The sequence below is a fragment of the Bacillus sp. EB01 genome (assembly GCF_000613125.1).
Lineage (GTDB): Bacteria > Bacillota > Bacilli > Bacillales > Cytobacillaceae > Bacillus_D.
The window spans coordinates 2,327,671-2,385,341 of sequence record NZ_HG964497.1 but is presented as its reverse complement, the minus strand read 5'-3'; the positions used below and the strand labels follow the sequence as shown (position 1 = coordinate 2,385,341).

The 57,671-nt window shown below is 36.8% G+C and carries 55 protein-coding genes and 1 riboswitch; of the genes, 13 read left to right on the top strand and 42 right to left on the bottom strand.

Annotated elements, in window-relative coordinates; all coding sequences use genetic code 11:
- Positions 1-265 precede the first annotated feature (265 nt).
- The 14 genes from TY16_RS10835 to TY16_RS10780 all read right to left on the bottom strand — a co-directional run bounded on the left by TY16_RS10835 (position 266) and on the right by TY16_RS10780 (position 10,614).
- Entirely contained in the window at positions 266-457 is a 192-nt protein-coding gene (locus TY16_RS10835) for a hypothetical protein (protein WP_043931929.1), read from the bottom strand.
- A 214-nt stretch (positions 458-671) separates the two neighbouring features.
- Positions 672-1,568, bottom strand: coding sequence for an aldo/keto reductase (locus TY16_RS10830; protein WP_081773132.1), 897 nt, complete (start codon positions 1,566-1,568; stop codon positions 672-674).
- 151 nt (positions 1,569-1,719) lie between these two features.
- Entirely contained in the window at positions 1,720-2,436 is a 717-nt protein-coding gene (locus tag TY16_RS10825; RefSeq protein ID WP_043931928.1) for an SDR family oxidoreductase, read from the bottom strand.
- A gap of 100 nt (positions 2,437-2,536) precedes the next feature.
- The gene (locus tag TY16_RS10820; protein ID WP_043931926.1) at positions 2,537-3,049 is read right to left on the bottom strand and encodes a type 1 glutamine amidotransferase domain-containing protein; all 513 of its coding nucleotides are present in this window, start codon (positions 3,047-3,049) and stop codon (positions 2,537-2,539) included.
- A gap of 100 nt (positions 3,050-3,149) precedes the next feature.
- On the bottom strand, positions 3,150-3,668 hold the full coding sequence (locus TY16_RS10815) for a DJ-1/PfpI family protein (protein WP_043931925.1): 519 nt from the start codon (positions 3,666-3,668) through the stop codon (positions 3,150-3,152).
- A 251-nt stretch (positions 3,669-3,919) separates the two neighbouring features.
- On the bottom strand, positions 3,920-4,234 hold the full coding sequence (gene trxA, locus TY16_RS10810) for a thioredoxin (RefSeq protein WP_043931923.1): 315 nt from the start codon (positions 4,232-4,234) through the stop codon (positions 3,920-3,922).
- 726 nt (positions 4,235-4,960) lie between these two features.
- A complete protein-coding gene (locus tag TY16_RS10805) occupies positions 4,961-5,140 on the bottom strand; it encodes a hypothetical protein (protein ID WP_043931922.1) in 180 nt (59 codons plus the stop codon).
- A 256-nt stretch (positions 5,141-5,396) separates the two neighbouring features.
- Positions 5,397-5,672 (bottom strand): hypothetical protein, encoded by a 276-nt coding sequence (locus TY16_RS10800; protein WP_043931921.1) that lies wholly within the window; start codon positions 5,670-5,672, stop codon positions 5,397-5,399.
- Positions 5,673-5,691: 19 nt separating this feature from the next.
- Entirely contained in the window at positions 5,692-6,882 is a 1,191-nt protein-coding gene (locus tag TY16_RS10795; RefSeq protein WP_043931920.1) for a class I SAM-dependent methyltransferase, read from the bottom strand.
- A gap of 215 nt (positions 6,883-7,097) precedes the next feature.
- The gene (locus TY16_RS26890) at positions 7,098-7,451 is read right to left on the bottom strand and encodes a hypothetical protein (protein WP_231505600.1); all 354 of its coding nucleotides are present in this window, start codon (positions 7,449-7,451) and stop codon (positions 7,098-7,100) included.
- A complete protein-coding gene (locus tag TY16_RS10790) occupies positions 7,448-8,473 on the bottom strand; it encodes a M28 family peptidase (protein WP_231505599.1) in 1,026 nt (341 codons plus the stop codon). The genes TY16_RS26890 and TY16_RS10790 overlap by 4 nt, the downstream gene beginning before the upstream one ends.
- A gap of 59 nt (positions 8,474-8,532) precedes the next feature.
- Positions 8,533-8,670, bottom strand: a complete 138-nt coding sequence (locus TY16_RS26165; protein WP_155922212.1) for a hypothetical protein — start codon at positions 8,668-8,670, stop codon at positions 8,533-8,535.
- A 266-nt stretch (positions 8,671-8,936) separates the two neighbouring features.
- Complete coding sequence (locus TY16_RS10785) at positions 8,937-9,197, bottom strand: hypothetical protein (RefSeq protein WP_043931919.1); 261 nt, start codon at positions 9,195-9,197, stop codon at positions 8,937-8,939.
- Positions 9,198-9,249: 52 nt separating this feature from the next.
- The gene (locus TY16_RS10780; RefSeq protein WP_043931917.1) at positions 9,250-10,614 is read right to left on the bottom strand and encodes an RNA-guided endonuclease TnpB family protein; all 1,365 of its coding nucleotides are present in this window, start codon (positions 10,612-10,614) and stop codon (positions 9,250-9,252) included.
- 242 nt (positions 10,615-10,856) lie between these two features.
- On the opposite strand from TY16_RS10780, the gene TY16_RS27285 reads away from it, so the two are divergent.
- Positions 10,857-10,958, top strand: a complete 102-nt coding sequence (locus TY16_RS27285; RefSeq protein ID WP_081772952.1) for a transposase — start codon at positions 10,857-10,859, stop codon at positions 10,956-10,958.
- 79 nt (positions 10,959-11,037) lie between these two features.
- A complete protein-coding gene (locus TY16_RS27095; RefSeq protein WP_442853212.1) occupies positions 11,038-11,196 on the top strand; it encodes a hypothetical protein in 159 nt (52 codons plus the stop codon).
- A 192-nt stretch (positions 11,197-11,388) separates the two neighbouring features.
- Here the strand turns inward: TY16_RS27095 and TY16_RS10775 are convergent, their stop codons facing one another.
- The 14 genes from TY16_RS10775 to TY16_RS10700 form a co-directional block, all read right to left on the bottom strand.
- Positions 11,389-12,180, bottom strand: a complete 792-nt coding sequence (locus TY16_RS10775; protein ID WP_043931916.1) for an alpha/beta fold hydrolase — start codon at positions 12,178-12,180, stop codon at positions 11,389-11,391.
- Between the two features lie 155 nt (positions 12,181-12,335).
- A complete protein-coding gene (locus tag TY16_RS10770) occupies positions 12,336-13,445 on the bottom strand; it encodes a tubulin-like doman-containing protein (RefSeq protein ID WP_043931914.1) in 1,110 nt (369 codons plus the stop codon).
- A gap of 445 nt (positions 13,446-13,890) precedes the next feature.
- Positions 13,891-14,502 carry a GTP cyclohydrolase I FolE gene (folE, locus tag TY16_RS10765; protein ID WP_081772951.1) on the bottom strand — a complete coding sequence of 204 codons (612 nt, stop codon included), beginning with the start codon at positions 14,500-14,502 and terminating at the stop codon, positions 13,891-13,893.
- A gap of 3 nt (positions 14,503-14,505) precedes the next feature.
- The gene (gene queE, locus TY16_RS10760) at positions 14,506-15,231 is read right to left on the bottom strand and encodes a 7-carboxy-7-deazaguanine synthase QueE (RefSeq protein ID WP_043931913.1); all 726 of its coding nucleotides are present in this window, start codon (positions 15,229-15,231) and stop codon (positions 14,506-14,508) included.
- Complete coding sequence (gene queD, locus TY16_RS10755; protein WP_043931912.1) at positions 15,224-15,700, bottom strand: 6-carboxytetrahydropterin synthase QueD; 477 nt, start codon at positions 15,698-15,700, stop codon at positions 15,224-15,226. Before queD ends, queE begins: the two co-directional genes overlap by 8 nt.
- Positions 15,701-15,702: 2 nt before the next feature.
- On the bottom strand, positions 15,703-16,383 hold the full coding sequence (gene queC / locus TY16_RS10750; RefSeq protein WP_269320290.1) for a 7-cyano-7-deazaguanine synthase QueC: 681 nt from the start codon (positions 16,381-16,383) through the stop codon (positions 15,703-15,705).
- 34 nt (positions 16,384-16,417) lie between these two features.
- Positions 16,418-16,460: riboswitch (PreQ1 riboswitch) on the bottom strand.
- A 232-nt stretch (positions 16,461-16,692) separates the two neighbouring features.
- Entirely contained in the window at positions 16,693-18,132 is a 1,440-nt protein-coding gene (locus TY16_RS10745) for an SLC13 family permease (protein ID WP_155922211.1), read from the bottom strand.
- 8 nt (positions 18,133-18,140) lie between these two features.
- Entirely contained in the window at positions 18,141-19,328 is a 1,188-nt protein-coding gene (locus TY16_RS10740) for a glycerate kinase family protein (RefSeq protein ID WP_043931909.1), read from the bottom strand.
- 579 nt (positions 19,329-19,907) lie between these two features.
- Positions 19,908-20,714: a hypothetical protein gene (locus tag TY16_RS10730; protein ID WP_043931907.1), complete on the bottom strand. Its 807-nt coding sequence runs from the start codon at positions 20,712-20,714 to the stop codon at positions 19,908-19,910.
- Positions 20,715-20,729: 15 nt separating this feature from the next.
- Complete coding sequence (locus tag TY16_RS10725; RefSeq protein WP_043931906.1) at positions 20,730-21,077, bottom strand: hypothetical protein; 348 nt, start codon at positions 21,075-21,077, stop codon at positions 20,730-20,732.
- A gap of 407 nt (positions 21,078-21,484) precedes the next feature.
- Positions 21,485-21,832 (bottom strand): hypothetical protein, encoded by a 348-nt coding sequence (locus TY16_RS10715; protein WP_043931904.1) that lies wholly within the window; start codon positions 21,830-21,832, stop codon positions 21,485-21,487.
- Positions 21,833-21,862: 30 nt separating this feature from the next.
- The gene (locus TY16_RS10710; protein ID WP_052342678.1) at positions 21,863-23,104 is read right to left on the bottom strand and encodes a hypothetical protein; all 1,242 of its coding nucleotides are present in this window, start codon (positions 23,102-23,104) and stop codon (positions 21,863-21,865) included.
- Between the two features lie 354 nt (positions 23,105-23,458).
- Positions 23,459-24,874 carry an excalibur calcium-binding domain-containing protein gene (locus tag TY16_RS10705; protein ID WP_231505598.1) on the bottom strand — a complete coding sequence of 472 codons (1,416 nt, stop codon included), beginning with the start codon at positions 24,872-24,874 and terminating at the stop codon, positions 23,459-23,461.
- Between the two features lie 155 nt (positions 24,875-25,029).
- Positions 25,030-26,946, bottom strand: coding sequence for a 3'-5' exonuclease (locus TY16_RS10700; protein WP_043931902.1), 1,917 nt, complete (start codon positions 26,944-26,946; stop codon positions 25,030-25,032).
- A 191-nt stretch (positions 26,947-27,137) separates the two neighbouring features.
- On the opposite strand from TY16_RS10700, the gene TY16_RS10695 reads away from it, so the two are divergent.
- Positions 27,138-27,500: a hypothetical protein gene (locus tag TY16_RS10695; protein ID WP_043931901.1), complete on the top strand. Its 363-nt coding sequence runs from the start codon at positions 27,138-27,140 to the stop codon at positions 27,498-27,500.
- A 44-nt stretch (positions 27,501-27,544) separates the two neighbouring features.
- Here TY16_RS10695 and TY16_RS25670 read toward each other — a convergent pair whose 3' ends face one another.
- Together TY16_RS25670 and TY16_RS10690 are read right to left on the bottom strand one after the other, a co-directional pair.
- Complete coding sequence (locus tag TY16_RS25670) at positions 27,545-27,823, bottom strand: nucleoside triphosphate pyrophosphohydrolase (protein ID WP_442853252.1); 279 nt, start codon at positions 27,821-27,823, stop codon at positions 27,545-27,547.
- Positions 27,824-27,872: 49 nt separating this feature from the next.
- Complete coding sequence (locus tag TY16_RS10690) at positions 27,873-28,859, bottom strand: HNH endonuclease (RefSeq protein ID WP_043931900.1); 987 nt, start codon at positions 28,857-28,859, stop codon at positions 27,873-27,875.
- A 121-nt stretch (positions 28,860-28,980) separates the two neighbouring features.
- On the opposite strand from TY16_RS10690, the gene TY16_RS10685 reads away from it, so the two are divergent.
- From TY16_RS10685 to TY16_RS10675, 3 genes are read left to right on the top strand one after another with little or no spacing between them, the layout of a single operon-like run.
- Positions 28,981-29,175 (top strand): DNA modification system-associated small protein, encoded by a 195-nt coding sequence (locus TY16_RS10685; protein WP_043931899.1) that lies wholly within the window; start codon positions 28,981-28,983, stop codon positions 29,173-29,175.
- A 4-nt stretch (positions 29,176-29,179) separates the two neighbouring features.
- Positions 29,180-31,195 (top strand): DNA sulfur modification protein DndD, encoded by a 2,016-nt coding sequence (dndD, locus tag TY16_RS10680; protein WP_043931898.1) that lies wholly within the window; start codon positions 29,180-29,182, stop codon positions 31,193-31,195.
- Positions 31,196-31,199: 4 nt separating this feature from the next.
- Positions 31,200-31,565 carry a hypothetical protein gene (locus tag TY16_RS10675; protein WP_043931896.1) on the top strand — a complete coding sequence of 122 codons (366 nt, stop codon included), beginning with the start codon at positions 31,200-31,202 and terminating at the stop codon, positions 31,563-31,565.
- A 43-nt stretch (positions 31,566-31,608) separates the two neighbouring features.
- Here the strand turns inward: TY16_RS10675 and dptH are convergent, their stop codons facing one another.
- The 3 genes from dptH to dptF are packed head-to-tail and all read right to left on the bottom strand — an operon-like array spanning position 31,609 to position 40,546.
- Positions 31,609-36,825 (bottom strand): DNA phosphorothioation-dependent restriction protein DptH, encoded by a 5,217-nt coding sequence (dptH, locus tag TY16_RS10670; protein WP_043931895.1) that lies wholly within the window; start codon positions 36,823-36,825, stop codon positions 31,609-31,611.
- Positions 36,806-38,230: a DNA phosphorothioation-dependent restriction protein DptG gene (gene dptG / locus TY16_RS10665; RefSeq protein ID WP_043931894.1), complete on the bottom strand. Its 1,425-nt coding sequence runs from the start codon at positions 38,228-38,230 to the stop codon at positions 36,806-36,808. The genes dptH and dptG overlap by 20 nt, the downstream gene beginning before the upstream one ends.
- Positions 38,231-38,236: 6 nt before the next feature.
- On the bottom strand, positions 38,237-40,546 hold the full coding sequence (gene dptF, locus TY16_RS10660; protein ID WP_231505597.1) for a DNA phosphorothioation-dependent restriction protein DptF: 2,310 nt from the start codon (positions 40,544-40,546) through the stop codon (positions 38,237-38,239).
- A gap of 184 nt (positions 40,547-40,730) precedes the next feature.
- On the opposite strand from dptF, the gene dndB reads away from it, so the two are divergent.
- The 6 genes from dndB (at position 40,731) to TY16_RS10630 (ending at position 48,278) form a co-directional block, all read left to right on the top strand.
- Positions 40,731-41,828, top strand: coding sequence for a DNA sulfur modification protein DndB (gene dndB / locus TY16_RS10655; RefSeq protein WP_043931892.1), 1,098 nt, complete (start codon positions 40,731-40,733; stop codon positions 41,826-41,828).
- A gap of 1 nt (position 41,829) precedes the next feature.
- On the top strand, positions 41,830-43,422 hold the full coding sequence (gene dndC, locus TY16_RS10650; protein WP_043931891.1) for a DNA phosphorothioation system sulfurtransferase DndC: 1,593 nt from the start codon (positions 41,830-41,832) through the stop codon (positions 43,420-43,422).
- A gap of 18 nt (positions 43,423-43,440) precedes the next feature.
- Positions 43,441-45,429 carry a DNA sulfur modification protein DndD gene (gene dndD, locus TY16_RS10645; RefSeq protein WP_043931890.1) on the top strand — a complete coding sequence of 663 codons (1,989 nt, stop codon included), beginning with the start codon at positions 43,441-43,443 and terminating at the stop codon, positions 45,427-45,429.
- Entirely contained in the window at positions 45,426-45,797 is a 372-nt protein-coding gene (gene dndE, locus TY16_RS10640) for a DNA sulfur modification protein DndE (RefSeq protein WP_043931889.1), read from the top strand. The genes dndD (TY16_RS10645) and dndE overlap by 4 nt, the downstream gene beginning before the upstream one ends.
- Positions 45,798-45,806: 9 nt before the next feature.
- A complete protein-coding gene (locus TY16_RS10635) occupies positions 45,807-46,925 on the top strand; it encodes a cysteine desulfurase family protein (protein ID WP_043934650.1) in 1,119 nt (372 codons plus the stop codon).
- A gap of 105 nt (positions 46,926-47,030) precedes the next feature.
- Positions 47,031-48,278 carry a CopG family transcriptional regulator gene (locus tag TY16_RS10630; protein ID WP_043931887.1) on the top strand — a complete coding sequence of 416 codons (1,248 nt, stop codon included), beginning with the start codon at positions 47,031-47,033 and terminating at the stop codon, positions 48,276-48,278.
- Between the two features lie 32 nt (positions 48,279-48,310).
- Here the strand turns inward: TY16_RS10630 and TY16_RS10625 are convergent, their stop codons facing one another.
- The 7 genes from TY16_RS10625 to TY16_RS26555 form a co-directional block, all read right to left on the bottom strand.
- On the bottom strand, positions 48,311-48,766 hold the full coding sequence (locus TY16_RS10625; protein ID WP_043931886.1) for a DNA phosphorothioation-associated protein 4: 456 nt from the start codon (positions 48,764-48,766) through the stop codon (positions 48,311-48,313).
- Positions 48,767-50,758 (bottom strand): AAA family ATPase, encoded by a 1,992-nt coding sequence (locus tag TY16_RS10620; RefSeq protein ID WP_043931885.1) that lies wholly within the window; start codon positions 50,756-50,758, stop codon positions 48,767-48,769.
- A 1-nt stretch (position 50,759) separates the two neighbouring features.
- Positions 50,760-50,933, bottom strand: coding sequence for a hypothetical protein (locus tag TY16_RS26155; RefSeq protein ID WP_155922210.1), 174 nt, complete (start codon positions 50,931-50,933; stop codon positions 50,760-50,762).
- Between the two features lie 12 nt (positions 50,934-50,945).
- Positions 50,946-52,307, bottom strand: a complete 1,362-nt coding sequence (locus TY16_RS10615) for a DEAD/DEAH box helicase family protein (RefSeq protein ID WP_043931884.1) — start codon at positions 52,305-52,307, stop codon at positions 50,946-50,948.
- Between the two features lie 143 nt (positions 52,308-52,450).
- The gene (locus TY16_RS10610) at positions 52,451-52,648 is read right to left on the bottom strand and encodes a hypothetical protein (RefSeq protein WP_043931883.1); all 198 of its coding nucleotides are present in this window, start codon (positions 52,646-52,648) and stop codon (positions 52,451-52,453) included.
- A 357-nt stretch (positions 52,649-53,005) separates the two neighbouring features.
- On the bottom strand, positions 53,006-54,430 hold the full coding sequence (locus TY16_RS10605; protein ID WP_043931881.1) for a dipeptidase: 1,425 nt from the start codon (positions 54,428-54,430) through the stop codon (positions 53,006-53,008).
- A 294-nt stretch (positions 54,431-54,724) separates the two neighbouring features.
- Positions 54,725-54,889 (bottom strand): hypothetical protein, encoded by a 165-nt coding sequence (locus TY16_RS26555; protein ID WP_197028382.1) that lies wholly within the window; start codon positions 54,887-54,889, stop codon positions 54,725-54,727.
- A gap of 221 nt (positions 54,890-55,110) precedes the next feature.
- On the opposite strand from TY16_RS26555, the gene TY16_RS10600 reads away from it, so the two are divergent.
- Complete coding sequence (locus tag TY16_RS10600; protein WP_043931879.1) at positions 55,111-55,533, top strand: hypothetical protein; 423 nt, start codon at positions 55,111-55,113, stop codon at positions 55,531-55,533.
- A gap of 65 nt (positions 55,534-55,598) precedes the next feature.
- Here the strand turns inward: TY16_RS10600 and TY16_RS10595 are convergent, their stop codons facing one another.
- The gene (locus tag TY16_RS10595; protein WP_043931878.1) at positions 55,599-55,790 is read right to left on the bottom strand and encodes a hypothetical protein; all 192 of its coding nucleotides are present in this window, start codon (positions 55,788-55,790) and stop codon (positions 55,599-55,601) included.
- 318 nt (positions 55,791-56,108) lie between these two features.
- Positions 56,109-57,506, bottom strand: a complete 1,398-nt coding sequence (locus TY16_RS10590) for a M28 family peptidase (protein WP_043931877.1) — start codon at positions 57,504-57,506, stop codon at positions 56,109-56,111.
- Between the last annotated feature and the right edge of the window lie 165 nt (positions 57,507-57,671).

Here is a 57,671-nt window from a genome sequence, read left to right as displayed (position 1 = left end):
TTTAACTTAAGATCGATACTTTAAACAGTTCCCACTAATAAATGATATAGGAATCCTCTGCAGGAATACGCGCGTATCCCAAGCACCTTTACCCTGGATGGTCGGCCCGAATATCCCAATAACAAGAATCCTACACAATCCCCCTACATACCCTTCTTGCTTCGGTATAACTTTTATCATAACTCGTACAGCAGGCAGGTTATCGGCCATGACGGCAAATAGATAAACGGGGAAAGCTTCTTTCCAAGGCGAGTAATCTTACTGGTCAGTTTTTTGCCAGCAGTCCCTTTCCCCTGCAGCCTGGCCTGGTCACGATATTCCCTGCTTCCACTTGATGAGTATCATAGAAATGAAAGCCGCTGACAGCAAGGAATTCCTCCCCTTTTTTAATCCTCAGGAAAGGGCACTTTTCCATTTCCGCTTTGTAAAAAACCTCATTCCCCGGAGAATTGATCATGATTGTGAAGACTTCTTCTGTTTTATATATTTAAAAAAGGTCAAATCAGTTTATATTAAAACACTTCGTGCAATTGGATATAATTGGAGGAGCCAAAAGGGGAAAGCATGTGAAAAAATGTACTATAGAACTCTGTTGACAAATCAGAGCTTGAGAAGGGACATTGACAGGTTCTCCTAGGCAAAGAGTACAAATCCTTTGTCACAATTCATTTTTATATAATATCCAAAGGTATTTTTCTTGTTGGTTTTGGAAATACCTCGTCAAGTCTGTTCAAATCTTCTATGGTCAATTGAATAGTAGCAGCTTGAGCATTGGCTAAAACATGTTCTTCCTTAACAGCTTTTGGGATAGCAATTACGTTGTTTGAACGAATGGTCCACGCAAGAGCAATTTGTAATGGCTGCACATTGTATTTTTCTGCAATTTCAATGATGGTTGGATCGCTAAGTAATTGTCTTCTTAAGGTCCCTCCCTGGGCCAGGGGACTATAGGCCATAATTGGCATGTTATGTACATGATGCCATGGTATGAGATTATAATCAATTCCTCTAGAACCTAGATGATATAAGACCTGATTTGTCATACATTTTTTTCCGTTAGCGGTATCCCACAACTCTTTCATTTCATCCGTATCAAAATTAGAAACTCCCCATCTTACAATTTTACCATCTCTGCGCAGTCTCTCCATTCCTTCAATCGTTTCTGCCAAAGGAACACGACCTCTCCAGTGTAAAAGATACAAATCAAGGTGATCTGTTCCTAGTCGTTTTAGACTATTTTCACATGCGCTTTCAATCAAATCTAACCCGGAATGATGAGGATATACTTTCGATACTAAAAAAACTTTATCTCTACGCCCCTTGATTACCTCACCAACTAAACGTTCGGAATCGCCATTTCCGTACATTTCAGCCGTATCGATTAGCTTCATTCCCAGTTCTATTCCAAGTTGCAAAGCTTTGATTTCTTTGTTTTTCGATTGAGGATTTTCTCCCATGTACCATGTTCCTTGACCAATGCTTGGAAGAAAGGTTCCATCGGGTAAAGTTACTACACGTTTTTCAAGTGAATGCTTAATCAATATTTTTTCATGGTCACGTAAACTCATTTTCATCATTCCTTTCATATCTCACCTTGTTTTACTTGAACTGCAAATCTTCAATCACTATCATATATTAAAAAATTGGATTATTGTTTTAAAAAAAATGTGGCTATACATTGTTGTAGTATAGCCACAAAAATAACATTATAATGCTCACTTACACCAAGTGAGCCCCGCCATCAATAAGAAGAGAAGTACCAGTTGTAAAACCATTTTTCACTAAGTACACGTAGGCCTCAGCAATGTCTTCGGGTTGTGCCACGCGATTAACAGGTAGTTGCTGCGCAATATTGCTGTATAAATTTTGTCTTTGCTCGTCAGGCATCCCTCCGTAGAGCGGGGTGTCTACGATACCAGGTGAAACAACATTTACCCGTATAGGGGCTAGGTCTACTGAAAGCCCCCTGACCAATCCATCAATCGCTGAATTGATCGAAGCAAGTGTACTTGCCCCTTGTGGTGGACGGATTCCATAAACACCAGAGGTCAATGTGATAGAACTGGTATTATTTAAGTACGGAATAGCAGCACGAACGGTTAAGTATTGCCCCCAAAACTTACTATCAAACGCTTCTCTAACATCCGCAACAGGTAAGTCACTAAAATGACCCATTGCACCTTCACCCGCCGTAACAACAAGGTGATCAAAATTCCCTACCATTTTAAAAAAGTCAGCTAGTTTCTCTTCACTGCGAAAATCAATATTGTATGCTTCCACATTACCACCAAGTACATTCTTTGCCTCCGATAGTTTTGCATCAGAACGACTGGCAATAATGACTTGAGCAGATTCATCTAGAAATGCCTTTGCTGCGGATAATCCGATACCAGAAGTACCTCCAATTACGACCACACGTTTTCCTTTTAATGACATTGTATAAATCCTCCTTAAAAAATTCTTTTTTAGGTTGTATCTGAAAACAATATTACATACTACTTTTAGTCAAAATAATATAAAACAACGCTTCATTATATTATTTTGCTAAGAGTTTTAGCGCTTCACGATTGAATGCCGGGATATCATCTGGAAAACGGCTGGTCACAATATTTTTGCTTACCACAACTTCTTCATCTTTATAGTTAGCCCCTGCATTTTTTAAATCATTACGAATAGATTTGAAACCAGTTATGTCGACACCTTTTAATAGGTCTGTATCGATCAATACTTGTGGTCCATGGCAAATTGCGAAAACAGGTTTACCTTCTTGGATAAATTCTTTTGCGAATTGACCAAAGCGGTCATCTTCACGTAGTAAATCAGGGGAGAAACCACCTGGAATAAGCAAAGCATCAAAGTCTGCAGGATTAACCTCATCTATGGCTTTATCAATTATTACGGTTGCGCCTTTTTTACCAGTTACTTCATTTCCTGCATGTTTATCAATTGTAACTACTTGATGACCAGCTTCTTTGAATGCTTCTGCAGGATCTGTAAATTCAACGTCCTCAAATAAATTGGTGATAAGTGCAGCAATTTTTTTGCCCAAACTAAAAACCCTCCTTCAATCACAATAACTTATTATTCTCACAAAAGCGGCGGGTTCGAAATTACTTCCGAACCACACTCTATCCAACTAAAATGTAGAACTAGCGCAATGCTTTAACAAGGGCTTTTCCAAATTCTTTCGCACCTTGTGGACCATCGCCAGTAATAATATCACCATAGGCAACAACGTGTTGTTCAACATATTTAACGTTAACAGCTATCAATTCGTTCTTTTGAACATCTAGTGGATAGCAAGTTGCTTCTCTTCCAGAAAGCAAACCAGTTTTAGCAACTGTAACAGCCCCTGCACAAATTCCTGTTACAAGAACTTTCTCATTGTAAGCTTGCTTCAAAAAGTCTTGTAATTCTTGATTTCCCCATAGATGATCATTTGTACCAGATCCTCCAATTACCGAAACAACATCAAATTCTGTGGGCGATACGTCTGAAAAGATAACAGAAGAAGTTGCTTTCCCATCATAGTCACCAGTAATTTCACCTGTCACGGTGCTAGCAATGGTTACTTCGACTCCTGCATTTTCAAGCTCTTCTTTTGGTTTGAATAACTCATCTTCATTAAAACGTTCTGGCGGTATTATTAAGAGTGCTTTTTTACTCATTATTTTTTCCTCCTCAAAAAGAAAAAGATTATTTGATAACACTTTTTCATGTATTCGTATTTTTACCTGTGGCTGTTAACAATTGCAGCTAAAACAATTTCTGCGAGCTGTGCAAGTTCCAGTGAATTGAGAAAAGCATTAGCTGGAGAACTTCCAAAGTGCAATCGGGAAAGGTCAGCAATGAGAATGTTATATCAAATACTTTTTTGTATGTTCAGATATAGATTCATCCTCTTTTTAAAAAGTCTTTATTACATATGCTTTGAAATTATTTCTGTCAAAGCTTCTTTTGGATTGAACCCGATAACCTTATCTACAGCCACTCCGTCTTTGAAAAGAATCAATGTTGGAATGCTCATGACTCCAAATTTTCCTGCTGTTCCTGCGTTTTCATCTACATTAAGCTTGATAATGCTAACTTTGTCACCCATTTCACCATCGATTTCCTCCAATACAGGTGCAATCATTTTACAAGGACCACACCACGGTGCCCAAAAATCCACTAAAACTAATCCCTCTTTAATTTCAGTGCTAAATGTTTTATCTGTTACGTGTGAGATAGCCATTATTATATCCTCCAATTCATTCTTATAATTTTAAAAAAGTATTTTTTAATGTTTACGAAAAAAACAAAATTTCCTCCTTTTAATATGATGAAAAATTACAGTTTGTTTTTTATAAAACGTACTGTAATAAGATAGTTTACAGTTTAGACATTACAAAGCAATGGGCTGGTAAATGTCCCTAACAATCTAAACTATTAAAAGCCACTTTCAAATTGATTGCTTCCTGTTCAAAAGGAATAACTGTAATATTAATATTTGCAGTTTATGAAGTCAAGAAAAAGTAACTCGATATTCTCAAATTCCACTATAGTGGGAATACACCGATGAAAAGTTCTTTTCGCATTTTGCGTTTTTCACTTGAAGCAGATTTTTGTTTATTTTGTTTATGATAATATACGAAAGCATCTGACTCTGCTAATGCCTCCAATTTCACCTGCGACGGTATTTTTGAGGTCGTGATATTTCCGATAAATCTGATTGAGGAGGATATTTCACTCACTTTATTTGGTTCTATTTTTTAACCAGCTGTCAAATTCGGTTGCGACCAGGATCTATTATCCCTTCCCGTTTCGTTCATATCAAACATGAAGTTCAAGAGTGCAGGCACCCTTTATGCCAGGAGAATGTATAAATGGTCTTGGGTTCAACTCAGGCCTGTATGCATCATTAAAGCAAATTAAAAAAGAAACAGCCACCAGGCCGTTCACCTGGAGACTGTTTCTATGATTATACTAATTCGAGTTTTTCGAAAGCAGCTAAATCTCCAACTGCTTTGACGCAGCCCCGTGTTGGATTCCCTGGCAAATAGGCTAGCGGTACGTCCTCGATATCGACAATCACAAGCGACTGAGGATCTGCATCGGTATTCATTGCTTCATTTCGAGCGATGGATTTCGCATCTTCCAAGACGTTTTCTCTTCCAATTGTATCAAGAGTACACACTCCTCAACATGGCCGATAACATGGGAAATCGCAAACCCAAAAGAATTCATTATTTAGTCGAAACTCCCCCACCAAGATAAACCTTGACTGGCACTTTCATTTGGGAAAGCTTTTCCAGGTCCGTTTTCTCCACACTTTTTTTTAGTTTGTAATACTCCTTCCAGCCTGCCGGTGAGGCTTGCACTTTAGCTTAAAGAATCCTTTTCTTTCAACAGAAAAATCAATGTCTCCCTGGTCGACGTTCAATTGTAAGGATAGCTTGATCCTTTTCTTTTTTTCCTTTTGTGGATATTTGAATATCGTGTTCTTCCTCAGTAATATTGAATCCAACTGATTCGAAAAGATCTTTATCAATATGCATAACGATCAACATGTTCACATCGATATTCTTATACTTGATGGTTGCTTTATAGGATTTCTTCTGAGGTTCAAAGGGAAAGTTGCTAAATGTAAATCTGTAAGCTTTAGTCCCGTTGATATTCTTAACTCCTACCATGTAAAACTCTCCAAAACTATTATTCAAGCATTCCGCGTTCAATCAATGACGAATAGTCGTATACCTGACCATGTTGGATATACATGTCTAGCAGCTCCTGCAGCTTTTCCTTGGCTTCTTCCATTGATTTGGTCGGCAGGATTTCAAGTTTTCTGTAGCCCATGTTGCCGGAAGCATAAACAAGATAGTATTCTTCTGTGCTCCAGATTTCATATCTGAATTTATACCAGTTGCTATCGAAGGCGAGCAATTTACCTAAAACGAATTCCTTCGGCTCAAATTCATCAAATATCAGTTCAGCGGCAACACTTCGGTAGGAACCGCCGTTTTTAAAATCCATTTCTAGGTCCCTAGTATATAAAGCCCGGAGTCCCTGTAATGTTGAGAGTTTAATATTTTTTTTGCCAGCGACCATGACAGGGTCCTTTTTATGAGTGCCGGTTTCATGAAACTCGATGAAATCTGATGAGTCCCAATTTAAGTGCATTCCGGACAGGTTTAAAAGGTTAGCCCACTGACCGACAGCTGCCGGGTTTTCGAGCCGTTCACAGAAAATATAGTTTCCTTCTTCAGACAGTACCCATCTGATTATTTCCAAAAACCCCGGATCCGAGTTAATAGGCAGCATTTCCAGGTATTCTGTCAATGACCAGTATTTCGGCGAAGCTATCGTTCCCATCACTTCATGCATGACACGGACCGAGGTAACAAGATCAAAATAACCCTTCGGGAAGTGGTCGTTTATTTCGTCAAATTCCATCTTGATAAACTTCACGTTTTTCAGATCCAGCCGCTGAGCCAACGCATTCGCACAACTAATCCCCGCTTCATTTATATCTATTCCTATAACTTCAGTTTCTGGATAAAGAGAAGCATAGAAACACGTTAAAATACCATTGTCACAGCCAATATCGAGCATCCTCCCGGGCTGCGGGTACTGTAACAGTGCAAACCATGAGAGGTACTTCTTATAGAAATCAGCTAATAATCCTGCGACACCCAGTCCAAAATCAAGATTCGCATTTTTTGCAAAATAAATTTCCTGCTGATTCTCCCGTGTCCGTTCATCCATTCGATGGTGGAGTGTTGCAGCCAGGTCAGGGTGTTTGCCATTAAGATTCTCCCAAAACGCTTCCCTGTTGGGACTTGCTTCTATAAATAATTTATTAAAATAGTTATCTACCAGTTGTTCTTTCTCTGCTGTTATCATTTCTCTCTCCTCATTCATTACAAAAAAATTATATCTACCAACCATTATACAGAAGAAAAATCGTTAATAGAAAAACAGTAATTTCCATTTACAAAAAAACGGCCTGTCTGGCACTTCCAAGCGGTTTTGCAGCAAGGAGAGCCTATCTATCCGGAAAAATACCCGTTGAAATATAAAAAAAAAGCCTTCCCAATCGAAGGCTTGTAAAATTTGACTCATCCTAAAAGAGCTATCCCTTCTTTGATACTGATAGTCCTAAGTGTCCGCTGTAATTCCCTGCTGTTATTGAAAAACGAAAGTACTAACTTAAGAGTATTCCTGCAAGCTTTTACATCCAGGATTTCCTGGCTGGTATGTTCATAGTTGTATCCTGCAGAAAGATTGACACTTTGAATGCCTTTTTCAGCCCATATTCTAGTGTCACTGCTTCCACCTGAGGTGCAGTTCCAGCCTGTGAGGCCTGCATCTTCAGCTGCTTTCTCAAAGAGGATGCCGTATTGCTCGTCACAGAAAGGAATGTGTCCGCCACAGGAAGTGACTATGTCTCCCGTTCCTCTTCGGTCTATCACGATTGCCGCATCCGTTCCCCACAGAAAATACTCATCAACATTGCTGGCTCCTCGGATCCGATTTCCTCCTTAACAGTAAAGATAAATTTAACCTTGCCGTTGAAATTTGTTTTTGGCAGTTCTTTGGCAAGTGTAAGCAAGACTGCAATACCAGCCCGGTCATCCGCGCCAAGGATGCCCTTGCTGCTTGACCATATGCAGTCTTTCTTAATGATTGCCCGGCCTGGTTCAATTTCTTCAACTGTATCTAAATGGCTATTGACGAGAATCACTGGTCCATTCCCGTTTTTATAGGTTTTTTCAGCAAGGATGTTCCCATAGTGGTCCACCGTGATTCGATCCACATACGGAGACAGCGTTTTTTTAACAAAATCACGGATGCGACCTTCCCTTTCGCTTTTGCCAGGGATGGATAATAATTTTTCAAGAAGATTATTGAATAATTGTTCTTGGATAAACTCATACCCTTTTTCCATCCAGGCTGGTTTGATTGTGCTTAGCCCCTCGGCAAGGTCCAAAAGTTCATCGCGTTTAAGTGGTAATGATAGTACAAAGCTGTCTCTAGTATCCCGGGTGAAAACCCGGTTCATGCCTAGTGCTAGGAGCAGTTCCAGCAATTGTTCCTTATTGTTTTGGATTCCGATAGAGGCCGAACGTTTTTTATGGCCGTCGCATGAATACGTAGTGATGAAACCGAGCCTGTATAGCTGCCTGACAATCCCTGCAATATACGTATCAAGCTCCCTTACCTTTGGTTCTTCCACACCTGGCCGGAACCATAATCCCTCGCCCCTTCCTCTTCCTCGGTAATCAAGAATTTCAATCCAACTATCTTCTGATACTGGACTGGAAAGGACAGAGATGACTCCTTTTTCAAAGGTAAATGAGATTTGCGCTGCTTCAAGAGATTCAAGCAGGAATTTGATATTCCCTTCAGTTTCATTTACCGATGAAAATTTATTTGCTCCTACTTCCCAAAGCAGCCACCCATGCCTTACAAAAAGTTGATTCCAGTTTTTCATATACATCATCTCCCTTGTGGTTGTAACATCAGTATATGATGTGGGAGATGACACCCCTGTCATCGGTCGAGGATGAAGGTCTGGTCACTGCGCTGGAGAATAATGAAATCAACGCTTTGATCAAAGTAATAGGCCGTTTGGTCATACCAGGAAATTGTCGTGATAATATTTGGATTTATGCCTTCGTCTTCAAGCATCCTAATCAGTCTTCGGATTCGCTGTACAAACGTATTGTTGGGTATCTCGTCTAATTGAGAATTTGAGAATATTGGTCTGAAATCTCTTTTTACAACCGGTCTGTTTTTACTGCTATGGATGAAAAAATACCGTAGCATGTTAGCTTGATTTGAGTTCAACCTTTTTTCCTGGCCATAATAATTCATGATGTTATTGTCAGCTAAATCAAGAATGATCGTATCGGGGCGCTCTCGTCTTATTTTTAATAAGGAAGATCTGGCCTCCTCTAGCGAACCCTGCTTGATAATCCATTCTCTCTTATTGTATAAGCCGTTTCCCGCAGATAATGGTTGTTTCGATTGATTGTTTTATAGAGGGATGATGTACTGTATTTCGGCAAAAGCGCCTCGTCGCCTGAAAGCTTTTCTAGTGTTTTTTGTGATGCCTCGGCAAGGAACAGAGCACTGTTGCAGAGGTAAACATTCGCATTATAAATTTGCTGGGGGATAAGTTGTAATCTGATTGTTCCCGGGTGAACCTCACCCACCAAATGCTCCGCACTTGGAAGGTGCTTCATTTGACTTAAATACAGTCTATGCCTAGCTGTGAGACAAAGCTTTTGTCTCATACGCCGAGTGAAGACTAATTAATAAAGCCAAAGTCTGCCATGTCCTTTTTGCCAATTCAGGGACTTTTGCCTGAAGGGACAACCTTTCCATTTCTGAAAAGGGTTTTGTGAGTTCCCGAATAAAGTACCTTGCACCGATATTGTAGGAAGCAGAAAGGTCTGCATGATAGACTTTGCCTGTGGTGAAAGTGGCCAGGTCTTTCTTTTGGTTCCGGGAGACAAATCCGCTTCCATCGAAGGCTAATGCACTCGTATTGCGGGCGTTGATACGGGATATACGGATCCCGTTATAATGAGCCATCTCGGTTACTTTGTTTTGAATGGCCGTTTTCCGCCAGTAGTGGAGTTTGAAGCGCAGCCGCCTGGCTCCGTAGAATCCTTTTGGGACTTTCATCTTCTGCAGGTACTCAAATACGATGACGTCCGCATCATGTTGTTTGGCAAACTCAACAATGTTATGGCTTGTGTCACGAACGATATGGGTTTGCAATCCACGGATTCTTCTCCAAAAGTTCGGTGCTCCTATCCTCCCTGACTTTCGCTGTGCCTTTTTTAGTTTGTTCGTCAATCGATACAACCGGTCTTTTTCTTTGGCTTGGTCAATAAACTTCCGAGCCAGGACAGTTCCGTTTGCGTCGATGATGGAACAAACAGCCGAATTAGTAAGCCCTAAGTCCACAGAACATACAATTCGGTCCTTGGTTTTCGTTTTATTCAGCTTAATTTCCTTCTCATACGAGATGCTTAAAAAGTATTTTTTACCCACCCTGACCAGTTTTGGGTTGCATTCCTTCCAATCCCATACATCCCGCTTGTAAAGGTCTTGTCCTTTAAACTGAATGTCCATCCATACCCAATCATTTTGATAAAATACCTTAATACGGGCTGTGCAATCACCAGTCCGTTCGAACATATTTCCTTTATAAAAGACGGGAAATTCATGGTGGTCTAGAGTTAAGGAGGGCGGATTCTTTTTAAAAGTCTTTCCTTCTTGATGAGCCAGTTCTTTTTCCTGGTGCCAATTTTGAAGTAATGAACGGTAGCTTTTTACTTTTCCAAAAGCCATGGCGATTGCGGAACGCCGGAAGTAAGATGGGAACTTATAAAACGCGTGGTTGAATTCAGGATATTTTGGTTGAGGATTCTGCGAGGTGCGGTGAATAAACTTTTCGACAAGAGTGACCATGCTTTTCGTCGAGATGCCATCAAAGTTAGGAAACTCCCTGTCTATGACATCAATCAGAAAACGAAGAGCCTGGTTATAAATCTCTACTGTGGTATCAAAGAGACGGGAATGATTGGTGATTTTATATCGCAAGGTTTTCGCCTGCTTCATCCCAGAACCCTCCTTTCTTGAAGGTGTATTCATAGGAATATTATACCATTATTTAGTTTAATCGAAAATGAGGAAGAGGATAAAAATGACTCCATACAAGAAGAATAGACGCATTATTTAAACTACTCATCATTTGTTATCATCACAAAGTATCGTCATCCTTACATCACCAAACCAATGATGGAAAGGGTGAAATAAATCACCATTGAAGATTTGAAAAATGGGATTGTGAATTAATTGAAATGAACGGAGAGCCCGACCACATCCACATCCTATGTGACACTCCACCGCAAGTCCATCTTTCTAAAATCATTAATAGTTTTAAGACTGTAACCTCCGATTAATCCGTAAGCAATTTGGAGAACATTTGTGACACTACTATTGGAAAACTATTGGAAACCTTATTTTTGGAGTCGTAGTTACATGGTATTATCCACGGGTGGGGCAACGGTTGAGATCATAAAAAATATATTGAAGAACAAGGCAAACCAGAAAAATAAAGAGAGGGTGACTAACCCCCACCAAATCAGAGATTTGGAAGGGGAATGCGTCACCCATCTTGTTCAATTGACATGTCCCTAAGCATAATGTTTCCTCCTATAACGTTAAAAACAATGTGGTGTTTTTTCTTTAAACATACACAATAACACGAAAAGATTATGTAATATGCATCTCGAAATGTTTTATAAAAAAAGAAATTTTGATCCTCCAACAGGGGCTACTCATAACAGCAAGAAACCTGCCCGGTAAGTGTTCCAGGCAGGTAGTCCATTTTTAAACTTTTTCCAAAAACTGTTTCATGACCTTTATTAATTCTTCCGGCTCCTCATACATACTCATATGCCCCGCACCATGGATGAGATGGTGCTCAATGTTTGGCTTTTCCACTGAAAAGGTTTTTTCAGGAGGGATTACCTGGTCATATTCACCTGCAACCAGAAGAACGGGCAGGTCAGTATTCTCAAGGACATCGTTCCGGTCCCTCCGCTCTTTCATTGCCAAAAGTGCACTTACCGTACCTTTTATTGACGTGGAAAGGCCGATTTTCTTCACCTGATCAATTTCATCCTTGCAATGCTCCTCGTTGTCGGGAGAGAACAGTTTAGGGGCCAACCCGTGGATGAGAATGTCCAGCCCCTCTTCCACTACCTTCTTCGCATTCGATTCCCTGCCCGCTTTTGCCTCTTCAGAATCGCTGGATCCTGTGGAGTGTACCAGTGAAAATCCATCTAGCATTTCCGGATACTTTTCAGCGAATGCCAATGTGACATAACCACCCATTGAATGGCCAAACATCGTGACTTTCTGAAGGCCTGTGTACTCAAGCAGTTCCTTTATAGCATCCGCCATTTCTTCGATTGAAAATTTCTCAAGCCCCATCGTCGAATCACCGTGGCCATGAAAGTCTGGAGCAATCACTCGATACCCTGCTGCCAGCTCCGGGATGACTTTTTCCCAGTAGAGCTTACTTCCGGCGAACCCGTGAAGAAGGACTATTGGCTTGCCCTTCCCGTTATCAAAATAGGAAATTTCCGTGTTTCCGACCTTTACTGATTTAGCGTTCATAACACCGTCTCCCATCCCTTTATTCTATTTATCATATTCCCACGGATAGTTTATTTAATCATCGTCTTTAATCAGATCCCTATCCATTTCTATATATGTAAGGTAATCCTGCCGTTTCATTTCAAAAAAAAACACTGGGAAGCCCCAGTGCGGAATTAATTCTTGGTTTTTGTCGGTTTTGGATTGACTGGCCGAGTCTGCCTGTCATTGTTTCTGGCTTTTAAATTGGATGCCCAGGCGATTTTGGACTCATATTTCTGCGTATGTTCCTTTTGGACTAGACCCAGGAGCCGGTCCCTGTTTTTGGTCAGCATATCTTCCATCACCTGGAGCCTTCGTGTTGGAAAGCTAAAACCGGCGAGGATTGTGGTAACACTAGGATCTGTTTCAGTAATATAGGTCCCTTCGAATAGCTCGATCGGTTCACCGACCCTTTCGAAAATCGATGGGATATTGATCAGCTTTGAAACATTCTCAGGCCCCTCATAAATAAGCCCGGCACGGATGACCCCAGCTGATTCAACCGGACAAAAAACCGAGTTGGCCCACGATTGCTGGATTGCGCGCGAGACATCCGCAGTGGTTTTGGCATCTGTTACAGTGCTTGTTGAGATGACGGTTACGCCTCTTGTACTAAGGATATTCATTAAATCTGTTTCGTCAAAGTTGCCGTACAAAGAACTTTTTTGAGTGATTTGCAGGATATGGTTGATGGCGTTCATCACCTGTTGGTTCGACGCCCGATAAATTTGCTGCTTGCTGGATTGAGGATTTGTCCGGCGCTGTTGGTCGTTGTCGACCAGGAAAGTTGATGAGATTTCTTTTATCCGGGAGAGTTCTTCAAGGCATTCTGCTGCATTAATCCGGTTGCCAGCCAAGACATTCCGCTCTGGCACGACTGCAATGGCTCCTACTTTTAGTTGTGGAAGGTTGTTCAGCAGGATATCAATCAGCAGCGGACTCATTCCTGAACCTGTTCCTCCGTCGGCAGAAAACGCCACCAACAGGAGTCTCACGTTTTTAAATGAGTTTCTTACAAATTCCACAATTTCACGGTAGTGTTCATTTACCGCCCGGATACCGATGGACCGGTCCTGTCCGGCGCCATTGTAGCCCGGGACAAAATACTTCTTTTCAACCCTCGTATTGACGAGCCCGTCACGTTGGTTAGTGTTGATAAGGGCGGTTGGAAAGCCCAAGGCTGATGCTACCTCAGCAATATTGCCTCCTGCCTGACCTACACCCAAGATTCCAATTGGTTTCACCAGATTCCCCTCCTTATCTAATAAAATAATACTCAAAAGATTTAGATTTAGACTAATCTTTCGGAAAGGTTAGCAGTATTTGCAATCAATGATTCAAGTCATATACTCTGTCCAAACTAGGTAATTAAGCAATCGCGTTCAGTTAATAAATTTGAATGCTGCTTTTCTAAGTTCAACTAACAAAATCAGCAGTTCTTGCAGTTTTTGTTCAGCTTCTTCCATTGACGTCGGCGACATATAAAAGTCTAATAACTAAAAAAATTAAACCGTATTAATATCCTTGAAATAAAGTAATTCCCAAAAACTAAAACACGCACAACGGGATCTAAAAAAAGCTTGGTCCTTTATAAAAGGATTCAAGCTTTTAAAAATTATTTATACAGCTTTATTTTCCAACATTTGACCAGACCCAGGAAATTAAGAATTTTAGCTTCCGTACCCGACCCTATTTACCTTCCAATTGCAAGGAAGATATAACGTCTTGTTTGTCAATATCGCCTCTAATGGCGGTTGTGAGAGTCGTTGAACCGTGTTTTTTTACACCTCTTACAGCCATGCACATATGCTCTGCTTTTACCATGACCAGCACCCCACGAGCGTGTAATTTTGTCATTAGGGAATCAGCAATCTGCCCGGTAAGTCTCTCTTGTATCTGAGGGCGGGAGGAAAAGTAATCCACAACTCTTGCAGCTTTAGACAGCCCCATGATTTTATCATTTGGCAGATAGGCTACTGTTGCCGTACCCATGAATGGCTGGAAATGGTGTTCACACAACGAATTAAATGGGATATTCCGGATAATGACCAAATCTCTGCTCGTGCTTTTGTCCAGAGGAAAAGTAGTGATGGCAGGAGGTTCCGAAAACAGCCCATGACAGGTTTCATCCACTAGCATCTTTGCCACTCTCCTCGGAGTGTCCTTTAGGGAGGGATCCGACAGGTCAAGTCCTAATTCCTCCATGATTTTTTCAAAATGATAGGCAATAGAGATTTTTTTACTTTCATTGTCTTGTTGATGCAATTTAGTCTCTCTGGATTCTTCATAAGACAAACTCATAGCTTATACACCCCGCTTGTTCGACCAAACCAACGCATGGAGTTGTGGTAGCGGGCGAACATTATTCATCTCAGCATCTCCCAGTACCTTACCCCACAGCCAGTCCAGCGAATTAAGTAACCTTCCTGAAATATCTCCTGCCTCTCCAGGGTTGTTATTTCCGACTGAAAGGAAGAACGGAATATTATATTTTGAATACCGCTTATTTAACATCTTTGCAAATTCAAAATCAATGTCGTCAAACACAACAACCTTTAGTGAAAAATTGGACTTAAAGTTACACAACTTTAGAACAATATCATCCAAAAGTTCGAGATTTGGTTTCATTCCGCTGCTTGGTGGTTTGGGAGAAAGAGTTAAGTCGTCGACAAGATAAAACCAATCCTGCCACTTGCTTCCCTGCGTCTCCAATCCCACTTCAATAGTGGATTGATGAAGAAGCTCAATAAAATCGTTCATTGCGTCTCCAATCAAAGCCGGATTCCCGCCTGTAACCGTCACATGGTTGAAATTTTCTCTGCCTAATTCCTTAAGCTCTTGAAAAACCTCTGCAGGAGACATCATTCGAATCTTGTCCTTTTCAGATCCGTCCCATGTAAAAGCCGAGTCACACCAGGAGCACCGGTAATCACACCCGGCAGTACGGACAAACATACTCTTGCGTCCCATAACCATTCCTTCGCCCTGGATGGTCGGCCCGAATATCTCCAAAACTGGAATCTTACTCAATCTCCATCCACTCCCTTCTCGCTTCTGCAAAGCTTGTTGGAGTCTCATAGAGCCGGACGAATTCAACCCGTGCTCCCATGTACTGTTCGTCACGGTTTTTAAGAGATTCAGCCATTTTTTCATAAATCCAGACAACCATATTCTCCGCTGTTGTATTCATAGGCGGCAGGGTTTCATTCAAGTACCGATGATCTAAGAACACTTCAATTTCGGACTTCCAAATTTCCTTAATATCGCCAAAATCAATCATAAGTCCACGCTCATCCACAAACCCGCTAATTCCAAAAATGACTTTGTACGTATGGCCATGAAGATTTTTGCATTTACCCTCATAGTTATGTAAATGGTGGGCGGCATCAAACGTAAACTCCTTGCTGACAAGGACTCGTTTTGAATGGTATTTAAGTTCATCCCGCTTTATATCTTCATCAATCTTCTGCAATTTATCTACAATCCTAAATCCATACATCTTTACAACCCATTCCGTTCTGCCAGATAATCATCCAGGCCTTTTTTCCTTAGTTTGCATGCAGGACACTCGCCGCAGCCGTCAGCAATGATTCCGTTATAGCATGTAAGTGTCTTTTTCCGTACAAAATCAAACGCGCCAAGCTTATCTGCCATTTTCCAAGTTTCAGCTTTATTGAGCCACATTAATGGGGTATGAATGACAAAATTCTGGTCCATTGATAGATTTAGAGTTACGTTGAGCGATTTAACGAAAATATCGCGGCAGTCCGGATACCCGCTGAAATCCGTTTCGCAAACTCCGGTTACGATATGCTTGGCCCCAATTTGACTTGCCAGAACACCTGCGAATGACATAAAGAGCAAATTCCTTCCCGGTACAAACGTGGAAGGCAGCCCGCCATCTTCCCCATCCTTCACTGCGATATCTTCGCGGGTCAATGCATTCGGGGCGAGCTGGTTAAGAAGGCTCATATCAAGGATATGGTGCTCAATGCCAAGCTCTTTTGTTATATTTTTTGCACTTTCAATTTCTGTGATGTGCCTCTGATTGTAATCAAATGTAACAGCGGTCACCTTTGCAAATTGTTCCATAGCCCAAAAAAGACAGGTAGTACTGTCCTGGCCTCCACTAAAAACGACAATCGCTTTTTCATCTTTTAACATAAAAACTTCCCTTTCCAACAAAAAAACAGCACAACTAAGATAGCAGTGCTGTTTCTTCTTAGTTTTTTAAAGAGGGTAGCTAGAACCTCTGTATATAAAATTATATCGTCATAATACCACACATTTCGACAAAGTTATACTAAAAAAGAAAAATCTTTCTTAACTTATACCTATTTTAGAGACTGTCCGCACCCATAAAAACAGTAAACAACAACCTTCATTATCCTTGCTTAGGCCTGCGGGACAAATGACATGAAGCCGCCATGCATGGACAAGGGAGTACAAATACTTAAGTGCATTCATACTCCCTCTAAAACTCACGCCCTCCTACAATTGCATCCCGGTCCAGTGCCAATATGAAACATAAAACAGCATGATGGTAAGGATATAAACCGGCATAAGGATGATGCTGATTTTCACTAGATCGCTTGCATGATAGGAAATTTCTCCCTCTTCATAAAAGAGAAGCAAAGCTTTCGAGCTTACAGGAACAGTTACACAATAATTCATCCCTATCTGACTCAAAAAAACAACTGTCGAAGGATTCACCCCAATCGCTTGACCGAATACCAATAAGCCTGGAATCAAGACAATGGCCCGAGTCGTATGCGATGTAATATATAAATGACTCGTTACAGTTACCAGCAAGATCAGTAAGACAATGACCCAGTCCGGCGCACCTGTAAACAAATTCAGAACATGCAAAGTTTCATTTTCAATCCATTTGACGATACCCGTATCAACCAATACTTTTCCAAGCGCGGTTGCTGCAGCAACAAAGAGTATCAAATTCCATGATACCGAATTGATACCTTGTTTCCAGCTAATCACACCATAATTCGGCAGCATGATAAGGATTGCGCCCACCATTGTAATGAATGCTATATCATAACCATGGACGTATTCTGTCATCCATCCAATAATTAAAACCAAAATTAAGATCATAGTCTTTTTTTCTTTGTCATTTATCTGTTTGCTAAGTATGTTTTCCTCTTCGCTTGACACACGTTCAACAACCTTCTGGCCTCCTTTAGGCCATAAAATCCATCCTATTAAAATGAACGAAAATAGTGAAACAACTATAGCAAATGGAACTCCCCATACGAACCACTGGATATAGGAAATCGATTGACCTGCTGTACTTTCCAATAAACCGATTCCAATTAAATGAGATCCTGCTCCTATTAAAGTTGCTGATGTACTCATTAAGATAATCACAGGTGCCAAAACCGCTATAACACGTTTTTCTTTATCAGTGAATTTTTGGCCCAACTGTTTTATAATCGGCATGGATAGAGCTGCTCGTCCGGAAGTTGAAGGAATAAAGAAAGCGGAAGAGAAAATAACCGAACTTAACGCAAGGAGGATCCCGCTTTTTTTATTCGACTTACTTACTATGAAAAGAGTCAATCGTTCCGCTAATCCGGATCTTTTTACTGCCTCCCCAATAATAAATGAACCAATCATCAGCCAAACCACTTCCTCAGAAAGCGAAGCGTATAATAAATCCGGTTCCCCTGCTTTCACCAGTACGATGAATACAATTAGGGAAAGCGCGATTAACCCAGCCGGAATTGTCGTTGAGACCCATAATATCATTGCTGATAAAAAAGCAAATAAGGATATTTTCGCACTATAGTCCAGACCATCTAATAATGCTATAGTTATTAAAATAAATATGTGTATACCTATAATCACTTTTGATTTCCTGGTAAGCTGAGTTTTCCATGCTGCAAAACGGTTATCCTTATTAATATGTTTCTCCATTCGTGTCATCATTTTTGATAGACACTCGCTTTAAACAACTTCCTTTCAGCAATTCCAATTCCAATCGCTAATTGCCGCAATACTGATTCTGTAGTCTCCTCTATCCATTGTGGCGCTTTCCTTATTGCCTTTTCCAAGGAAGTTGGTTTTGGGATGATACTGCTATAGGCATCGATTCCTGCATGATAATTCAGCTCGGCTCCTTTACCGATTGTCCCAGTAATAGCTATAACTGGGATGTTATTTTCTTTAGCAATCCTCGCTACTTCCGCCGGGATTTTCCCATTTGGTGTTTGAAAATCGAGACTGCCTTCTGCTGTAAAAACAACATCTGCTGAAGAAATTGTTTCGGTTATTTTTATGTAGTGCTTGATAATCTCAAAACGTGGATGCAATGTCGCACCTGCGAAGGCAATCAGTCCAGCTCCCAATCCCCCGGACGCCCCGCTGCCTGGTATAGTTCTGACATCCAAACCAACTGCTTCTTGTATTAAATCTGCATAGTGTTCCAAGGCTAATGACAGTTTTTCAACTTGTTGCGGAGTTGCCCCCTTTTGCGGTCCAAATACACGCGCAACCCCCTTCTCCCCGCATAAAATGTTTTTCCAGTTACATGCGACATCAATAGAAACACTCTGCAATCTTCTATCTAAATAAGACACATCAATAGAACCCACTTTCAGCAAGTCTTCCCCGCCATTTATGGTAACTGGCTGCTTTTCTTTATCAAAAAACCTGGCTCCAAGCGCTTGTGCCATACCTGCACCGCCATCTGATGTACCGGAATCACCACAGCCAATTAAAATATTATCAACGCCAATATCAAGCGCGGCAACAATCAACTCTCCTACTCCATAGGTGGTTGTTTTTAACGGATTTCTTATATCCCGGGGTACCAGCTTCAATCCTGCAACAGCAGCCATTTCAATAACAGCAGTCCGTTTCCCATTCTCTACAAATAGTCCGAAATAACTTTCAATCTTCTCACCAACCGGTCCTGTGACGTTCTTATATATCAGTTCCCCACCTTTTAAGTTAACGATGGTTCTGGCAAACCCTTCACCGCCATCGATCATCGGAATAACTTCCATTTCAATCGATTCATCATACCTCCTCACACCACGTTCCATCGCCAAAGCCACATCCTCCGCATCCAAACATTCCTTAAATCCAGACGGTACAATTACAATTTTCATCTCTGTATCCTCCAATACTAGTTTCGTTACTATTAAATTACCTTTTGAAAATGAGAAAAGTAGGAGAATATCATTAAGAAAGAAGGATAAGAAGATTAGAATTATCAGAGAAAGGAAGTAATTAGGGGGAAATAAGTAGAAAGAGTATAGGTAAAATAAAGACGTCTAAAAGTTCATTCTAAATTCAGTTTCGGTTGGAAATAGAAAAGGGATTTAGATAAAGATATCTAAATCCCTGAAGTAGTTCTATAGTGCAAATCAAAACAAAATAATTTTCACTATACGCAAGACCTATATAAGTTCGGGGCAAAGATCTCCCGGTTGATGCTGTCCAGCGGCCTCTGTATGTACACATTTCCTCTGCCAGCCAGGCGCTGTTAACACTGCATTTGACATATACAAAAGAGAGCTTTTATTATCCAGGAGCTCATCAGACTGGTTCCTCAGCTTACCAGCCTGCGTTGATTCCCATTTGCTCACCTTCACTCTTTAAAATCTACTGTCATAGGTTTATTATTAATTGACAAAGATCTCTGCCTTGCAAAGAAAGTGTGTCCCAAGAAATGACGCACCGCCAATTTATTGAGCTCCGGCCCTCTCAGCAATAAAGCCTACACCATCCAGAAGTTTGTACCACTCCTCAAGGGTTTCCAGCTTGATATGAACTGGCGTTTCCGGATGGTGTGTGTATTCTGCTGTCCAAATGCCATTGTGGGATGGCAGGAAAAACAGGATGTTTTCAAGCAGCGGATTCGCATCCACATCAGGAAGATGGAAAAACGAAATATTGTACAGTGACCATTGTTGCTCATCCAATGCGGCAAGGAACTGTTCGAAACTCTCCTTTTCATCCTCCGAAAAGCTGCTCTTCTTCAATACCTTTTTAACATTCCTCGCATCGCTCAGCCAATCGAATGCCTGGTCGCTAAGAGAGAAGGAAGCCTCTTCTCCAGTCCCATGGTGGGTAAACTGGTAATAATCCTTTATCATGCCCGGAATCTCATCCTGAGTGATATAGGCAAATTCATGGATGACATTCTTGACTACCAGGTTGGACAGCCAAGTTCTGCCTTCGATATGGTGAATCATCAGAAGATGCTGCTGCGGAAGATTCGAACAACGGATCATATACTTAGAATCGATAAAGGACTGTACAAACTGTATCATCTCGTCACTTAGCGGAGTTTCCTCACGCGCATCCCGCTCGTCATCCCATATTCCTTTCAACATCAGCTGATGGGCGGTCGCATCCATGATCGCCTCCCACTCCTTTGTGCTTCGTTTTCCCATCGAGTTTTCCGCAATCCCTTTCGCCAAGCCTGGATGGCCGCAAAGGGTGACCAGCAAGGCAAGCTCTTCAGTGGTGCAGGAAAGAACAGGTTTCATGTTATACACTCCATTCTATGAAAACAGGAAATTCAGAACTGCTTTAATCAATTGGAAAACTTGCATCGCTGCGATTCCTCCCCCAATGAGCACGCCAAGGAAGGCAAGTCGCCATTTATACCAGTTGTACTTCTTTTCAAAACTGAATTTTTTATAAATGTAGGGCCCTGCCCTTATTAAAAATACCATAATAAAAGTGAGTGTCTTTTGCACGATATTTTTGGGATTTTCCCATGTTCCCCATTCACAATACTCAACCATAGCACTGCCCAGCACCAGGATAGTCAATGCAAACGCCCACTGGCCTCCCCACCACAAGATCAGAAAATCTAAAAAAACAGAAACAAATCCTTCAACACTCACACTAGTTCTACCTTATAAAAATGTAATTTCTATAAAAATAGGAACTTCAGAACCGATTCAGTCAATTGGAAGACTAGGAATGCTGCGATTCCGCCCCCAATGAGTAAGCTAAGGAAGGCAAGCCGCCAGGTAAACCAGTTATACTTCTTTTTAAATCTAAATAACTTGTAAATGTAAGGCCCTGCTCCCCACATGGAGGCCATGAGAAAATTGATGATCTTTTGTAAGACATTTTGGGGATGTTCCCATGTACCCCAATCATAATAATCAACCATGACACTGCCCAGTACCAGGACAGTCAGTGAAAATCCCCCAATGAAATGCCCACCACAGCATGATAAAGTCCAAAAAAACAGTAACAATTCCTTCTATACTCACACTAGTTCTCACCCAACAGAATTCTTTTTCTATAAAAACAGAAAGTTCAATATCGTTTTAATTATTTGGAAGACTAGCATAGCTGCGAGTCCACCGCCAATGAGGAGGCCAAGGAAGGCAAGTCGCCATTTATACCAATTGTACTTCTTCTCAAATCTAAATTTTTTATAAAAGTAGGGCCCAACCCCAATTAAAAACGCCATAATAAACGTTAGGGTCTTCTGCACGATATTTTGGGGATCTTCCCATGTTCCCCAATCATAATAGTCAACCATTACACTGCCCAGCAACAGGACAGTCAGTGCATACGTCCACTGGACGCCCCACCACAAGGTGAGGAAGTCTAAAAAAATAGAAATAAAACCTTCAATACTCACAAAAGTTCTCCACCTTATGAAAATGTTTTTCTAGTTAAACCAACTAACCACTGATTTAAAGCCGCTACCAATCCCTTTTCCGACATTTTCCAGCCCTTTGCCGATTGCCCCTCCAAGATCTTTACCGATGTCGCCAACTTTCGGACTGAAGATAGCCCCCGCAAGTCCCCCGGCAGCCCCTCCGACAATTACTCCAATTGGGCCTCCGATTGCGCCTCCTATTAAGGCACCAGCTTTGGCACCTGCCCCAATCGCTACCAAATCGGCACCAATTCCACCTAAGGCTCTTCCTGTTCTTTCAAACTGGCTAAGATCGCCATTTTTGGGGTTAGCATATTCCGCGACACCAGCTCCTATTGTGATTAGGGTTCCAACAATCGGAATCCCCTTTCCAAGCCTCGCAAAACCTTTCGCTTCTGCTAGGGTGCTAGCCATATCTTTAGCCCCCATCGTAATCCTTCTCTGAAAAGAGTCCGCGAGCGTCGTGGCTTTCATGTGGGTCGCATGCTTCGGGAATCCCGCGGCATGTTTCAATAGGGCAGATGGACTTGTATAGGTAGCAAGAAAATTCCGCGCCATTTTTCCAAAGGGATTGCTTGTTTGCGAACGTGCCGTATTATATAGGAAACGAGCTGTTTTCGAGCTGTACCCGCTTGCGCTCGTCCATGACGAAGGGGCAGTGACCGAGAACTTATACCCGCCTATTATACGATTCCACAAGTTCGGCTTCCCGCCTATATAGTTGATGCCGAGATTTCGCGCAAAAAAAAGGGACCCTAACACGGAAACGGTCTGGGAAGCAATCAGTGCTTTGTCGAAGCCGCTGATCTCTTCATTGAGGTCGTTAAAATATTTGAAAATTTTATACAGACCTTCTGAGTGATTCTTGGATTGATTCTCACTTTTAGCCTGCTGGGATTTTAGACTCTCGTTTGCATCTTTGCCTCTCTCAGCCTGCTGTGCTTGAACGGCATTCCACTTTGCCACCAGATCGTGTGCTCTCCTGTTAAGGTGTTCATCCGCGGTTGTATACCGGTTCATTGCGTGGTCAATGAACTGACAGAGTTCATTCACTCGTAATTGGAGCTGATCCATGGATTGGACGGTTTGGGACAATCGTACCCCAATATTTTGGCGGCTTAGAATAGAATGGTTCAAAGAATTTTTCACAGATACAGTCTGGCTGACCACGCCACCCAGTTTCCCTGATTCTCGTTTAATTTGGGAATTTGTGCTCCTGACAAGAGCTGGATTAATATGTATGTGTGACACGAAAGCGGCCTCCTCAAAAGGTTTTAACTGTCACTAACTTGTTAACTATATCATTTTATCATAAACCATTGGAAAAGTAGGAAGATTATGTTAAATGGAGTTTTAAATTCTATGATGAAATTGTAAAAGCGCTCGCCCAGTCCCGATAAGTATAAGAGACTCCGTGATCGAAAGGCTTATAGCATTTGGATTTCATATAAACTCACGGAGCGGGAGAAATTTATCTCCAAACAAGAGCCCTCAGTGGATTCTAATAGTTTTTCAATAACAGAGGAGAAGGGGATCAAGAAATTTTCAGCTATAAAATAAAGAGAATGATTCTGAGAATCATCCTCTTTAATCCTTTAAGATATATTAGCGGTCACAAGCTATACCATCGCCATCTCGGTCTAAATGTTTAGCATAGCCAGGATCTCCTTTTCTAATGGGATCCGCACCAGCAGCTCTTACAGCGGTACAATTTTTGTAATAAACATTTGATTGGCTTTCATTTGCAGCTTCACTTGCTGTAGCTGCTTTTGCCGCCTCTGCTTCCTTTCGTTTCCTTTCTTCTTCTGCAGCTGCTGCTTTAGCTGCTTCCTCTTTTTTAATTCTTTCTTCCTCTGCTTTGCGGGCAGCCTCTTCTTCTTGTTTCTTCTTCTCTTCAGCTATTCTTTTTGCCTCAGCTTCCTGCTTTTTCTTCTCTTCAGCAGCTGCTATACGTTTAGCTTCTTCTTCTTGCTGTTTCTTTTTATCTTCTTTGGACTCCTCATCAACAGCTTGTACAGCACTATCAGTAGCTTTTACAGGTTTAGATTCTGGGTCATCCCCAAAAGCGATAGACATTCCTATAAATAATATAAATAAATACACCAATGAAGCTATAGTTTTCTTCCAAGCTTTACCTGACCTAAACCCAAGTATTTTTTGATACCATTTTCTGACCTTAATAACATATGGAATATTTTCCGTATCCAATGCTTCAGTAAATTTCTTTCCTCCTGAGTTTAAAACTAATTTCTCGTTATCAGGAAGCAGTATCTCGGTCTTGATTGCATAATGATCAATTAAGGCTCCTGCTAGGAAACTCATTGGCCATACTATAATCTTTTTAGCTTCTCGTTTATTATTATCGTACTCATATAGCCAAACTGTTTTATCTACAACAACAAAGTTTCCTTCCTTCTTGTTCTTTTTATTCCGGAAGAAACCCTCCCCAACGTATAAAGCCTTTGGATGTTTTTCCTCTAAAAGTCTTTCCCCATTTTTCGATAAACTCATATCGTCTCTTTTCATAAGAAAAGAAGTAATTTTTACATCATTACGACGAAGTTCTTGTAATCTATCAGCATGTAAAAAAGTTTCAAAGTTATGCGTTACTGTGGTTAAAACATCTTGATTAGGGTTAATTATCTTGGCTTCCAAAATTTCAAAAAACTCGTCTGTATCATCATTTTTCTTTATGTCGTCGAAGATACGATTAGAATAACCAACCCTCAGTGTAAGTTGGAATTCATTTTTATCTTTACCATCCGTTTTTACACTCATATCATTGATTGTAGAAAAAGGTATTTTAATTGTTTCTTTTTTAGAAATGAAATAAAAGTTTGATGAAGTTAAGACGATTACTCCGTCAAGTTCTCTCCCGCTAGATTTATCACATTCTGCTTCGACAATCTTAAGTACCTTTTCATCTGACATAATAGGGTTTCTTTGTAAAAGTGAACTATACTTTCTAAATGTCCCCTGTTGTGAAAGAGTTGCTTTATTACCAATCCAAAATTCCAACATGTTTCCCCCTGTTTAGTAAAATTACACGATTAACATTATATCAAGTATTTGTAAAAAATTAAGATATTTATTTTGTTTTCCTTTATTTAACATGACGAAAAGAAACCTCTATTTCAGCAATTAGAATAGAGGTTTAACGATTTGTGGATTTCACTTTATTTAACATTCAGTGTTTTAACTTCATTCCTTCTTTCTAAAACTAATTGATCTAAGTACTTTGTAAACTCCGACTGCCCTGAATACGAAAGACACAAATATTCCTTCGCCCTGGTCATGCCAATATAAAGTAACGACACTTCCCTTTCCTTGTCTTCTTCTAAAGGAAACGGCATGGAATCGGTATTAACAATAAACACAGCACGGAAATCGAGTCCTTTGGAACTATCTATGGTACTGATCTTTATCTTTCCATCTTCTTTTTCAAAAGAACGCTTAGAGTTTTCGTTTTCAGTTATCCAATAGTATGGCAGCCCGGCATCCTTCAATGATCTTTGTATGATGTCAATGACGGGATACTTTGATGTTCGTTTTACACGGTAAAGGACAAGCATTTCCTGATAAGGAACTTTCCGCTCTTCATGAAGTTTTTTAATTTGCCGCGCAACCTTCTTCATTTCCTCGAAAAAATTAGCAGCACGGATGATTCCTGGGTCTGGCCCTTTCCGCTTTGTGCTTTGCGGGGCGATGATCTCGCCTTCCAATTCACGGTTAACCACTTTATTCTTGAGCATGGAATGCTTTCGATAAAAATCCCAGGCAAACTTCACAATTTGCGCCGTGTTCCGATAATTAATCGAGAGAATTTTTGACCTGCCTTGAAAGCTGAGACCAGTATCCTGAAGATATGACCGTTTACGTTTATAGATGTCCTGGGCACGATCCTCAACTAGTAACAAGGATTGTGTATTCTCATTAAGAAGGGAGCTCACCAGGTTCAGCCATTCGGCTTCGAAATCCTGGCCCTCATCTATGAGGATAGCGTCATAGTATGGAAGAATTGTTTCCTTTCTTTTTATCTTCTCGACAATTAACGGAATTTGTTGTTCCTTTATCTTTAAATCCTTCTTAAGCCAAGCATGGAAATTCCGAACAATAATATTCCGATTATTCACGGGATTAACTCCATCTCCATCGGCAAAATTAAAATCAAATAAATCCTCTGGTTCATTGAGCATATGATTGATCATCTGCTGAATGGAGTTGGCAAGGGATATGTTATAACAGAGAATTAATACCTTCCAATCCGGATTTTGTTTAGAAAGCATTTTTGCACGGCTTGCAAGGATTATTGTCTTTCCGCTTCCAGCCACCCCGCGAATCAATCTGTTTTTATCGCCAAGCTGCTTTGCCAGGTTTTCCTGATGAAGATCCATCGTCGTTATATCATGCAGGGACAAAAGCAGCTGATCCTGGTATGGAACTGGCGGCTTAAACTCCGCACTAATCCTCACTTCTGGGAAAAGATGATAGCGAATTGCATTAATATCTTCAAAAGACAAAGGCTCTCTTAACCGATAAGGAACCACAAACATATTCAGGATTTTTTCCATCAAAACATCTTCAGAAAAACTCTCTCTATCTGGATCAATCTCATCACGGTTCAAACATAGCTGTGGATCAATAACACTGTAAAGCCCTTCCTGAACAAAATCCTTCGCATAAAGTCTTGTAAATACAACTCCATACCCATATGGAAACTTCAAATTGAATTGATGCTTCCCTTCTGTTTGAATTAGATTTTTATCTTTTTTTAATACATCAACTACTTTAAATACATTATCCCGCGCCTGTTTTAAAGGGCTCTTAATAACAGCCTGATCACCTGAAGAAGTCAGGATATGCCATTCTTCATGATTAAGCTGATATAAAGTATTCTTTGTATAATCCTTAACTTCCAAAACAAGCAAACCCAAATCCGGCCCGATTATCACAAAATCCGGCCTTCGTCCATGTATCTCTGGTTCAAAATAAACAATATAATCGTCAGGCAAGTATGTTTTCAACGTACGGAACACGAGCCGCTCCCCTGCGGTCGCACTGCTCCGGATCGTTTCTGGAACCGTAATCGCCATAGTATTCGCTCCAAAATATGTATTTTTCTACATTATACTACAATCTTAATAGAATCCACCTAAATATTTACAGAATTAATGCTATAATGAGGTTTTTAGAGCTATTTTTGGAAAAATTCATTGTAATTTCTTGGGGAAATTTTAGAATAGAGGTAAAGGAAGTTTTATAAATTGGAAAGTGATGTGAAAGTATGCTTAAAGGATTGATTAATAAACTTTTATCTCCGACCATACAACAGCAGGTTAAAGAAAAAACAATTAGTACAAATGAAATTGAAGCAATTGTCGAAGCAAAAATAAAAGAACATTCAGCAACTATGGAAAGGTCTGCACCAGCTACTAATACAAAAGATGAAGATTACTCGTTAACTGACAAACAAATCGAGTTTGCTTTATCACTTCTGGACAAAGTGAAAAACGAATACATTCTAGCTACAGATCCAGCTAATCTAACCTTAAAGGACTTGAATAAGTTGATTGCATATAACAGATTTAAGAACAAAGGGATACTTGTCAACCTTTCGAAAAAGGGAGTAATTAAGAGGATAAAATAAGATATAGCCCCATTCGTAAAGAATAGGGGCTTTTAAAGTTAAGTTTACTCTTCTACATCAATTAAGAAAATTTTATTATTAAAAGATCCTCTAATTTCAGCTTTCCTTCTTCTCGTTTCATCTAAATCCTCTTCACTAATTCCATGAGTAGCAGCTAGGCAATAAACCACTTCTAGTAAATCTGCTAATTCTTCAACTGCCTCATTATCATTACATGAGTGTAAATACTCATTCCATTCTTCTTTCGCTTTTTTCTGAAGTTCAATTATAAATTCAGCATTACCTAATTGTTTATATGAAAACGTCTTTCCTTCTTTTTTAATAATTTCAGGAATGTTATCCCGAATTAATTTGTTGTATCATATTTCTCCCCTAATTAGGAACCCATATTTCCGAGATTCCGTTATGCTTTGAATAATCGTAAAGCTGAATTAACTTTTCCTTCCTATAATTTTCAAAATAGTTTACTGTCTCGTTTAGCTCTTCTTTTACAAGTTGTTCATTTCTAATAATAATACCCTCCAAGTAATAGTGATCCGCAAGCTTGTCACTTTTCCTACTATTACAGGTCGAGCATGATAGTACTAAATTCCATAAATTATCACTCTGTATATAACTCCAGGGGATAAAATGATCTACATGAGTTTTTCTGCTTTCTTTACTTAATACTCTATTACAATAAAAACAAATATTATTATCATGTCTTATTAAAAAATCCAGATATTCATATAAAGAATTTCTTTTTGATATATTTTCAACTTTAGTAAGTAAATAATTTATATGGGGAACCAGATTATGTTTCTCAAGAAATATTGCAAGATGGTAGTTAGTCATATAAGTAATTAGTCGTTGATATTTTTGTAAAAACTTAAAAACTGGTGGATTAAATCTTAGATGCTCCTCCTTTAAATCAAATTCATAAAAATATCCATTTATATCGGAATAAAAAGCTCCAATTACATATCTTTTTCCGTTTTTCTTTACTTCTTTAATGATATCTAGTTGTAAAGAATCTTGAAGTTTATCAAAGGTCAAATCACTTGGAATTGAATATTTCACTGCATAATCTTGAAGAATCCTTTGTATTTTCGATGGTTGACTTATACTGCTGGATTGCCATAAATTATGATGAATAACTAAATTCCAATAAATTTTTGTGAAAGAATAAAATAGTTTATCATAGTTTAATTCCAATTCTTCATTTAAGTTATATAAGTTTTCAAGTATGGATTTGAGAAAGCCATATTTATATGACATGTTTACCGAAGATTTAAAGTAAAAGTTATTTAACGATATCCAAATATCTTCGTCAGTTAAGTATTTTTCTGTTATTTCCCCTACCTGCAGATCCCAACTCAACTTGAAAACCACCTTTAAAATCATAATGGGAATATAAGTATTATAACATTGTCGTTTTTCCCTGTCTAAATGTGTTAAAATTTCAGTATACTAGTCTATTTTTACTATGGGGGAAATTAGTTTGAAAGAGATTGAAAAAAGAGAATTGGAACTGCTAGCTAAGATTTGTCATAGGAATGGTATACCCTTAAAACTGGCTAAACAATTAATAAAATCAGCTAAGGATTTTTCTTATGAGAATGTTAGTCAAAGTACTAGAACATCGGAGTATAATGATTTAATAAAAATTAATATGAAAGATCATACAATAAGGTGATGTCATGTTATTAAAAAAGTTAGTTTTCGATAATTACAAAACATATTATGGTTTTCAGGCAATAGACCTTTATATTCCAAAGGATGTTAGAGATGAAAGTGGAAAAAACATTATACTTCTTGGCGGGTTAAATGGAGCCGGGAAAACAACTATTCTTAAAGCTATCCTATATGTCCTTTTTGGAAAAAGAGGGATTTCGGATGCGGAATATAAGAGGTTATTTTCAAACATTATTAATAATACTTTCTTTAGTGAAGGAGGACGGGAATGTTCCGTTTCCCTAACTATTGAAACCGATTATAATGAGGAATGGACATTTAAAATTAAATGGTACTTCGATCAGAATAAGAGAATGACTCATGAGAAACGTGATCTTGAGGTAAAGAAAGTTGGAGGAAAGACATCAAAAAAGGCTAGAATTGATAATATTGAAGTGTTCAATAAGTATATTGATAGAATCATACCTTATCATGCAGCTCCATTCTTTATTTTTGATGGCGAGGAAATTAAAGATATTATTCTGCGTCAGAATAGTAATGAAATGAAGGAATCCATTCAAAAGATTACAGGAATTGGAGCTTACAAGCAGTTACTTTCTGATCTTAGGGCTTTGAAAAGCAATATTGAAGGTAAACTAGCAAGGTCAGTGAGTCATTCTAATAAAAGTAAACTTCAATCTGAATTGGATCAAATTAATGAAAAAATAACTCCCTTGGAATCGAAGAAACAGCAAATATTAAATGAAATAAGAAAGTACGAAACTTTAATTAATCAAACGAAACAGATAAGAAATGACAAAGTATTACAAAACTCTAAATCAAGAGAAGTCATAATTAAAAGACAATCCCGTCTTCAAACTGAACTAGACCTTTCGAAAAAAGATTTGAATGACCTTCTCAAGCAGAACATGGTTAATATTATTCTCCGGGACAAAGTATCCAAATTAAAGAGAGAATTAAAAGCTGAGAACGAGATTAGCCATAAGAAGATTTTACAAAAAGCATCTTTAACTCCTTACCATAACTTTATGGATCAATTGCTAAGCAAAAGCATTACTCCCCCCCTTTCCAATGAACAACTAGAACAGATCAAGAAAATTGGGGAGAATGTCTGGATTAAGGAAAACCACATTCGTTATACCGTGCCTGAAAATTTCGAAGAGATTCACGACATTTCAAATAGTGATTATGCTTACCTAATAAACCTTCCTATAAGAGACAAACAGGAAGTAACAAAAAAGATAAATAATATAGAAAAGATGAATCAAGATTTAAATGCGATAGAAATTGAAATTAGGAATGCTCCAGAATCAGTAAATATTGAGGAAGAAAATCAAAAAATTGACTTGCTTGTAAAGAAAGTAGGAGAATATAACCTACGTCTAAGATCTGTTAATGTAAAGTTAAACGAAGCCAATGAACAGAAAACTAATATTCTCAATAAACTTAGTAGGGTAAGTGGTCAAGACGAAAACTTAGAAGAACTTCAAAAACAATATAAAGACGTAGAGAAATCAATAAATGCAATGGAACAATATGTTTCAGAAGTTACTACACTAAAAGCAACTTTTATTAGGGAAGAGTTTTCATCTATGCTAGTACGCTTGTTTAGAAAGCAAGACGAATTTGGGAAAATAGAATTTGATATTAATACTTACTCCATTCGTCTATACAATGACCGAATGCAAGAGATTAGTATCCAGGATCGTTCAGCGGGTGAAATGCAAATGATTTCTTCTGCATTAATTTGGGCTTTAACTAAAGCCTCCGATTTATCTTTACCAATGGTAATTGATACTCCACTCGGAAGGCTTGATAGTTACCATAGGAACCATTTAATCAATCACTATTATAAAGAGCTAAGTGAACAGGTTATTATCCTCTCAACTGATACAGAGATAACATCTGATTATATTAAGTTAATGGAAGCAAATTCTTATAAACAATACATGCTGGATTATGATGAGGCAAAGAAGTACACAGTTATACGTGATGGATATTTTGATTTCGTAAGAAGGTGATCAAATGGCAAATAGAAGAATGTCCTTATCAGAACAAGGGAAAGAAATTTTAGACTTGTTGACTGACGCACTTGAAATTGATAGACCTATGGCTGTGAGAATTGGTCTAGCTAAAGGGATTTCTATTTCTACGGGGCAGGTTAACGAAGATTTTCCAGGTGGAAACAAGTGGACTATTCCTGATGGTATTATAAAAGACAAGGAATACCTTCTTTTTAAACACTTAATAATAAGTGAAGTGAAAAAACCCTTAACTGAGGATGAACTTCATAAACATATGATTTTGTTTATAGAAAAGGGACTAAGAAAACTCAAATCAGACCTTCATAATAAAAGTTCTTTGGAAGATTTTAGACTTAGTGTTCTATAATGAAAACCCCCATTAAAATAAATGGGGGTTTTCTATTGACTAATTAAATTCTTTCAGACAAAGGAGTAATATTTACAATACTGACTGTCGGGTTAGATAATTCACCATTATCTTTTAATACTGGCCCATGGACAATACATTGCCCCTTCTTTAATGTTGAAAGTACATTTTCCCAGTACTTCTTCTCAGAATTATCTTTTGTCAAGCTAGCTGCAATATTGGATACTTCCTGTTCAGGTGGTGAAAAGTATACCTTCTGAGAAGAGTTTTGCAGCCTTGCAAGCTCATCGGCAGACAATTGGGACTTAAGGAACTGTGTTGCATACCAAGCGGACCACCCAAATTTTCTACCTTCAGTTAATATTCTTGCCGATGGTGATTTCTCGGTATGGTCTAAGTTTTGAGCCTCATCCATAATAACTGGCATTGGATTATTCTTATTACCATTTCTTACTGAGTAATTCCAAAGCTCCCATAAAATAAATTCAGTAATAACTAACTGAACATCTCTTGGGAATCCAGTTAACTGGATTACATAGACGTCACCTTTACTCTCAATAATGTCTTTCCAGTTAAATAAGTTATCAGAAGTGAAAGGATTACGATCAATAAGAGGCCTAATTTGAGATAATGCTGTTTTTGCATATGAAGAGCCATCTTCTTCAAGCATTTCTTTAAGCTTCAAAAGGTTCATATTTTGACCGTATCGATCTAATCCATTTAGAATGGCCTCATAAATAGAATTTTGCTGCTGAATTCCTAAAGATTTATATACTGCTGCAAAAACACTTTTAACTCGTTCTGCAATATCTGTATTGGATTCATCTAGTTGAATTCCACCTATATCCCTTGCATTCTTTTGGAAAGGATTAATTGGTAATTGTTCACTATAAACAATCTTTTGCTTAAGTTTATCCCCTAAAAACTTTACAAACTCAGGTTCAAGTTGATTCGGCAGAAAACCTTCTGTGTAATCAATTACGATGCTTGATATACCTAACTTAGACTTTTCTAAAAGTAAGCATTGCATAAAGTAAGTTTTCCCTTGACCTGACTTTCCGGAGATTAACAAGTGTCTATTTGCAAGACCTTTGTTTCCATATTCCCAGTAAATTTCCCTATTAGAGTTATCAGCTTTACCAATCTTAATTCTAATGTTGTCATCTAACTTTTTCGTCTCACTCTTTACTGGGGGAATAGCAACCTTTTCCTCTTCTTGGTTAATAGTATTAGTTTTTCCATTGGTGCCGCCTTTTTGTTCCTCGTTATCTTCATCCAAACTAGGTTTATCTAGCTTTTCAGGTTCATCTGAAAGTGAGTTGCTATTCCCATTAATAGCTTTATTGGCAGATGATTTTGAGAGATAATTAATTTCACCTTTAATTTTATACCGATAAGACAGCATGTCTTCCTTTATAAAGTCATTTGGTTTTTCTTGAATCCAATCTCTCATTTCTCCAATTGGTTTAACAAGTCCTTCATAACCGTCCATTTCGGTTAAATTTAACAATAGAACATTGTCATCTAAATGAGCACTTCGATGTAAAGCATTTTTCTGGAATGAAAGAATAGCACCCAGGCCAATATAATCATTTAGTCTATTTGAAATTGTAAACTCATCTTTTAAAAGCTTTTCAATGGTTTGGTCTGAGAGAAGATAATTTTTTTCGGTCCAAAAACCATTCTGTTCTAGTTTGGCCGCGTTAGATATTAATAATTGGACAAAGAAATTCCGATAGAATCTAGCCGTAAAATTTCGGCCTTCTTCCTCAGTTAAAGAATTAATAAATAATTCTTTTGTTTTTTCAACTTGTTTTCTGGCTTTATCAAGTACTTCTCCACGATTTAAACCTATTTTAACTTCAACTGGATAGAAATGAAGCGATATATTCTCTTGGTTGTTCTCTATTCCAATTAATAGTAAATCATCACTATGGCTCCCTTTTACTCCTAAATTTTTGGCAGTGAAGAGGCCATCCGTTTTATTTAAACTTACTGCACCTGCAACCCTTAATATTTCCTCTAGAGATATTGGTACCCATGTGATGTTGGAATGATCAAAGTAGGATACGGCATACTTAATCGCAGAAATAATACTTAATTTCTCTCGGTCAAAGTGCCCCTTGCTTCCGATAATTCTAAGTAACCATTCTCCATTAAATGTATTAAATGCACGAATGGTTTCAAGAACATTATAGTCAGTTCCTTCTACACCTTTTTGTTTAAGAAATTCTTTAATAACCGCATAATATTGATTTGATTTATTTGTAACTGTTATTGCATCATACCGGCTTGAAGATGAATATTGATCACTGTAATGTATGACTACTAAATTTCCATCATACTTATTAAAGAACTCAAGATCAACTGTTGGATCAACAAATGTTACCCAGTAAGAGGAGCTAAACACCTTTTCTAAAGTAGCTTCGTCTGCAGTTGTTGTCCTGGATAAAATAGCTTCGCCAGATCGATAACTATCATGGCCACCATTCCGGAGGTTTGCAGCCAATTCATTAACAAAATATGCTGTATTAGTTAAATAATTTTTATCATTTAAACTATAAGCTCTCGTACCAAAACCAGTTTTATAGTTCTCTTCATCCTTCATTGAAGGTACGCTTGAATATATTCCTTCTAATGAAATGCCAGTAGTCATTTCATTCATTGGTTGTACAGCGTGATGTTCTTGGGCATGCATTTTATAAAATGAAATATGTGAATACCTAAAAGTAGAGTCAGAGTTTTGTTTGTAAAAAAACAGCTTTTCTCTTATAGTTCTTAATATGTCTTCGGGGTCAATATCTTTAGCCTTAAGTTTTACATTAAATGTTTCTTCAAAATCAGCTAACGAATCTGTCCTAGAATATATATCAAAAGAACTTTCTGTGTCTTCACCATCATTATAAAGAGTAATTTCTACTGGCTTTAAATTTTCAATGCCATGTTTATCTATTTCTTTTAACATCCATTGGAAAATCCCTCGAATTACTTCTTTATCATTAGAAATGTTAATAATATTAACCCTTAGGGGAGCTTGTGACTTTTGTATAAATAAATATGAGAAATGTTCCTTGAACTGAGTAAGCTTATCATTTACTACCTTGGCTAAATATAAATTAGCATCAGATACAGATACTTTATTTACAGGTTTAAATGTTAACCATTCGAATGCAGCTTGTTGATGATCTGGTTTATATAATGTAGCTTCTTTATAAAGGAAAGGAATTAAAGCATCAGGACTTAGCCTATTCAGTATACTATTATCAATTTCCTCTGAATCTAATAACTCATATACCTTTAACTTAAAAGCAACCATTAAAGGATGAAACGGAGTAAAGTATAGGATTCCATTACAATGAATCATTCCTAATTTAAACAGGTCCACTCCCTTGGTTCCAGCAGGATGTCCATCTTTAAAGGTTTCAACTTCCTTTATATATTCATTAATATAAGCTAAAGATCTTACTTTTAAATCATCAGTAACCGTACATAAGCTCGGAATCGAATTGTTAATTTTAAAATATGTGATGAACCGGCTGTAGGCTTCTCTTAGTTCATCACTTAATTTAATATCCTGAGGAATAAGCTTATCAGATTCATTTACTGCGAATTTTAGGCCATCTTCTATCCAAAAATTCTCCCACTCAAAAAACTCTTTATACTCTGGGTGAAGGTAAAATTCTCTATTTTCGAGAATCAGCCGATTAGTTTCTTTTAACCATTGAATGTCTTTACCAGTTTCTCTAATAAGTTTCCATATTCTTTGTCCATTGATTGGCATAGAATCAGGAAGTTCATTAATAAGAAGGATTGGAATAATAACTTTATCAAATTGAATTTTAATAGCTAATTCTTCGTCGTCGTTAAAAGCTTCCGGCAAAGGAATAATAGAAAGTTGCTCATCATCACCTAATCTAATTATTGGTAACCCTTCAGATATTTCAACTTTTTTGCTGTCAATTCCGTATCCAAAGGTTAGGGCTTCATCGATATTTCTTAATTCTATAAACCCTCTCTCAGAATCAACTAAGTATTGTGATTTATAAGTATCTAAAAATAGAGGTTCAATTGGCAAAACTGCAATAGACATTTCTATACCAAGGGATGCCTTCTTTTCATGCTTATAGACATACTTGGCAAAAGTGGCTTTGTCTGGATTAGTCGAAATCTTCATTGATATATTTTTTTGCTTAACTTGAACTATCAAATTCTTTTCAAATTCCTTTGGCACCTTCGAATATTCAGAGTTAAGGCTTTTTATATCTTTGCTAAGATTAAAGCTAGCAGAAATTTCAATTTCATCTTTTTGATCAGGATTGAAAATTATAATATTTCGTTTCCGTTTCCCAGCAGCAGATTCACTTTGTGGTTTATCCCAAAACTTTAATTTTCCATCTATTGATAAAGTGTTAATTTCCACAGATTTCTTTGTGGGGACAACTATTGAATTAAATACTTTAGGAAAAATTTGATCTTTCCAATCCTCACTAATAAGTTCCTTAGCGCCATCAGGTTTAAATTTTTTTTCTAGCTCTTCCTGTCCTAAACCAAAATCATGAACCTTTCTTACAAAATCAAATAAATCCCTGTTTTCCCTAATTCTTTCCTTTTGGTCCTTACCCTTAAATTTATCCAAATCAGGATCTTTAAACAGACCAAACTTATAATATTCATTGTCATCAATGGATCCTTTTTGTAGAGTCGAAAAAATATCCTCAAATTCAAAAAATGAAATTTGTTGAAAAGTTTGTTCTTTCATTAAGTTATCAAGATTATCTAACAAAATAATTTGATCTACTTTACTTAATACACTATTTTCAATTTCTTTCTTAAGATCTTTAAACAATGAGGAAGGATGTAATGGCATACCTTCCTTTTGTAAATCACTACTACCACCTTGTATGGAATCTAATTGATCAGACACTATACTTAATAATGCAGTATTATTCCATACATGCTTTTGTTCCCCAACTAGGTTTCTTAATGTTACTAGAAAATCAGGTTTAACATTACCTGAAGTATGGGCAATTACTAAATTGATTGAACCATAAGGTAAGGAAAAGGTTCTATACTCTTCACCTAATTCATGCTGATATTTAAATTCCTGGCATCCTTGAATCCTTCTAAGAGCCTCTACAAGAAGAACCGTATCCTCTTCTTTATCTAACTGTAAATAAAAACGCTCTCCCGCTTTTAATCCATTATTTTTAAAGTGATCCACTAATAAGGATGAAATATAATTATAAAACTGGTTTGACATACTGAGCATCACCACTGTCACTTTTTTTGTCTAGAATATTTAAGTTATCTAACAAAGCTATAATTTCTTTTTTTGAATGACGATCAAACTTAATACCCCTCTTTTCTAATTCATTAAAAAGTTCATTTAGGGGAATTCTTTTATCTTTCACAGATACGGCTGTCATTAAGAGCAGAAAGTCATGTTTTACATTTAGAACAGGACCTAAGCTTCCTCGATTTTTAATAAATTGGTTTGCTCCTAGGTCGTCTATATTTTTCCCATATTTCTCACAAACGGCAGTACTCATTCCTTCTCGTAAGCAATTAAATAAGATTTTAAAGGCATCTTGAAGATTTGTTGAGCTATCTTCAATTTTAATTCTATCAAATGCCCAAAATTGATATTCCCTAATCCAAACTTTAAGTTCTTTAAGGAATTCCTCTTCAAAATGAGAGCCCTCATTTTGAATTTCTCGTACAAGAATGCTATAAGGCATAAATGAGATTTTGTTGGTATCACTATTTATTGGTTTATTTAGTGTGTTATGGCTTAAATGAGATATCGTGTGAATATGTGGAAATAGGTTAATAGAATGTTCTTTTATATATTTATATCCTTCTAAATCCCCCGCTGCTTTCCTTCTTTTTGTTAATGATTCCCACTCTAAAGCAAAATAAAGTGGTTGGACAGAATCTATATCCGTATCGGTAAATTGCTCAAATTTAAGTAATATCTGAATCGAATACATAAATACGTAATAATGTGTTAGTAAAGGGAATGCAGACAAAAAATAGTCCTTATATTTACTTATGAAAAGCAGGTCATCCTGGTATAGGTCAACAAATCCTTTTAATAAAGGCTGGTATTGTTGTTGATTGTTTACTTCCCCTGTTTTTTCAAGTACACTCATTTTTTCTAAGATGAGTTCGGTAAGTATATCATCAGTATCCTTATTATTAAAAATATTTTTAATATCTACATTATCTTTAACTAATGCTTCGCTCATAAATTGTGCATACTTTCCAAATTCATTTTTTAATTTCTTATCTAATTTCATATAATTAAATAGAAACGGGTGAATTGGATTAAGCTCGTCTTGGTTAAATAAATATTGATCTAAAAAACGGACAAAATCAGCCGTTGCTTGTTCATCTTCATTAAAATCCACACTTTCGGCAATAAATTCACTTAAATCATTTTCACCATCTGTTATATAAAAATCCTTCTTAACTATTTTCTTTTCATCATATTTAATCCGGCTTATATTTCTAATATACTCACCTAGGACTTTATTGAATTGGTCTCTTATTGCTTTTGTCCTTTTCGATAAGAATGGTAATACATCAATAGCCCTTCCCGTATCATGTTTATTCTTGTCTTTTAAAAGATTAATTAAATATGATGTATCTAAAGTTTCTACCATGTACCATTACTCCCTTTCAAATACAAAAGCATCAAAGCTGTCCCTTTTAAGGGTATAGAATCTATTATCACGAGGAAAATAAATAAGAAGTTCTTTCTGTTTATCACCAAAACTCATAATTTTTTCTATAAACTCAATAAATTTTATAGCATCCTCTTCATCTTTTTTATTAGGACGGTATCCTTGTTGCACTTTTGCAAGTAACTCGTAGAGTGGATAATCAATTTCTAAATAGATTTTATCGCTAGAATCTCCACCGTGATAAGCCAAAAGGATAGAAGATTTAAATGTACTTAGAACTTCATTCATATTAGGAACTAAATGTTCGATAGTTGGTTTTAGTTCAAGTTTTTGTGCAAGTCTATATTTATCCGTCGGCTTGTCTAAATAAATATAATCCTTTTTAGGACTTCCCTTCCATTTAAATAGAGCCGACCTAATTTCCTCATAAAAAGCTTTTATTTTTCTTTTTTCACCAGAATTAAAATAATATAGATTCTTTAAATAATTTGTGTAGGTTTCTTCTTTAATATTATTTGCAAAATCTTGATTTGTAAGATAGGTAATACGTATAAAAGATTCAAAAAATAGAGTAAATGAATGTTCTGTTACATTGCTTTTGGACAGAAATGGCTGAAGCCATTCACCAGCAATTTTATCTTTAATATAGTCACCTAAACGGTTATTCCAGTCATTCAAAGTATTCAATTCAATAATTAAACCATCGATAATAGTAGATCTTTTATGAATAGGATCTATTTTGTTAATAGAATCTAAGATAAATGACCTTTCTTTTCTATTAAATAAAAGATTTGGTAATGAATAATTTAATTTATCAAAATCGTTTAAAACAGAAACTGGATGTAAAATATCCGGGATTAAAATGTCAGCTATAAAATTCAGGAACGCTCTTGCTGATATTACCAGTTTCTTTTTTACAATGGTCTGTATAACAAGTTGAACAATTTGTTCTTGAACAAACTTATTTTGAAGCAATAGGTAGTTTTGATGCGCCATAGTTTCTACGCTATTGTTTTGATCTTCCAACAACGCTTGGTAAAATGGATTATCTCCACTTGAACTAACGATTTTTTCTATTAACGCAGAATAAAATGTTGATATAGTCCCTTTTTCGGTTAATTCATAGGAATGATAATCCCCGAAACTTAAAAGATCAAAAATATTATCACTAAAATGGGTAGTAATGTTCTGTGAAAATAACTCACTATCTTCCACAAATTTCTTAAGCTGTTGGTAGTGATATTGTTTATGTTCAGTATTTATAAAGTTATGTAATACCCCCATATTTATTGCCAGAATTACTTTATCATTTGAGCTATTGAATAATTCGTCTGAAAATCCTTTTAAATTTTCTTCTAGTGTTTCCAATGCATTTTTGTTTGGTGAAAAGCTCTCTGTTGCATCGTTAAAAATTTTATAGCCACCAATTAATTGAGGATTTTTCTTTGTTAAATATGCTAATAAGTGGGATTTGCCATCCCCTACACTGCCACATAAAAGGATTAAACTTGGACCTGTCTTATTTTTGTTTTTCTCTAAAATATTCTCAAGGTCAATTTGAATTTTCCTATCCACGTGTAAATAATCTTTAAAATCACTAAATTGACTTGCGTTTTCGATGGCTTCCTGTGATGATTCTTTAAGTCTTTTCAATTCTCTAATTAAATAGCTTTCCCCTGAATTAAGGTCTTTTGTTATAATAGGAGAAGAGATATTTATATTTTCTTCTTGTTCATCCTCTTCTTTTTCCCCTGTATTACCAATGTTTACTTCCGTATTTTTTCCCTTTGATAAATTATCAAATATATTTGAACCTAACAAATCAATAATATGTTTGTTAACTAATTCTGCTATATTTTCTTGTTTAGGTGGCTTGGGAACTTTGTATATAGGAAGTTTTAATTGCTCAGAGGAATAAACCTCCATAAACCAAACTCCAATATTAAACATTTCTTTATGAAGTTTAAACGCATCGGTTATATCATTAAACGCGGCGTTATGTGCGGCTTTGTTACCTGTCATTCGAATTGTATCGAATGAACGTTGGATTTCAGGTGTTATAAAACCGTCACGAGAAAGAATATTAATTTTCTCATAAAACTTTGCTTGGTAAGGCGTTTCAATCTCCTCTATTTTAAAAACCTCGTTTATTATTTCTTCTGCGAAGATCCTTGCCTTTATTATTGAACTGCTTGGATCATCAAAAATAAGCTCTTCCATCTTTTTTGCACTTAATGCTGCTGCAGGTAAAGTTTCCTCTATAAAACTTAGGAAATACTCATTGTGCAAAGTCAAATTAATTCCCTCCAAAAATTTTACATTAATTCTATTTTACCATATATTTTTTCAATTCTTCTCTGTAAATGATTACAATAAAATAATGCTAATAAAATGAGAATATCAGTTCGATATTCTTGTCAACGTGATTTGAATTATATATAATAACTCTATAATACGTACGTAATCGGAGGAAAAACCTATGGACACAGCATTTAGCTATAATTTCCCTGCAATTAGAGGAATTCAAGCTGGTAAAGATTATTTCGTCGCAATGTGCCCTATGAGAATTATACCGAAAATCTTTCTATTTGATGAGGAAGAAATTCCTCCAGAACATAGGGCACAAAGGATTTTAAATAAAGCAAGAATTCCTGATATTACGAATTACATATTAGATAATCAAAATGACTATGTATTTTCTTCGATTACAGCTTCAGTTGACGGTGAACTTGAGTTTCTTCCTTATAATAATGACCCTTCCTATAGAGACCTAGGCCAATTAAGAATTGCATTAGATGCCAGGTTTCTAATTAATGATGGACAGCATAGGAGAGCAGCAATTGAGGAAGCATTAAAAATCTCACCTGAACTAGGAAACGAAACTATATCCGTAGTCTTTTTCCACGATGAAGGGTTAAAAAAATCACAACAGATATTTTCAGACTTAAATAGACATGCTGTAAATACAACGTCTTCAATAGGAATTCTATATGACCACAGAGATCGGATTGCACTTTTAACAAAAGAGATTATTCTTTCTATTCCTTTATTAAGTAGATATACCGACAAAGAAAGAGTCTCACTTTCCAAAAATTCCCCAAAAATATTAGCATTAAATCATGTTTTTAACACTAATTTAAAGTTATTGGGAAAGTCCAAGGGTGATGATATAAATACCGAGGAAGAGGAATTTTTGCGAGAGTTTTGGGCACTTTTGTGTGATTCTATTGTAGAATGGAACCTGGTGTTGAATAAAGAACTCTCCCCTAAGGATTTGAGGGCTAATTATATCGTTGGTCATGCAGTATTTATTGAGTCAGTTGGGCTGGTTGGCAACTATCTTAGAAACTATCATCCTACCAATTGGAAAGATTATATAAAAAAAATATCAAAAATTGATTGGAATAGAAGTAATACCGGAGATTGGCTTGGTAGATCTTTTAACCAAAACGGACGAATTCAAAAAACGTCCTATACAATACAACTAACCTCTAATAGAATCAAACAATTAATTGGTTTACCTTTAACTGAATCAGAACAGGAACTCGAAGGTAAATTTTTTGAAGGAGTTAAATAATATGATGGATGGAATAATAAGTAATCTATTATCTAAACAGTTACCTCTTGTTGATGATGCAAAAGAGCAAATTAAAAAAGCCTATAAATTGGACAACCGTCCTTGGGTTGTAGGGTATTCTGGTGGAAAAGATTCAACTGTAGTTGTACAGTTAGTTTTTGAAGCATTAAGCGAAATGGACAAGGAAGAACTTCATAAAAAGGTCTATGTTATTTCTTCAGATACTCTTGTTGAAACTCCTTTAATTATAAATTCTATTAATCAAACTTTACGAAGGATACAAGATGAAGCATTAAAACGGAATTTACCGATAGAAACACATAAAGTTAAACCTATTGTGAAAAACTCATTCTGGGTGAATATCATTGGCAAAGGCTATCCTACACCTAACCAGCAGTTTAGATGGTGTACAGATCGTCTGAAGATTGATCCTGCAAACCAATTTATCATGGACAAGGTCTCCTCTTTTGGTGAAGTAATAATGGTTTTAGGTGTTCGAGAAGATGAAAGTGCAACTCGAGGAAATGTAATTCGGTCTCATACAGTTGATGGTAAAATTTTTATGAAACACTCGACTTTATCTAATGCATATGTATATGCTCCTATTCGGGACTTTACCGTTGATGATGTTTGGAATTATCTCCTTAACCACCCTTCTCCTTGGGGAGATGACAACCATGATCTGCATAGGCTTTATCAAGACTCTAGCAGTGGTGAATGCCCACTTGTAGTTGATAAAAACATTAAAGAAAGTGCTGGTTCTTGTGGTAACAGCAGATTTGGTTGCTGGGTGTGTACAGTTGTAAACGAAGATAAGGCCTTGACAGGCTTTATTCAAAGTGGTCACGACTGGATGAAACCTTTATTGGACTATAGAAATTGGTTATCTAGTATTCGAGATGACCGTACTAAAAGAATGCGGTACAGAATGAATGGCCAAATTTATTTTAAGGAAGTTAAAATAGAAGAAATTGATGGGGTAAAATGGGTTATTATTCCGAAGAAATCTGGCAGAGCAAAGAATCGAATAAAATTTGATGATTTCACAAAAGTACCAAGAGATGACTTAAAGGAACATGTAGAAAAGCATAATATTGATTTAAGTGCTCCGGAAAAACACATGATCCTCGTTTCATATGATGAAGAAGGCCTTGATGGACAGGTTACTACAAAATACGCCCAACTTGGATTAGGACCTTTCACTATGGAAGCACGTAAAGAAATGCTTATTAAACTCCTTGAAGTTCAAAGAGACCTAAAACATCCTGATGATCCCAACTACGAATTAATAAGTATCGAAGAGTTAAAAGCAATCCGGAGAATCTGGTTCAAAAATGGTGTTTGGGAAGATGAGATCCCTTCCCTTTTCGAACAAATTATGGGTTACTCAGCTAATTGGGAAATGGATGACCGTCCTCTTTTTGATAAGGAACAGATTTCAGATTTGGAGTTAATCGCTGATCAATTTAAAGTTGATATTAATGTGGTAAAAAAACTTGTATCAATTGAGAAAGACTATTCAGGATACAAGGTTAGAAGAGGAATAATGGACGAAATTGGTAAGGCATTAAAACAAGATTATCTTCATTTATAAAATAAAAGAGGTTTCGTAATGATTATTAATGAAATACAATTAACAAATATTGGTCCATATAGAGGGAATAACTCTATTGACTTCCGTCCCAATGAAAAACAAAATGTCATCTTAATTGGTGGCGAAAATGGATCAGGAAAGACTACGTTATTAAACGCTATTAAACTAGGTCTTTTTGGTTCTTATGCTTACGGTTTTAAAAATGATAATACTGAGTATTTTAAAAGAGTGCAAAGCATTCTTAATATGGACGCAAAGAGAATCGGTGAGAATAATTTTAGAATAAAATTAGATTTCTCGATTGTTGAAAATTTTGAGAAGACTTCATACACACTTTTTAGGTACTGGAAATATAATTCTTCAAAAAATCTTAAAGAATTTTTTGAAGTTATATCAAACGGTAAACATCTTTCAGATTATGATAAGGAACTGTTCAATTCTAGATTGAGGGAAATCATGCCACCACAACTTTTAGATTTATGCCTTTTTGATGGTGAAGAAATATCCAGGATTGTAAGTGAAGACTTACTTTCAGATTATCTAAAGAAATTATCTAAAGTTGTATTTAACCTAGATTTATTTGAAACATTGGAGAACGACCTTGAAGTATATTCGTCTCAATCTCTCGATGTTAAAAAGATGGAAACCTCTGAAAAGGAATTGTTTGAATTAAATCAAAGGGAAAGAGAACAAAAAAATATATTGCTTTCATTAAAGAGGAAACTAGATACTTTTTCTATAAAAAAACAAGAAATTGAAGATGAATTTCTTGTCATTAAAAATGATTTTGAAAGTTACGGCGGGCTAGTTAAAAAAGAGAGAGATGAACTCTTAACTAAAATTAATAAAATTGAGAATACCAGAAAACAGAATATGGATAAGGTTAAGGAGTTTATTTCTAATCTTCTCCCCTTCTTTTTGGGTAAAAAACTATTAAATGAAACAAAGGATCAAATCCACGCTGAAGAAGCCCTTTTAATATTTAAGCAGCTTGATTCAAAGCTTACTGATACTAAATTGGAACAGGTATTAATATCTATTTCAGGTGCTACGGATCAAATTAGTAAAAGTAAATTAAAAGCTCATATGTTAGATTTAGTTAAACCTGAAAATGAAATTATTCAAATTCATGGTGCTTCTCCTGCTGAAAGCAGTCACGTTGGAAATATTATTTCTATGCTAACTAATGAGTCTTACACCAAAATTTTAGGATTAATTGAAGAAAATAAAGTACTTCTTTTAGAACTTCAGGAGTTAAGAACAAAGATAAAGATCAATGATTCAACAACCGAGTTTAGTGAAATGTTGATAAAGCTTGAATCCCATCAAAAAACTTTATCTGAATTAAATATCCAAATTCAGAACTTGAAAGCAGAAATAGAAACCGCCAACCAACAGTTAAATGATACTTTAACAGCAATAGAGAAAATTCACAGCTTGTTGAAGGAAAGTGAAAAAACCAAAAGTTCCTTCTTTGAATCTCAAAAAATAATTGCATTTAGCCGACGCTTTAGAGAGGTTCAGTTAAAGAAGAAGCTTCAGCAGGTTCAAATTGAGGCAACATCTATGCTTAAAAGGATTTTTAGGAAACATAATTATGTTTCAACTATTCTAATTGATAGTGATACGTATAACGTAATACTTTTAGATTCACAAAAAGAACACATAGAAAAAACAACCCTTTCTGCTGGTGAAAAAGAAATACTTCTTATTTCGTTAATATGGGCAATATTTAAGTGCTCAGGACGAAAAGTACCTTTTATTTTCGATACACTTTTAGGTCGGCTTGATAAAACTCATAAGGCTGGAGTATTAAAAGAATTTATACCTAATAGTGGTAGGCAAGCTATCATCCTCTCAACTGATACTGAAATTGATGAACAACATTACAATTTATTAAAAGAACATATTGCCAAAGAATATGTCCTTAATTTTAATGTTGAAAGGAAAGAGACTTTTATAATGGATCGTTATTTTCCGTTTCAACGAATGGAGGCTAATTTATGAACTTCCGTTTAAAAACCTCCAAAGAAACTGGTGAAAAGTTGGTTTCACTCCAGGCAGCAACAGGATTAACCTGGAATATTTTATCCAGGCTAGCTTTTTCGCTATCATTACGTGACCCTTCTTCTCCTGAGCTGGTGGAAGATAAAAGTGGTTTAGAGATTCATCGGAATGCAATGACTGGTGAAAATGATTATGTTTACAAAGCACTTATTAGACAACATGCTAAACGTCATGTTTCTGATGAAGAATATTTTCCTGATCTCTTTAATGCCCATATTGAAAGAGGAATTGTTTTACTCGAAAATGAATATAGACATGCAGGAAATTATGAAAAGCTATTACTAAATTTAATTAAAATGGAAGATTAGGTGATTTTTATGCTTTATTTAGACAATAGTGCCACCACACCTGTCCATCCAGAAGTGAAAAATGCTATGCTCCCCTACCTTATGGAGGAGTTTGGCAACCCATCGAGTAAATACTATTCAGTAGCCGAGAATGCTAAAAAAGCAGTAAAAGAAGCAAGAGTTAACCTTGCTTTTTTACTTGGTTGTTCTGAATCCGAAATTATCTTTACAAGCGGTTCAACGGAGAGCAACAATATGATAATTAAGGGCGTTGCAGAAGAGTACTCTAATAAAGGGAATCATATTATTACTTCAAAAGTAGAACACCCATCTGTTCTAGAAACTTGTAAATACTTAGAACAAAAAGGATATGAAGTTACATATCTTGATGTTGATAAATATGGAAGAATAAGTACTGAAGCTTTAGTTAAAGAGATTAAAGAAAGTACTATTCTTGTCTCAATTATATGGGGCAATAATGAACTTGGTTCATTAAATGATATGGAGAAAATAGCTGAAGTTTGTAATGAGAAGAACGTTTTTCTTCATACTGATGCAACACAAATTGTTGGGAAAGTTGACTTCTCTCTTTCCTCTTTACCTGGAGTAACATTCCTATCTTGTTCAGCACATAAGTTCCATGGACCAAAAGGAATTGGTGCTACGTTTATTCGCCAAGACAAATATGGAATATTAACAAAGATTACTCCCCTGCTTCATGGCGGCGGTCAGGAGCAAGGTATTAGAAGTGGTACCCTGGCGGTTCATAATATTGTTGGAATGGGGAAGGCTGCGGAAATATCGATCAAAAATCTAAAACAGAACATTGATAAGATTACTGAACTTGAACTGTACCTAACTTCTATATTAAAAGAGAAATTTGGAGACAATATTTCTTTTAATAATGACTCTTTAAATAAAATTCCTGGAATCGTTAGTGTATTATTCAAAGAAGTTAATAATGAGTTATTAGTAAAAGCACTTGCACCAACAATTGCTGCCTCTACTGGATCAGCTTGTAGTTCAAGTAAACCCTCTCACGTTTTATCTTCCATAGGTTTTACGATTGATCAAGTTAGGTCGACTATAAGATTTTCTTTATCAAGTTATATTAATAAAGATGAACTTAATATTTTCTACAAGTTATAAGAGAGATATTTTCTCTCTTTTTTTATACAGATTTCTATTTAATAATTTTAAATATCATATTAATTGAATTATAATTACTGAGAGCACATAAATGGGGGTGTTTATATGGATATACTTAATGAAATAAATTCCTATATAAAAACAACAACCAATGAAGAAAAGTTATGCGAAGAATTAATTGCATTACTGAATAAAGGATATGATTTTCAACATGTAGCATCTCTATATGACTTTGATGAAAATGATATGGAAAAAACTTTAAAAAAGAATAATTACTTTTTTTCTCAAAATAATTGGACAAAATCTCTGCATACTACTAATACAATTGAGAGTAAAATAAAGTTGGATGAAGATCTTTTCTTATTAAACAATGACACTTCTTCCTTGGATTTGATAAAAAACGGCTACCACTATTATATGTTTTTGAATCGCTGGTCTAAATTAACTGAGGAAGAGATATTAAACTACATCGTTGAACACTATCTAAATTCTAACTTTACATTATATGACATATCATCATTATTTGTAAAAAATTTTAAGGATCGATATCATTTTGTAAATAAAATAGAACAGCTTCTTAATCAGTATAGGTATAGTTATAATGAAAAGTCAAAAAAGTGGTTACCAAGTGGGCTTTTGGAACATGATAATAATCCTATAGAGATGAAGTACAAAATCAATGAAAATAATATTAAAGAAATTGTCAAAGAATTAAATAGTGGATTATCAATGAAACATGTTGTTCAAAAATATAAAACTGACGCAGCATCGCTTAGGCTTTTATTAAAACAATATGAATATAGATTTGATCCACTCTTTCTTAAATGGACAAATAAAAAAAGAATAGTCATTTTAGAAAAGCTTGCTAGTGATCTTTGTGCCGGGAAAACTACATTAAATGACCTTCGCAAAAAGGGATTGAATATTAAAATCATTGAAAAAGAGCTGAAAAATAGCGGCTTTAGATATGAGCAAGAAGTAATTGCTGATTCCAATAATATAGGTAAACCTAATCCTACATCGGATATTATCTCTAAGGATTATAATTTAACTATAAATAAAAATGAAACTGATATTAATTTGAATAAAAGCGGGATTACGGAATCAAAAAATCTAGAAATAATTGAGAAATATACCGAAGAGCTCTCTACAGAAGAGATTGAAAGCCTACGGAAAATAATCAAAGAATGGCAGATGTTTAATCAAAATAAAACAGGTGACATGAATGAAATTGTCAAGGTTTCAGTGTATCTTCCCAAAGAACTACTTATTTTAGTTGATGACAAAGCTGAAGAAGAAGATGTAAGTAAGTCTAGAATAATAAGTAAAGCACTTACTCAATTTTTAAAATAAAAACAGGGTCGGGATACACCCCGCCCCTAAATTTAAAACAAGAGATCTGCTATATCCTTTAAATTTCTATCTTTAGCAGTTGTTTCTACCTCCAATGAAAAAAGCAGTTCAATGTATAAATTTAATGCCCTTTTTGGATCATCCATTACTTTTTTATACAGGATCTCTAAACCTCCTGCTGCGTACTCTTCAAAGATAGTTATTTTTTCTTCAAAAGAATCTTCGTCAATATTAACTAAGTTGGGATTTCCACTTTCACTTAATGCAACAGCATTTATTACAGCCTCATCCGTTTCAAGATTAAAAACATTCCAATGTATTCCCTCTAAAGATGTTGTAACCTCTTTCTTTTTACGTTCTAAAAACCCTAGAACTCCTGCTGCCATAAATACGTCCTTGTAGGAAGTAAAAATACCAAATTCACTAAGGTCAGTAAGCTCTGAATAAAATTTTTCTTGTTCCTTTGGGCGTTTTATTCTCCTATACAATTATTTTACCTCCATTACTTCTGTGAATTCATATGGTTGTTCCTTATTAATACGAGGATCATTGTATTTTAAATGATATTCTTTTCCTATAATTTCTTTCATTTGGGATTCCACCTCACCTCTCCATTGCGAGGTTGAAACAATTACTACTATTTGTTCCGATAGTTTTGGTATCCCGCGAGCAATTCTTTCCCTATGGTCTGAATCGAGAGCCCCAAAAGGTGAGTCCATTACAAGAGGGTATATTCCTCCTTCTTCAAACGTACTATTATTGTTTTTATTAAATTGTTCACGAGCAAGGTCAACAATGGCTCCAATAAAAGATAAACTTGTTATTTGACGTTCTCCTTGAGACATTCCTACACGAGAATTATTCTGATTGAGTACATTTAACTCGTACTGCGGAGAAAGTTTTATTTCGTATCCTTTTCTCAAAAACTGACGGTACACTCCTGTTATTCTTTCTTGTAATTGTTCTCTAACTAACTTTTCCCGTATTTTATATATGGATTCCATGGTTTGAACTAAAGTCTGACATGCTTGAATCCTTCTGTTGGCCAACTGACCTTTCTCGGCAATAAGGTTTATTTTCTTTTGTTCTTTTTCTGTTTCGGTTAATCTAGTTTCTGTTTCTTTAATTTCTCTAATGATTCCACCGAGTTCTCTATCAAGTTGGGTACGGGTCTCATCTAGTTTTTCAAGCTTATTCATAAGGCCAGTAATTTCCTCTGAATCTTTTTCATTCAATTTAATTTTTATTTCTGCAATTTCTTCCGTCAATTTTCGTTCAGTGTTTAGAAGTCGATTTTCCTTTTGTTTTAAATCTCTTAGTCCGTCATAAAACTTGGTTCTTGCATCCCTAGTAATTTTTATCCCCGATTTAAAATTTATTATTGCACTGTCCATACTTTTAGGTGGAAGATGCTCTTTAATTTTTAAAAGGTGATTTACATGCTTTGGCTCGTTTTTAATTTCTGTACCACAAATACAAATGCCACGGTTAATGATTTCATCAATAAATTCTGATGATCTTATTCCTGTCATGCCAAACCCATCTGTTTCTTTATTAGAAAGAATGGTTTCTGAAGTATTAATTGGAGAAGAAATAAAAGCTAAGTACCCGTATTTACTAACATATTCGCGAATTTGTTTAGACAATTTTTTTAATTCGCTACGAGTTGTTTCTAGTTCTCCCTCTTTTTCAATTTTCTCATTTTGAAGCAGTTGAGCCCCTTCTACAAATTTTAACTTTGTTTCAACTTCCCGAACCTGATTCTTAACTAATTCGAGGTTTGATAAAATTTCTTCCTTACGTGTATCCAGTTTTGCTTTATTAATTTCATATTTTTCTATTTCCTCAATAAGATGTATTGTTTTTGAATCACCATAATTTTTAAGTTCACTTCTAAATTTAGTACTTGCATCACTAGTGTGTTTTATTGCCCTCTCCAATATTTCCAAACCCATTATATTTTTTATAGCGTTCTTAATTTCGCTATTACTGTTTTCTTTTGATAAATTGTCTATTCTTTCTCCATCGAAAAAGAAGTAAGTTCTAAGATTCTCTGGAAGTATCCTATTTATTTCATTAGTTGGATTAGAAATAATTATAGAGTTTCCATCTTGTTTAAATTCCAAGTATACTTCTGGTTCTCCATAAGTAACCTGTTCACCGAAAGATTTTTTAGCAACAATTTTTCTAGTAAGAGAATAGTGTTTTTCTAGATCTATAAAATCTATAGTTACGGAGCACTCTATTTCCTGATTGGGTTTCGCATGTTTAATTGCATGTTCATTAATTATGAACTTTGAATTTGGCAAATCGATTTTATTATAAAAACACCAGCTAAATGCATTCAAGAGTGCTGTTTTTCCTGATCCATTTTCCCCATGGATAACGGTTACATTTCTACTTGTAGATTTAGAAAACTCTATTGTTTGCTTATTATAATACTGCCTAAAATTTATTAAAGTAATTTTTTCTAATAGCATCTTACTTCACCCTGTCTTTCACAATGTCCATGATTGTTCCGACAATATTAGTACCTTGTAAATTTTTTCTATGTAATATTTCCTTTTCTGCCTCAAGTATTTCTTTCAGAATAAAAGCAAAATCTTCTGGAAGATTTGCCAATATACTTTGAACTTGTTCTTTTTCTCCACTCATTATATTATCTCCTTAAACATCTAATAGGTTATAAGCTTTTTTTATTTGGCTAATTTTTTCGTGAGCAGTTGGTCCATTTAGAGCCAAATCGGCAAATTCTATAAACCGTTCTAATTCCCTCTTTAATAACCTTCTCTCAATATTAAAAATAGCTGGGTCAACTAATTCAATTTCTTCTAATTTTCGTGGTACAACGATAAAATCGTGAATATATGAATATTTTTTATTTTCATGTTTACGTAACACCCTGCCTCTTCGTTGAATAAATTCACGAGGATTTGTACTGCTTGCAATTATGTATGCTGTTTGGGTTGCAGGGACATCAACACCTTCATCTAAACATTTGATTGCTACTAAAGCTTGAAGTTCACCTAATTCAAACCTTTTAAGAAGTTCAAGACGAGATTGTTTATCCTCTCTTGATGTAAATGAATGAACTTTCATGTTTAAGTCGTCACCAAGCATTTTAATAGCTGCATCAATTTGCCTTTCTCCATCAGTTTTACTATCGCCACAATACACTATGTTATACTTTGAATCTGTTCTTTCACTCATTAGATTTTTAAGTACTCGAAGTTTATCTCGAGCCCTACTAATAATTCTTGCCCTCTCAATTAATAGAGTTTGCATTGATTCATTGTCATCGTTTTTTTCTAGAAAAATAGACATTCTAGCAATCTTCTTTGTCACTTCGTGGTAATATTCACTCTCATCTTCATCAAGATATACTAAATGAGGATAATAATAATATTCTGTTAAGAATTCCCCAATGGCATTTCTTAATCCAAATTCAAATACTACTTTTCCACCAAAATATGAGAGCAGTTCTTCTGTCCCCTCTTCATCATGCCATCTATTTGGTGTAGCAGAAAGGGCTAATCGATATGGAAAAGATTCGATTAATTTCTCTCGGTTTTTTTGTGCGCCAAGATGGTGAGCTTCATCAGCTATAAAAAGAACTTCTCCTCTCAAACTTCTCAATAATGACTGCATGGTTTCGGTACCAAACGTAGCAACAGTACTTATTAAACAAAAATGGTCTGTAATCTTACTATTAAAAGCAACGACCTCATTATGTAATGCATTTTCCCATAGCGATCTGGATTGATAACCTACTATTGGAGACATGCCAAACCATTTAAGGTCTTTGACCCATTGATCAACTAAGTGAGTGTATGGACATACTATTATAACTGCTAACCTATTTGTTACCTCACCTAATTTTACGGCAGCACTAATTGCAGTTATTGTTTTTCCTGTACCAGTCGCCATTTCAAGTAAGCCTTTACCTTCATTCCTAAACCAACTTCTAATCGCTTCCTTTTGATACTCTCTCAGTTCAATTTCTGATGGGATTTTAGGAGTAAAAACCATAAAACCTCCTCATTTCATTTTATTATCTACCAATAATTATACATATTCTTCACCTAAATTTACTATAAAGTTTTTTAGCTCCTTTAATTTCTTTGGCTTTATCCAAATTGGGACTAACATATAGGTTGTACCTAACATCTCAATTATTCTTGACCTTGCTGTTCAATTTTCCGTCTTACCTCTTCAACATCCGTATTGCTATACATCGCCGTGCCCTGCCCGCCTGTTTGTGTAAGAAGCTCCTTTACCTCGTTATAGGATAAACCCGACTGGGCATTTAGGCGTTTTACTTCCTCAATATCTGTTCCTACCGATGTTAACTTGTTTTTATTTGAATCCATGTGTTTACCTCCACTAAAGATGGCTTATGTTTCTTCTAGCTTTCCCTTTTTATCCAAATATATATAATTAAAATGACTTTTGATTACCAATTCCCATTAGAATTAACAAGTAATCGGGTAAGTAAATTAGCAAAAATGCTTAAAGTTTAGTGACTTAAAGCATTTTATATAACAATCTTCTCGATGTCTCATTTAAATGTATTGTAAGTATTCTGTCCTTTTCATTATCGATTTTCACGAACTTATCATCTTTTACGTATGCTCCTGTCAGTCTGCCATCATGATGATTGAAAAGAAGCAAAGAGAAAAGTACCCTGGCAGCTCCGAGAAAAATAGCTGAAGGGTACTTCTGTCGCGTTACTGATTAATATAGAAGATTCTCGTTTCTTTTTCGATTTTCCCAGCTGTATTGGCGGCTTCAAACGTTACCACATGGAATTTTTCTTTCAATGGTTCTTTTAGCTGGAGGGAGATGGTCGATGTTTCCTTATTAAATTCTGGACTGTAAGGAATTCCGTCCACAATCACCCGCAGGCTGCTAGCATCGATCGGTGCGCCATTTATTCTTTCCAGTTTGGCAGTTAAAAGCGGTGTATTGCTTGGAACTGTCTCACCCATTTTTAATGCTGGTGTAATGGTCAGTCCCTGGCCAGCTTCTGCAGGAGTATGCTCTGCTGCCTTTTCGACATCTTTTAGAAGGCGCAGTGTGTTTTTCCCGAGTAATTTTTCAATGTCCTGCTGGGAATAACCGCGACGGACTAATTCTTCTGTTACTTTGTATAGCTCGGAGGCGTCTTTTATGTCAGTAGGAAGCGGTCCGCCGTCAAAATCGGATCCGAGGGCTACATGGTCAATTCCGGCCACTTTTACTGCATGCTCGATATGGTCGACATAATCCTTAATATAGACTTTTTCGGTTGGATAGCCGTATTTCAGGAAATCAGGATAGAAGACCACTCCGACAACCCCACCATTCTCAGCAAGAGCTTTCAGTTGTTCATCTGTCAGGTTGCGTGCGTGTTCCCTTAATGAGGATGCACCTGAATGGGTTGCCATAATTGGTGCTTTTGAAACCTCAATTACATCCCAGAATGAAGCTTCTGATAGATGGGATACATCGATAAGCATCCCCAGTTTGTTCATTTCCTGCGCTACTTCTTTTCCAAGCTCTGTTAAACCTGCCGGGGATGGTGTCCTGGTGGTATCTCCATACACCCTGTTGGCACCTTCCCCTAACGCGTTGGAATAATTCCAGGTAAACCCGAGCGCTCTGATTCCAAGATCATAATATTGGTGAAGCAATTCAATGGCATTGTGCTCTTCCAGGGAATAGGCGCCTTCTACTGTAGGCACAGCAGCGATCTTCCCGTCTCTCCTTACCTTTTCAATTTCCTTGAGAGATGTAGTGATTTCAAGAACATCCGAATTTCGCTCTTCCGTCCAATAAAGAGCATTGATTAGAGCCAAGGTCCTGCTGATGCTACGGGGATTATTTCCATAATACCCGGATGTATAAGCTGCGAAAAAAGGAACGTTCAGCCCTCCCGCTTGCAGCTTTGGAATGTCAATGTGGAAGTCGGTGTTGCCTCTGATGTCGGTTTCAGGAAGCCATGTGGTAGGATTGACGGCTTTCATCATTGTATCGTTATGGCTGTCTACCACTGTTGCATTAAAATGGATGTCCCGTGCAGAAAGCTGTTTTGCGTTTGCAGCATAGCCTGCCGAGAAAATGGCAGACAGAGTCAATAGCGATATCAAAGCCACATAAAAGAACCTTTTCATATAGAACCTCCTATTTCACCGATAAATTCTTTCTAATACAGTTGTACAAGCAGCCTGCTTATAATTGAGAGATTAAGTATGAAAGTAAAGATCTTTACTAGTTCGATTCTAAGTTCAGAATATTCAGATGTCAAACAATATGGAATAAACAGGAATTTAGTCCTTTGCTTAAAGTTCTGATTGAGCATAAGGCTCTACTATTGAATCATGCTTTTCTGCCTATAAAAAAACGCCCTTCACAAAGGAAAGGTTGGCTTGTAAGCATGCTCTATTAAAAGAAACAACATTTTTGTTTTATTGCTTCCTTTCTTCTTTGACGATGAGAATCTTTGCATCTGCACCATATTCCATCCTTATCGTTTTCCTGGCATCAATTGGAGTCCTTGCTGCAATAGTTTTCGTTAGTATCTCTCCTTGGACTTCCAATTCAACCTTAAAGCATTTTGTACCGCATCTCATGAAAGTCCCCCCTTTTAGATATTTGGCTTTATGCATCCCTTAATTACTATAGTATACTCTGAAGTTATTAATCAAAAAAAGGAAAGCATAATGAAAACCCGGCATTACTTTAATGCTCCGGGCTTTATCCATATTTAATTTAGGGAATGTTGTAGCAGGTAAGGGGTGTTATACGTCTAATTATTAACAAAACAGAGGTGAACCAATAAGGAGGTATATCAGTGAATTATAAATTAAATTTGACCCTGCTATTATTTTTTCTATTGCTACTTACTGCTTGTTCAGAAAAACAAAAACTACTAACCAGAATCGATGTCCAAAAGTTGAATGAAACTGGAGTATATGAGGATGTTGCGCTGATTTTTGAAGAGGGGAAACTTGAAAACATTAGGCAATCTTTTGGTAAGGTAAAATGGAATCCAAATGCGGAAATGAAACAAGCTTCAAAAGCTGATTATGTCATGACCTTCTTTTATGAAGAGGATAAGAATATGCCTGAAAGGCTATATGAGTATCAAATATGGTTTGTTGATAATGGAACTGCAACATTGCTCAGCAGTGAAGAATCAGAAGGCTATGGGAGATTAGCAAAAGAACATGAAGAAGGTCTTAAAACCGTATTATTGCCAATAGTAGGTTATTAATAAATAGCCAGAAGTCCGTATGTTCGGGGCTCCTGGCTTCTTTCATTTAAATTCGTATATTAATCTTATGATTGTTTTAGGAAATCTGTCTCAATGTCATTTTTTCGTGGTTCGCGTTTAAACAGATATTCACCATTGCGGATGGAAGCAAGTACTTCTGCACGTTCACGAATTGCTTCATATGCATCATGTGCATCTAAAATGATAAAGTTAGCTGGTTTCCCTGCTTCGATACCATACTCATCGTTCACTCTCATAATGTTTGCACCGTTATAGGTGATCAGGTCGAACGCCTTGTTGATTTCATCAATGTGCCACTCGGGAATGGAAATATGATGAACATTTTAGATAATGGAAATAATGTTGCGTTTGCCCAGGATTCAATTGCAGATTACTGGTATAAGCACCAAACGGCCGTTTAAATGAATCACTTCATCTGCGTTTCCTAAATCATTGCCAATTGCTTTGACAATATAACTCATGATCGAGGCTTCAAATCCCGTTCACCTATAGAAGTGTCTGTTCAAATAAAAACCAGGAGCTCCTAAAAGGAAGCTCCTGGTTATCATAGTATGTTATTGAATTGCCTGCTCATGATAGAGTTGTTGCGGGACTTTTTGTTCTTTGCCTTTTTTGGCTTTTGGTCCCTGGTTGTCCGGACTGACAATATCATAAACCGCTGTGCCAATGATTTCAGCTACATCCTGAAGCTTTTCTTTGCTGATTTTATCAATTGTATCTTCCGGAGTGTGGTACCATGGCTCGAGTGGGCGATGGATGAATGATGCTGATGCGATTCCTACCTCATGGAATGCAACATGGTCGCTGCTTCCACCCAGTTCAATCGGTGTTGACTGACCGTTTAATCGTGTACTAGAAGCCTGTGACATGTCGGAGACAATATTACTTTTTCCATCAACTGTGTTTATAACCAGGTTGCCTGCATCACGGCTTCCTACCATGTCCATATTGAAGTATCCAGTAAAGCGTTCTTTTTCATCCGCTGTCAGCTGACTTGCGTAATAGCGGGAACCAATCAAGCCAAGTTCTTCAGCGCCAAACGTGATGAAGCGGATTTCCCTGTCTGTTGGCAGATCCTTTAAAACTCGAGCCAGTTCAAGTACCATTGAGGTTCCGGAAGCATCGTCGTTTGCACCTGGTGCTCCCTGGACTGAATCATGGTGTGCGCCAAGGGCAAGAATTTCATTTACTGCTTTATTTTTATTTGTAGGCGCTTTTGTAGCGATTACGTTATGGGATTTGCGTATTCCACCCTCTGCCCCTTCAATATTAATTGTTGCAGAAGGTTTCGTTCCGCTATTAACGGCAGCAAGTAGAGCTTCTCCGGCTTCCTGTGTGAGTGATACTACAGGTACATAGTTATCATTTGGAGCACCAAGTGTTCCATTCACGACTCCCGTTGTATTGTTATAAATAATAACACCAGCTGCCCCCTTGGCTGCAGCATTCAATACTTTTTCAGCAAACGAAATACTGCCGCGCTGGATTAATGCAATTTTTCCAGTCAAATCAAGGTTTGCTAGTTCCGACGCTTGTCCTAAACCTGCATACACCAGTTCACCGGTTACATTCCCGTCGAGTCCGTATGTAAAGGATTTAGGTTCAAGGTTAGAAAAACCATCCACTAGGAGCTGGACAGTATGTGGAGCGGTATATCCATAGAAGCTGAATTCCTGAAGTTCTGTTTTGTAGCCATAGGACTCGAATTGCTGTTTGACGTATTGAATCGCTTTCTGTTCGGCCTCTGTACCGGCAACACGTGGTGTTCTGGATAAATACTCGATATTGTTGTAGATATTATCAACGTTGATTTTGTTCAGAACCTTGTTGTCTAAGTGAAATGACTGAACTTGCTGCGACCCTGCAGGCTTTGCATCGACCGGAACCACTGCAAATGTACTAAATGCGAGACCTGCTGCTAAAGCAAAGGGAATCAAAGGCTTTTTCTTCATAGAACTCCTCCTAAAATAGTAAAATTGGTCCAACACTCAAATAATATAATATTCAAAATATATTTAATAGTTAGTTTACTCCTATTTTATTGTGGGTCTAAAGACTCGTTTAAGGTTATTCCCACCATGTAAAACAATAAAACATAAGATTCATATGGCTTTAGT

Coding starts and splice junctions, on each gene's coding strand:
- TY16_RS10835 (WP_043931929.1), bottom strand. CDS start 457: ATGATCAATTCTCCGGGGAATGAGGTTTTTTACAAAGCGGAAATGGAA.
- TY16_RS10830 (WP_081773132.1), bottom strand. CDS start 1,568: ATGAGTTTACGTGACCATGAAAAAATATTGATTAAGCATTCACTTGAA.
- TY16_RS10825 (WP_043931928.1), bottom strand. CDS start 2,436: ATGTCATTAAAAGGAAAACGTGTGGTCGTAATTGGAGGTACTTCTGGT.
- TY16_RS10815 (WP_043931925.1), bottom strand. CDS start 3,668: ATGAGTAAAAAAGCACTCTTAATAATACCGCCAGAACGTTTTAATGAA.
- trxA (WP_043931923.1), bottom strand. CDS start 4,234: ATGGCTATCTCACACGTAACAGATAAAACATTTAGCACTGAAATTAAA.
- TY16_RS10800 (WP_043931921.1), bottom strand. CDS start 5,672: ATGGTAGGAGTTAAGAATATCAACGGGACTAAAGCTTACAGATTTACA.
- TY16_RS10795 (WP_043931920.1), bottom strand. CDS start 6,882: ATGATAACAGCAGAGAAAGAACAACTGGTAGATAACTATTTTAATAAA.
- TY16_RS10790 (WP_231505599.1), bottom strand. CDS start 8,473: ATGAAAAACTGGAATCAACTTTTTGTAAGGCATGGGTGGCTGCTTTGG.
- TY16_RS26165 (WP_155922212.1), bottom strand. CDS start 8,670: ATGCTTGAAGACGAAGGCATAAATCCAAATATTATCACGACAATTTCC.
- TY16_RS10780 (WP_043931917.1), bottom strand. CDS start 10,614: ATGAAGCAGGCGAAAACCTTGCGATATAAAATCACCAATCATTCCCGT.
- TY16_RS27285 (WP_081772952.1), top strand. CDS start 10,857: ATGAACGGAGAGCCCGACCACATCCACATCCTATGTGACACTCCACCG.
- TY16_RS27095 (WP_442853212.1), top strand. CDS start 11,038: ATGGTATTATCCACGGGTGGGGCAACGGTTGAGATCATAAAAAATATA.
- TY16_RS10775 (WP_043931916.1), bottom strand. CDS start 12,180: ATGAACGCTAAATCAGTAAAGGTCGGAAACACGGAAATTTCCTATTTT.
- folE (WP_081772951.1), bottom strand. CDS start 14,502: ATGAGTTTGTCTTATGAAGAATCCAGAGAGACTAAATTGCATCAACAA.
- queD (WP_043931912.1), bottom strand. CDS start 15,700: ATGTATGGATTTAGGATTGTAGATAAATTGCAGAAGATTGATGAAGAT.
- TY16_RS10745 (WP_155922211.1), bottom strand. CDS start 18,132: ATGGAGAAACATATTAATAAGGATAACCGTTTTGCAGCATGGAAAACT.
- TY16_RS10740 (WP_043931909.1), bottom strand. CDS start 19,328: ATGAAAATTGTAATTGTACCGTCTGGATTTAAGGAATGTTTGGATGCG.
- TY16_RS10730 (WP_043931907.1), bottom strand. CDS start 20,714: ATGAAACCTGTTCTTTCCTGCACCACTGAAGAGCTTGCCTTGCTGGTC.
- TY16_RS10705 (WP_231505598.1), bottom strand. CDS start 24,874: ATGTTGGAATTTTGGATTGGTAATAAAGCAACTCTTTCACAACAGGGG.
- TY16_RS10700 (WP_043931902.1), bottom strand. CDS start 26,946: ATGGCGATTACGGTTCCAGAAACGATCCGGAGCAGTGCGACCGCAGGG.
- TY16_RS10695 (WP_043931901.1), top strand. CDS start 27,138: ATGCTTAAAGGATTGATTAATAAACTTTTATCTCCGACCATACAACAG.
- dndD (WP_043931898.1), top strand. CDS start 29,180: ATGTTATTAAAAAAGTTAGTTTTCGATAATTACAAAACATATTATGGT.
- TY16_RS10675 (WP_043931896.1), top strand. CDS start 31,200: ATGGCAAATAGAAGAATGTCCTTATCAGAACAAGGGAAAGAAATTTTA.
- dptH (WP_043931895.1), bottom strand. CDS start 36,825: ATGTCAAACCAGTTTTATAATTATATTTCATCCTTATTAGTGGATCAC.
- dptG (WP_043931894.1), bottom strand. CDS start 38,230: ATGGTAGAAACTTTAGATACATCATATTTAATTAATCTTTTAAAAGAC.
- dndB (WP_043931892.1), top strand. CDS start 40,731: ATGGACACAGCATTTAGCTATAATTTCCCTGCAATTAGAGGAATTCAA.
- dndC (WP_043931891.1), top strand. CDS start 41,830: ATGATGGATGGAATAATAAGTAATCTATTATCTAAACAGTTACCTCTT.
- dndD (WP_043931890.1), top strand. CDS start 43,441: ATGATTATTAATGAAATACAATTAACAAATATTGGTCCATATAGAGGG.
- dndE (WP_043931889.1), top strand. CDS start 45,426: ATGAACTTCCGTTTAAAAACCTCCAAAGAAACTGGTGAAAAGTTGGTT.
- TY16_RS10635 (WP_043934650.1), top strand. CDS start 45,807: ATGCTTTATTTAGACAATAGTGCCACCACACCTGTCCATCCAGAAGTG.
- TY16_RS10630 (WP_043931887.1), top strand. CDS start 47,031: ATGGATATACTTAATGAAATAAATTCCTATATAAAAACAACAACCAAT.
- TY16_RS10620 (WP_043931885.1), bottom strand. CDS start 50,758: ATGCTATTAGAAAAAATTACTTTAATAAATTTTAGGCAGTATTATAAT.
- TY16_RS26155 (WP_155922210.1), bottom strand. CDS start 50,933: ATGAGTGGAGAAAAAGAACAAGTTCAAAGTATATTGGCAAATCTTCCA.
- TY16_RS10615 (WP_043931884.1), bottom strand. CDS start 52,307: ATGGTTTTTACTCCTAAAATCCCATCAGAAATTGAACTGAGAGAGTAT.
- TY16_RS10610 (WP_043931883.1), bottom strand. CDS start 52,648: ATGGATTCAAATAAAAACAAGTTAACATCGGTAGGAACAGATATTGAG.
- TY16_RS10605 (WP_043931881.1), bottom strand. CDS start 54,430: ATGAAAAGGTTCTTTTATGTGGCTTTGATATCGCTATTGACTCTGTCT.
- TY16_RS26555 (WP_197028382.1), bottom strand. CDS start 54,889: ATGAGATGCGGTACAAAATGCTTTAAGGTTGAATTGGAAGTCCAAGGA.
- TY16_RS10595 (WP_043931878.1), bottom strand. CDS start 55,790: ATGAGAGTGAACGATGAGTATGGTATCGAAGCAGGGAAACCAGCTAAC.
- TY16_RS10590 (WP_043931877.1), bottom strand. CDS start 57,506: ATGAAGAAAAAGCCTTTGATTCCCTTTGCTTTAGCAGCAGGTCTCGCA.